The organism is Streptomyces sp. NPDC048353 (genome assembly GCF_055587165.1).
Map to the genome: position 1 here is coordinate 217,762 of NZ_JBVJGU010000009.1, position 55,967 is coordinate 273,728.

The 55,967-nt window shown below is 73.3% G+C and carries 49 protein-coding genes and 2 pseudogenes; 13 read left to right on the top strand and 38 right to left on the bottom strand.

Annotation, left to right across the window (positions count from 1 at the left end):
- Nucleotides 1–128: 128 nt before the first annotated feature.
- The gene (locus ACZ6RC_RS28885; protein ID WP_391136418.1) at nt 129–380 is read left to right on the top strand and encodes a DUF6400 family protein; all 252 of its coding nucleotides are present in this window, start codon (nt 129–131) and stop codon (nt 378–380) included.
- On the top strand, nt 364–603 hold the full coding sequence (locus ACZ6RC_RS28890; protein ID WP_469588627.1) for a hypothetical protein: 240 nt from the start codon (nt 364–366) through the stop codon (nt 601–603). Before ACZ6RC_RS28885 ends, ACZ6RC_RS28890 begins: the two co-directional genes overlap by 17 nt.
- 19 nt (nt 604–622) lie before the next feature.
- Here ACZ6RC_RS28890 and hypE read toward each other — a convergent pair whose 3' ends face one another.
- The 16 genes from hypE to ACZ6RC_RS28970 all read right to left on the bottom strand — a co-directional run bounded on the left by hypE (nt 623) and on the right by ACZ6RC_RS28970 (nt 17,920).
- A complete protein-coding gene (gene hypE / locus ACZ6RC_RS28895) occupies nt 623–1,663 on the bottom strand; it encodes a hydrogenase expression/formation protein HypE (protein ID WP_469588883.1) in 1,041 nt (346 codons plus the stop codon).
- 37 nt (nt 1,664–1,700) lie between these two features.
- Nucleotides 1,701–2,891: a hydrogenase formation protein HypD gene (gene hypD, locus ACZ6RC_RS28900; RefSeq protein WP_469588630.1), complete on the bottom strand. Its 1,191-nt coding sequence runs from the start codon at nt 2,889–2,891 to the stop codon at nt 1,701–1,703.
- Nucleotides 2,888–3,208: a HypC/HybG/HupF family hydrogenase formation chaperone gene (locus ACZ6RC_RS28905; protein ID WP_469588633.1), complete on the bottom strand. Its 321-nt coding sequence runs from the start codon at nt 3,206–3,208 to the stop codon at nt 2,888–2,890. The genes hypD and ACZ6RC_RS28905 overlap by 4 nt, the downstream gene beginning before the upstream one ends.
- Before the next feature lie 10 nt (nt 3,209–3,218).
- Nucleotides 3,219–5,699 carry a carbamoyltransferase HypF gene (hypF, locus tag ACZ6RC_RS28910; protein ID WP_469588636.1) on the bottom strand — a complete coding sequence of 827 codons (2,481 nt, stop codon included), beginning with the start codon at nt 5,697–5,699 and terminating at the stop codon, nt 3,219–3,221.
- On the bottom strand, nt 5,696–6,391 hold the full coding sequence (gene hypB / locus ACZ6RC_RS28915) for a hydrogenase nickel incorporation protein HypB (protein ID WP_469588639.1): 696 nt from the start codon (nt 6,389–6,391) through the stop codon (nt 5,696–5,698). The genes hypF and hypB overlap by 4 nt, the downstream gene beginning before the upstream one ends.
- A gap of 2 nt (nt 6,392–6,393) precedes the next feature.
- The gene (locus tag ACZ6RC_RS28920) at nt 6,394–6,789 is read right to left on the bottom strand and encodes a hydrogenase maturation nickel metallochaperone HypA/HybF (RefSeq protein ID WP_469588641.1); all 396 of its coding nucleotides are present in this window, start codon (nt 6,787–6,789) and stop codon (nt 6,394–6,396) included.
- A gap of 363 nt (nt 6,790–7,152) precedes the next feature.
- On the bottom strand, nt 7,153–9,015 hold the full coding sequence (locus tag ACZ6RC_RS28925) for an NPCBM/NEW2 domain-containing protein (RefSeq protein WP_469588645.1): 1,863 nt from the start codon (nt 9,013–9,015) through the stop codon (nt 7,153–7,155).
- A gap of 142 nt (nt 9,016–9,157) precedes the next feature.
- Nucleotides 9,158–9,301: a DUF6893 family small protein gene (locus tag ACZ6RC_RS28930; protein ID WP_469588649.1), complete on the bottom strand. Its 144-nt coding sequence runs from the start codon at nt 9,299–9,301 to the stop codon at nt 9,158–9,160.
- Nucleotides 9,302–9,319: 18 nt separating this feature from the next.
- Nucleotides 9,320–9,862, bottom strand: a complete 543-nt coding sequence (locus ACZ6RC_RS28935) for a hydrogenase maturation protease (protein ID WP_453619179.1) — start codon at nt 9,860–9,862, stop codon at nt 9,320–9,322.
- A 68-nt stretch (nt 9,863–9,930) separates the two neighbouring features.
- Nucleotides 9,931–11,328: a hypothetical protein gene (locus ACZ6RC_RS28940; protein WP_469588652.1), complete on the bottom strand. Its 1,398-nt coding sequence runs from the start codon at nt 11,326–11,328 to the stop codon at nt 9,931–9,933.
- Nucleotides 11,325–11,963, bottom strand: coding sequence for a DUF6084 family protein (locus ACZ6RC_RS28945; RefSeq protein ID WP_391136451.1), 639 nt, complete (start codon nt 11,961–11,963; stop codon nt 11,325–11,327). Before ACZ6RC_RS28945 ends, ACZ6RC_RS28940 begins: the two co-directional genes overlap by 4 nt.
- Nucleotides 11,960–12,628, bottom strand: coding sequence for a DUF5947 family protein (locus ACZ6RC_RS28950; protein ID WP_469588658.1), 669 nt, complete (start codon nt 12,626–12,628; stop codon nt 11,960–11,962). The genes ACZ6RC_RS28945 and ACZ6RC_RS28950 overlap by 4 nt, the downstream gene beginning before the upstream one ends.
- Nucleotides 12,625–13,188 carry a hypothetical protein gene (locus ACZ6RC_RS28955; protein WP_391136457.1) on the bottom strand — a complete coding sequence of 188 codons (564 nt, stop codon included), beginning with the start codon at nt 13,186–13,188 and terminating at the stop codon, nt 12,625–12,627. Before ACZ6RC_RS28955 ends, ACZ6RC_RS28950 begins: the two co-directional genes overlap by 4 nt.
- Nucleotides 13,185–14,969 carry a nickel-dependent hydrogenase large subunit gene (locus ACZ6RC_RS28960; protein ID WP_391136460.1) on the bottom strand — a complete coding sequence of 595 codons (1,785 nt, stop codon included), beginning with the start codon at nt 14,967–14,969 and terminating at the stop codon, nt 13,185–13,187. The genes ACZ6RC_RS28955 and ACZ6RC_RS28960 overlap by 4 nt, the downstream gene beginning before the upstream one ends.
- Before the next feature lie 98 nt (nt 14,970–15,067).
- On the bottom strand, nt 15,068–16,150 hold the full coding sequence (locus tag ACZ6RC_RS28965) for an NADH-quinone oxidoreductase subunit B family protein (RefSeq protein ID WP_391136463.1): 1,083 nt from the start codon (nt 16,148–16,150) through the stop codon (nt 15,068–15,070).
- Nucleotides 16,151–16,207: 57 nt separating this feature from the next.
- Nucleotides 16,208–17,920 (bottom strand): hydrogenase maturation protein, encoded by a 1,713-nt coding sequence (locus tag ACZ6RC_RS28970; protein ID WP_469588662.1) that lies wholly within the window; start codon nt 17,918–17,920, stop codon nt 16,208–16,210.
- Nucleotides 17,921–18,242: 322 nt separating this feature from the next.
- Between ACZ6RC_RS28970 and ACZ6RC_RS28975 the strand changes: the two genes are divergently transcribed.
- From ACZ6RC_RS28975 to ACZ6RC_RS28990, 4 genes are all read left to right on the top strand, one after another.
- Nucleotides 18,243–18,626 carry a hypothetical protein gene (locus tag ACZ6RC_RS28975; protein WP_391136469.1) on the top strand — a complete coding sequence of 128 codons (384 nt, stop codon included), beginning with the start codon at nt 18,243–18,245 and terminating at the stop codon, nt 18,624–18,626.
- A gap of 200 nt (nt 18,627–18,826) precedes the next feature.
- A complete protein-coding gene (locus ACZ6RC_RS28980; RefSeq protein WP_469588664.1) occupies nt 18,827–19,132 on the top strand; it encodes a polyprenyl synthetase in 306 nt (101 codons plus the stop codon).
- Nucleotides 19,125–20,177, top strand: a complete 1,053-nt coding sequence (locus ACZ6RC_RS28985) for a polyprenyl synthetase family protein (RefSeq protein WP_469588667.1) — start codon at nt 19,125–19,127, stop codon at nt 20,175–20,177. The genes ACZ6RC_RS28980 and ACZ6RC_RS28985 overlap by 8 nt, the downstream gene beginning before the upstream one ends.
- A 68-nt stretch (nt 20,178–20,245) precedes the next feature.
- A complete protein-coding gene (locus tag ACZ6RC_RS28990) occupies nt 20,246–21,409 on the top strand; it encodes an oxygenase MpaB family protein (RefSeq protein ID WP_391136478.1) in 1,164 nt (387 codons plus the stop codon).
- 61 nt (nt 21,410–21,470) lie between these two features.
- Here ACZ6RC_RS28990 and ACZ6RC_RS28995 read toward each other — a convergent pair whose 3' ends face one another.
- The 14 genes and pseudogenes from ACZ6RC_RS28995 to ACZ6RC_RS29060 form a co-directional block, all read right to left on the bottom strand.
- Nucleotides 21,471–22,382 (bottom strand): class I SAM-dependent methyltransferase, encoded by a 912-nt coding sequence (locus ACZ6RC_RS28995; RefSeq protein ID WP_469588670.1) that lies wholly within the window; start codon nt 22,380–22,382, stop codon nt 21,471–21,473.
- Nucleotides 22,383–22,474: 92 nt separating this feature from the next.
- Nucleotides 22,475–23,068, bottom strand: a complete 594-nt coding sequence (locus ACZ6RC_RS29000; RefSeq protein WP_469588673.1) for a helix-turn-helix domain-containing protein — start codon at nt 23,066–23,068, stop codon at nt 22,475–22,477.
- 311 nt (nt 23,069–23,379) lie between these two features.
- Nucleotides 23,380–23,511, bottom strand: a complete 132-nt coding sequence (locus ACZ6RC_RS29005) for a hypothetical protein (protein WP_469588677.1) — start codon at nt 23,509–23,511, stop codon at nt 23,380–23,382.
- Between the two features lie 23 nt (nt 23,512–23,534).
- On the bottom strand, nt 23,535–25,370 hold the full coding sequence (locus ACZ6RC_RS29010) for a hypothetical protein (protein ID WP_469588680.1): 1,836 nt from the start codon (nt 25,368–25,370) through the stop codon (nt 23,535–23,537).
- Between the two features lie 139 nt (nt 25,371–25,509).
- Entirely contained in the window at nt 25,510–26,529 is a 1,020-nt protein-coding gene (locus ACZ6RC_RS29015; RefSeq protein ID WP_469588683.1) for a hypothetical protein, read from the bottom strand.
- Between the two features lie 152 nt (nt 26,530–26,681).
- Complete coding sequence (locus ACZ6RC_RS29020; protein ID WP_469588687.1) at nt 26,682–28,082, bottom strand: S1 family peptidase; 1,401 nt, start codon at nt 28,080–28,082, stop codon at nt 26,682–26,684.
- A 162-nt stretch (nt 28,083–28,244) separates the two neighbouring features.
- A complete protein-coding gene (locus ACZ6RC_RS29025) occupies nt 28,245–29,225 on the bottom strand; it encodes a glutathione S-transferase C-terminal domain-containing protein (protein ID WP_469588690.1) in 981 nt (326 codons plus the stop codon).
- A gap of 437 nt (nt 29,226–29,662) precedes the next feature.
- Nucleotides 29,663–30,823 carry an LLM class flavin-dependent oxidoreductase gene (locus ACZ6RC_RS29030; RefSeq protein WP_469588693.1) on the bottom strand — a complete coding sequence of 387 codons (1,161 nt, stop codon included), beginning with the start codon at nt 30,821–30,823 and terminating at the stop codon, nt 29,663–29,665.
- Nucleotides 30,824–31,111: 288 nt separating this feature from the next.
- Complete coding sequence (ssuE, locus tag ACZ6RC_RS29035; protein WP_469588696.1) at nt 31,112–31,675, bottom strand: NADPH-dependent FMN reductase; 564 nt, start codon at nt 31,673–31,675, stop codon at nt 31,112–31,114.
- 144 nt (nt 31,676–31,819) lie between these two features.
- Nucleotides 31,820–32,821 carry an ABC transporter substrate-binding protein gene (locus ACZ6RC_RS29040; RefSeq protein ID WP_469588701.1) on the bottom strand — a complete coding sequence of 334 codons (1,002 nt, stop codon included), beginning with the start codon at nt 32,819–32,821 and terminating at the stop codon, nt 31,820–31,822.
- Nucleotides 32,822–32,923: 102 nt separating this feature from the next.
- A complete protein-coding gene (locus ACZ6RC_RS29045) occupies nt 32,924–33,688 on the bottom strand; it encodes an amino acid ABC transporter ATP-binding protein (protein WP_469588704.1) in 765 nt (254 codons plus the stop codon).
- Nucleotides 33,685–34,725 carry an amino acid ABC transporter permease gene (locus ACZ6RC_RS29050; RefSeq protein WP_469588885.1) on the bottom strand — a complete coding sequence of 347 codons (1,041 nt, stop codon included), beginning with the start codon at nt 34,723–34,725 and terminating at the stop codon, nt 33,685–33,687. The genes ACZ6RC_RS29045 and ACZ6RC_RS29050 overlap by 4 nt, the downstream gene beginning before the upstream one ends.
- 51 nt (nt 34,726–34,776) lie before the next feature.
- Nucleotides 34,777–35,190 (bottom strand): annotated as a pseudogene (locus ACZ6RC_RS29055) (GNAT family N-acetyltransferase); the annotation flags it as partial.
- Nucleotides 35,187–36,416 carry an LLM class flavin-dependent oxidoreductase gene (locus tag ACZ6RC_RS29060; protein ID WP_469588707.1) on the bottom strand — a complete coding sequence of 410 codons (1,230 nt, stop codon included), beginning with the start codon at nt 36,414–36,416 and terminating at the stop codon, nt 35,187–35,189. The gene ACZ6RC_RS29060 and the pseudogene ACZ6RC_RS29055, both read right to left, overlap by 4 nt.
- Nucleotides 36,417–37,470: 1,054 nt before the next feature.
- On the opposite strand from ACZ6RC_RS29060, the gene ACZ6RC_RS29065 reads away from it, so the two are divergent.
- The 3 genes from ACZ6RC_RS29065 (at nt 37,471) to ACZ6RC_RS29075 (ending at nt 41,704) form a co-directional block, all read left to right on the top strand.
- Nucleotides 37,471–38,577, top strand: a complete 1,107-nt coding sequence (locus tag ACZ6RC_RS29065) for an aliphatic sulfonate ABC transporter substrate-binding protein (protein ID WP_469588710.1) — start codon at nt 37,471–37,473, stop codon at nt 38,575–38,577.
- A 188-nt stretch (nt 38,578–38,765) separates the two neighbouring features.
- Nucleotides 38,766–39,359 (top strand): NAD(P)H-dependent oxidoreductase, encoded by a 594-nt coding sequence (locus ACZ6RC_RS29070; RefSeq protein WP_469588713.1) that lies wholly within the window; start codon nt 38,766–38,768, stop codon nt 39,357–39,359.
- A gap of 329 nt (nt 39,360–39,688) precedes the next feature.
- Complete coding sequence (locus ACZ6RC_RS29075) at nt 39,689–41,704, top strand: ATP-binding cassette domain-containing protein (protein ID WP_469588716.1); 2,016 nt, start codon at nt 39,689–39,691, stop codon at nt 41,702–41,704.
- A gap of 126 nt (nt 41,705–41,830) precedes the next feature.
- Here ACZ6RC_RS29075 and ACZ6RC_RS29080 read toward each other — a convergent pair whose 3' ends face one another.
- The 3 genes from ACZ6RC_RS29080 to ACZ6RC_RS29090 form a co-directional block, all read right to left on the bottom strand.
- Entirely contained in the window at nt 41,831–44,881 is a 3,051-nt protein-coding gene (locus ACZ6RC_RS29080; RefSeq protein ID WP_469588719.1) for a hypothetical protein, read from the bottom strand.
- Nucleotides 44,882–46,744 (bottom strand): HSP90 family protein, encoded by a 1,863-nt coding sequence (locus ACZ6RC_RS29085; protein ID WP_469588722.1) that lies wholly within the window; start codon nt 46,742–46,744, stop codon nt 44,882–44,884.
- A gap of 327 nt (nt 46,745–47,071) precedes the next feature.
- Nucleotides 47,072–47,959, bottom strand: a complete 888-nt coding sequence (locus ACZ6RC_RS29090; protein ID WP_469588725.1) for a hypothetical protein — start codon at nt 47,957–47,959, stop codon at nt 47,072–47,074.
- Between the two features lie 272 nt (nt 47,960–48,231).
- On the opposite strand from ACZ6RC_RS29090, the gene ACZ6RC_RS29095 reads away from it, so the two are divergent.
- Nucleotides 48,232–48,438, top strand: a complete 207-nt coding sequence (locus ACZ6RC_RS29095) for a hypothetical protein (protein WP_469588728.1) — start codon at nt 48,232–48,234, stop codon at nt 48,436–48,438.
- 53 nt (nt 48,439–48,491) lie between these two features.
- On the opposite strand, the gene ACZ6RC_RS29100 is transcribed toward ACZ6RC_RS29095, so the two are convergent.
- From ACZ6RC_RS29100 to ACZ6RC_RS29115, 4 genes are all read right to left on the bottom strand, one after another.
- Nucleotides 48,492–49,769 (bottom strand): cation:proton antiporter domain-containing protein, encoded by a 1,278-nt coding sequence (locus tag ACZ6RC_RS29100; RefSeq protein WP_469588887.1) that lies wholly within the window; start codon nt 49,767–49,769, stop codon nt 48,492–48,494.
- A 124-nt stretch (nt 49,770–49,893) separates the two neighbouring features.
- Nucleotides 49,894–50,235 (bottom strand): DUF3140 domain-containing protein, encoded by a 342-nt coding sequence (locus tag ACZ6RC_RS29105; RefSeq protein WP_469588735.1) that lies wholly within the window; start codon nt 50,233–50,235, stop codon nt 49,894–49,896.
- Nucleotides 50,235–50,462 carry a hypervirulence associated TUDOR domain-containing protein gene (locus ACZ6RC_RS29110; RefSeq protein WP_469588742.1) on the bottom strand — a complete coding sequence of 76 codons (228 nt, stop codon included), beginning with the start codon at nt 50,460–50,462 and terminating at the stop codon, nt 50,235–50,237. Before ACZ6RC_RS29110 ends, ACZ6RC_RS29105 begins: the two co-directional genes overlap by 1 nt.
- A gap of 259 nt (nt 50,463–50,721) precedes the next feature.
- On the bottom strand, nt 50,722–51,705 hold the full coding sequence (locus ACZ6RC_RS29115; protein ID WP_469588745.1) for an aldo/keto reductase: 984 nt from the start codon (nt 51,703–51,705) through the stop codon (nt 50,722–50,724).
- Nucleotides 51,706–51,807: 102 nt separating this feature from the next.
- On the opposite strand from ACZ6RC_RS29115, the gene ACZ6RC_RS29120 reads away from it, so the two are divergent.
- Nucleotides 51,808–52,398: a TetR/AcrR family transcriptional regulator gene (locus ACZ6RC_RS29120; protein ID WP_453619220.1), complete on the top strand. Its 591-nt coding sequence runs from the start codon at nt 51,808–51,810 to the stop codon at nt 52,396–52,398.
- 106 nt (nt 52,399–52,504) lie between these two features.
- On the opposite strand, the gene ACZ6RC_RS29125 is transcribed toward ACZ6RC_RS29120, so the two are convergent.
- Nucleotides 52,505–53,674 (bottom strand): alanine--tRNA ligase-related protein, encoded by a 1,170-nt coding sequence (locus tag ACZ6RC_RS29125; RefSeq protein ID WP_469588748.1) that lies wholly within the window; start codon nt 53,672–53,674, stop codon nt 52,505–52,507.
- A 461-nt stretch (nt 53,675–54,135) separates the two neighbouring features.
- On the opposite strand from ACZ6RC_RS29125, the gene ACZ6RC_RS29130 reads away from it, so the two are divergent.
- Nucleotides 54,136–54,729, top strand: coding sequence for a hypothetical protein (locus ACZ6RC_RS29130; protein WP_453619224.1), 594 nt, complete (start codon nt 54,136–54,138; stop codon nt 54,727–54,729).
- Nucleotides 54,730–54,795: 66 nt separating this feature from the next.
- Nucleotides 54,796–55,940 (top strand): annotated as a pseudogene (locus ACZ6RC_RS29135) (IS630 family transposase).
- The last annotated feature ends 27 nt before the right edge of the window (nt 55,941–55,967 follow it).

Here is a 55,967-nt window from a genome sequence, read left to right on the forward strand (position 1 = left end):
TCCGCGCGCCGGCCGCCCCTCCGGGCGGGCGCATGATCACGTTTCGTCCGCTCACGCCCCTCTTCCGCGCCCCCGGCCCCCTCTGGTAGACGTGGCGAAACCTGTTCGATTACGCCGAAAGCACCGCCATGAACCAGGGCTCCGATCCCGACCACGTCACCTTCACCATCGACCTCACCGCCGAGGAGGCGCGCCGGCGGGCCGAAGTCGTCGCGGCTCTGGGACCCGACTGGGACCCGGTGGCGGTGCTTCGGGGAGAAGAGGCGGCGCACGCCCTGCTCTACTCGGGTCTGGACGCCGAGCAGCGGCGGATCCACGCCATGCTGGTGGCGGCGGGCGTGCTGCCGGGAGAGGAGCCCGGCCGTGCGGCTGCCCATTGACCCCCACGCCGACCGGGCCCGCCGCGCCTGGGTCGCCTGTCCGGGGTGCGACGACGCCCGTGACTGCGCGACCTGCGCGGACCGCCGCAACTGTGCGGACCACTGGCGCTATCTGATCGCCAACAAGGGGCCGAGGGTCCATCTGCAGTGCCCGAACTGCACCCACACATGGACCCTCGACACCGCTCGCGAGCGCCGCCGCGACCGGGGCCCCCACGGCTGACGCTCCCGGGGGCCGATGCTCAGCAGATCCGCGGCAGCTGCTCGCCGAGCGGCATGTCGACCACCCGCGTACCACCGAGGCCCGTACGCGCCACCACCATGCCCGGGTGCGCCTCGACGGCCTCCCCGATCACGGCCGCCCCGGCTCCCAGCGGATGGGCCCGCATCGCGGCGAGGACGGCGTCGGCGTGCTCACGCGGGACGAAGGCCACGAGCTTTCCCTCGTTCGCGACGTACATCGGGTCGAGGCCGAGCATCGCGCAGGCGCCGGCCACCGGGGTGGGGACGGGGACGGCCCGCTCCTGGACGACGACGCCGGCTCCCGATGCGGCCGCGATCTCGTTGAGCGAGGCGGCGAGCCCCCCGCGCGTGGGGTCGCGGAGCACGTGCAGGTCCGAGGTGACGGCGAGCATCGCCTCCACCAGGCCGCCGAGCGGAGCGCAGTCGCTCTCGATCTCGACGCCGAACTCCAGGCCCTCGCGCACGCTCATGATCGCCACGCCGTGGACGCCGATGGGCCCGCTCACGATGACCACGTCGCCGGGGACGACGCGCTGCGGCCGGAGGTCGACACCGGGCGGGACGAGACCGATGCCGGAGGTGTTGATGTACACGCCGTCGCCGTGGCCGGCCTCCACCACCTTCGTGTCGCCCGTCGCCACCTGCACGCCCGCCGCGCGGGCCGCCGCGCCGAGCGCGTTCGCCACCCGGGTCACGACCTCGGTCTCCACCCCTTCCTCCAGGATGAACCCGCAGGACAGGTAGGCCGCGCGGGCGCCGCTCATGGCGAGGTCGTTGACGGTGCCGTTCACGGCCAGGTCGCCGATGCTGCCCCCGGGGAAGAAGAGGGGGCGGACCACGTAGGAGTCGGTGGAGAAGGCCAGCCGGGCGCCCCCGAGTTCGACGGTCGCCGCGTCGGTGGTGACCGAGAGCGCGGGTCCGCCGAAGGCGGGCGCGAAGATCTGCTCGACGAGTTCGGCGGACAGGGCGCCGCCTCCGCCGTGGCCCATCACCACGCGCGGCTGGTCCCGCAGGGGTGCCGGACAGGTCCAGGCGAGCATGTCGGGTGCCTGCTCCGCAGGCGTGACGCGGGTGAGCTCAGACAACGGAACTCCCCTCCAGGGCGGCGGACGTGGCCGGGGCCTGATCCGCGGACGGGGCCGGGGCCTGCCGCGCGGGGGATTTCTGCGCCGGGGCGCCGAGGTCGAGCCGCCGGTACAGGTAGTACGCGGCGCACGCCCCCTCGCTGGAGACCATGGTGGCGCCCAGCGGGGAGCGGGGCGTGCAGGTCGTGCCGAACGCCTCGCACTCGTGGGGCTTCAGCAGCCCCTGCAGGACCTCGCCGCTGCGGCACTCGGCCGGCTCGCGGGTGTCGATCCCCTCGACGGAGAACCGGTGCTCGGCGTCGTACGCCCGGTACCGCTCCGACAGCCGCCAGCCGCTGTCCGGGATGACGCCGATCCCGCGCCACGCGCGGTCGGTGACCTCGAAGACGTCGTCCAGCATCGCCTGCGCGGCCGGGTTCCCCTCGGGCGGCACCGCGCGCGGATAGGCGTTCTCGACGGTGTGCTCCCCCCGCTCCAGTTGGAGCACGGTCCGTCGCACGCCTTCGAGGATGTCCAGCGGCTCGAAACCGGTGACGACGATGGGCACCCGGTGCCGTGCGGCGAGGTCGGGGTACTCCGCCGTCCCCATCACACTGCACACGTGCCCGGCGGCGAGGAACCCCTGGACGCGGCAGTCCGGGGACCTCATGATCGCCTCGATCGCCGGGGGTACGCGTACGTGGGAGACGAGCAGGCTGAAGTTGCGGATGCCGAGCTTGCGCGCCTGGTGGACCGTCATGGCGTTGGGCGGCGCCGTCGTCTCGAAGCCGATGCCGAAGAAGACCACTTCGCGGTCGGGGTTCTGCTCGGCGATCCGCAGCGCGTCGAGCGGGGAGTAGACGACGCGTACGTCGCCGCCCTGTCCGCGGACCTGGAACAGGTCACGGCCGGTGCCGGGGACCCGCAGCATGTCCCCGAAGGAGCAGAAGATCACCCCGGGCCGGGAGGCGATCTCCAGCGCCTTGTCGATCACTTCCAGCGGCGTCACGCACACCGGGCAGCCCGGCCCGTGGATCAACTCCACCTCTGGCGGCAGCAGTTGGTCGATCCCGTGCCGGATGATGGTGTGGGTCTGACCGCCGCAGACCTCCATCAGCGCCCAGGGCCGGGTCACCGTCGCCCGGATCTCGTCGAGCAGCCGCCGGGCCAGCTCGGGGTCCTGGAACTCGTCGATGTACTTCACCGCCGCACCTCTCCGGCCACGCCCTCGGTCGGCGGCCGCTCGTCTCGCGTCACTTCGGCGGCCGACTCCCACGGGTCGCCGAACTCCTCCTGGAGCATGCCGAGGGTCTCGAACAGCTCCAGCGTCCTTCTGGCCGACTCCTCGTCGAGCCGCTGCAGGGCGAACCCGACGTGGACGATGGCGTACTCGCCGGGCTTCAGGTCCGGCAGGTACTCCAGGCACACCTCCTTGACCACGCCTCCGAAGTCGACCGTGGCCATCCGGGTGCCGTCCCGGTCCTCGACGTCCAGCACTCTTCCGGGTACCGCCAGGCACATGGGTGTCTCCTCACTGTCGCTCTCGTCGTGGCGTGCCGGGGACGGCCGCCCGGTCCGTGACACGGGCGGCCACGACGAGCTGGCCGAGCGCCAGACCGCCGTCGTTCGGCGGGATCCGGTGATGGCGCAGCACGGTGAAGCCGTCCTCGCGCAGACCGTGGGCGCAGGCGGAGGAGAGCACCGCGTTGGCGAAGACTCCCCCGCTCAGCGCGACCGTCTCCACACCGGTCCCGCTCCGGGCGGCGGCGCAGACCGTACGGACCAGTCGGGCCACCGCCCGGTGGAAGCGGGCCGCGACGACGGGTGCGGGGGCGCCGTCGAGCACGTCGTCGACCACCGCCGCCAGCAGGGGCGCGGGGTCGGCCGTGAGCGGATCGCCGGCCCGCCCCGGCTCCAGCCGGAAGGCGTAGCGTTCGTCCTCCGCCACCGCCGGCGCCCGCAGCGCCGCCGCCTCCAGCTCGATCGCGGCCTGAGCCTCGTATCCGGCGTGGTGGCGGATGCCGGCGAGGGAGGAGACGGCGTCGAAGAGCCGGCCCATGCTGGACGTGGGCACGCAGTTCAGTCCGCGCTCCAACTGCTGCTGCAGCAAGGGAAGTTCATCGGGCGGGCAGGCGCGGGTGCACGGCAGTCCGGGGTCGGGGGCGATCCCCGCGGCCCGCAGATGGGAGAGCGCCATGCGGTAGGGGCGTCGTACGGCCGCGTCGCCGCCGGGCAGGGGGACGTAGGCGAGGTGCGCGAACCGCGCGAACCCGGCGTAGTCGGCGATGAGGAACTCCCCGCCCCACACGGCGCCGTCGAGACCGTGGCCGGTGCCGTCGAAGGCGACACCGATCACCGGCCGGGCGCCGTCGAGACCGTGCTCGGCCATGGCGGAGGCGATGTGCGCGTGGTGGTGCTGCACCGGGACGACGGGCCGCCCGGCCGCCTGCCGCCGGGCCCAGCCGGTGGAGCGGTAGCCGGGGTGACGGTCCGCGGCCAGCAGCCCGGGGCGTACGCCCGTGACGGACTCCAGCTGCCGCTCGGCGGTGACGAGGGCGAGCTGGGTGGAGAGGTCGTCCATGTCGCCGATGTGGGCGGAGAGCCATGCCCGGCGTCCCTCACCGAGGCAGAAGGTGTTCTTCAGATCGCCCCCGACGGCGAGGGCGGGGGCGACCTCGACGGGCAGGGTGACGGGCAGCGGGGCGTAGCCGCGCGAGCGGCGCAGGGTCAGCTCCTCGCCGTCGCAGACGCGGACGACGGAGTCGTCGCAGGGGACGTGGATGGGGCGGTCGTGCAGCAGCCAGGCGTCCGCCAGACCGGTGAGCCTGGTCAGCGCCTCCGCGTCGTCCGTGACGATCGGTTCGCCCGAGAGGTTGCCGCTGGTCATGACCAGCAGCCGTGGCCCCTCACGGTCCGGTGCGCCCAGACCGAGGAGCAGATGGTGCACGGGGGTGTACGGGAGCATGAAGCCGAGGTCCGGGCTGCCCGGCGCCACCGCCGGGGCCGGGGCGGCCCCGGGGCGCGGTGCGGCATCGTCACGGCGCCGCAGCAGGACGACGGGGCGGGCGCCGCCGGAGAGGAGTTCGCGTTCGAGCGGGCCGAGGTGGACGAGGGGCTCGATGTCGGCGAGGTCGGCCGCCATCATCGCGAACGGCTTGTCGCCGCGCGCCTTGCGGCGGCGCAGTTCGGCCACCGCGTCGGCGTTCGTCGCGTCACAGGCCAGGTGGTAGCCCCCCAGGCCCTTGACGGCGAGGATCGCCCCGGCGGCGAGCATCCGGCGCGCGCCGGCGACGGGGTCCGGGTCGGGGTCGCGGTCGTCCGTGTCGGCCCCGGAAGCCCGGCCCGAGTCCGCGTCGGGAGCGCTCTCCTGGTCGGCGTCCCGGCTGTCCGGGTTCCCCGGGCCCGGGAGCAGGCGGAGGCGGGGGCCGCAGTGGGGGCAGGCGACCGGCTGGGCGTGGAAGCGGCGGTCCGTCGGGTCGGCGTACTCCCGGGCGCAGTCCTCGCACATCGGGAAGCCGGCCATCGTGGTGTGGGCCCGGTCGTAGGGCAGGCCGGTGACGATGGTGAACCGTGGCCCGCAGTGGGTGCACGTGATGAACGGGTGCAGGTACCGCCGGTCGGCCGGGTCCGCGAGTTCCGCGAGGCAGTCGGCGCAGGTGGCCGTGTCCGGGGGGACGAGGGTGCGGACGGCGCCGCCCTGGAGGGAGGGCACGATGGTGAAGCCGCGGCCGCCGCTCGCGGCCACGTCGGCCGCCTCGACGGATTCCACCCGGGCCAGGGGCGGCGCGTCGGGCGCGAGGCGGGCGCAGAAGGCCGCCACGTCCGCCGGGGCGCCCTCCACTTCGGCGACGACGCCCTCCGCCGTGTTGGTGACGTGGCCCGACAGGCGCAGCCCGGTGGCGAGGGCGTGGACGTAGGGCCGGAAGCCCACGCCCTGGACGACACCGCGGACGACCACGCGGCTGCGCCGCGGGGCCGTCTCGGTGGTGCCGGCGGGCCGCGCGGTGGTCACGCGCCGACCTGGGCCATCACCGGGCTGTGGACGGTGTTCCCCTCGGCGGCGGCCAGGGCCCGGTCGAGCAGGACGCCGGCGCCGCGGCCGTCGCGCACCGAGGTGAGGACGACCTCCACCCCGGGGTTGACCTGCTGGACGTGGGCGCGGAAGGCCGACTCGTCGAACGCGGCGGCCTCGGCCATGTCGGTCTTCGTGACGATCACCAGCTGCGCGAGGCCGAAGGCCGTGGGGTACTTGAGGGGCTTGTCCTCCCCCTCGGTGACGGAGGCGAGCACGACCCGGAGGGACTCGCCGAGGTCGTAGCCGGCGGGGCAGACGAGGTTGCCGACGTTCTCGACGAAGAGCAGCCGGGTGTGTTCGGGCAGCCAGTCGTGCAGGTGCCGGGCGACCATGTCGGCCTCCAGGTGGCACAGGCCGTCGGTGAGGACCTGCTTGACCGGGACGCCCGCGCGGGCGAGCCGGAGGGCGTCGTTCTCCGTGGCCAGGTCGGCGGTGAGCGCGGCGACGCTGACGTCCCGCTCGCGGGCGAGGCGCAGTTCGCTCTCCAGCAGGGCGGTCTTGCCGCTTCCGGGGCTGGAGAGCAGGTTGACGACGGTGGTGCCGCGAGCGGTGAGTTCGGTACGGAGGATCTGCGCCGCGGCCTCGTTCTTGGCGAGGACGGCACGCTGGAGGTCGACGGCTCGGCACATGCTCAGCTCTCCTCGGGGATGGGGCGGCGATCGTGTGCGCGCGCCGTCGCGGGGTCGGCCCAGCGGACCTCGCGGATGCGGAGTTCGCGGCCGGAGACGAGCTCGTCGGCCGCGGCGCCGCAGCCGGGGCAGAGCAGCGTCGGCGGCATGCCGACCGCCCAGTCCTCGGCACACGGGGCACAGCGCGCGGTGCCCGGGACGGTACGGGTGATCAGCTCGGCGCCCTCGACGACGGTTCCGACGCAGGCGAGTTCGAAGCAGAAGGCGAGCGCGTCGGAGACGACGCCGGCCAGCTCGCCCACGTCCAGCCGGATGCTGGTGACACCGGAGGCTCCCCGGGACCGCGCCGCCGTCTCGACCTGGTCGACGACGGCCACCGCGACGGACATCTCGTGCATCGGTCTCCGTCCTGGGCGCGCGGGGTGGCTCTCGGGCGCCATTAGAGGACGGGCGGGCGGGCACGGGCGGCCCGGCACGCCGGGCCGGGCGCTGGTGTCGTCCGTTCGGTGGAGCACTCAGGGCGGCCGCGGCCCGGGCGCCCGGCCCGCGAAGCCGCGTGCGGGCCGGGGTGTCATGGCGGGGCGGGAGGTCCTGCGCGGGCCGGCGGGTTCTCGTGCGTCCCTCGGGCCGCGCGGGACCCCGTTCCGTGTGGCACCCGCCCCGTCGACGTCACGCTCACCGTGACGCCGGCCGGTGTCGGCGGCGACGCTCCGTTCGGCTCTTCCGGCCGGACGGCGGGGCGGCGGCCCCGGGTGGTGGGGTCAGCGGGCCGCGAGCAGGACCGCGTCGCCCCAGGCACCGTACGGAGTCCCCGACGCCCCGCACGTGCCCTCGACCTTCTCGGCGGTCAGCCGCAGGGTCTCCACTCCGGTCAGGTCGATCTCGATGCTCGCCGTGCCGGCCTTGGTGACCCGGACCGTGGTCCGGGTCTTCCCGTCGGCCACGACCACCATCTCGGCCGTGATGTCGTCCGGCGTGTGCGGCTGGAGCCCGGCCTTCGCGATGAGCGCCGAGAACCGGCCGTTCAACGCGTAGGTCACCCCCGCCGGTTCGCCCTCGCAGCCGACCCAGGCCCCGGTGGACCGGGGAAAGGCGTCGCCCGCCAGGACGGCGTCGATGTGCTGCCCGGAGGAGCCGCCGTCGCGGTCGGTCGGCGTGAGATCGAACAGCGGCATGCTGTTCAGCACGGCATCGTGGCGCCACCGCACGGAGAGGTCCACGAGTCCGGCCTCGGGGGTGGCGTCATTCACGAGGAGGTCACCGGCCTGCAGGGACCATTCGGCCACGCCGAGGAAGTACAGGTAGCGGAGCGCCTTCACGGCCCCCAGCTGGTCCTGTGGCAGCCGCAGGCTGTCGGCGGACTGGTGGATGGCCCGTGCCGGGTCCACGCCCCAGGCCTTGACGCCGGTCTCCAGCGACTGGGCCAGGCACTCGCGCAGACCGGAGAGTTCGGCCACGGTGCCGCTCGCGTCGGCGTTCGCCGTGCGGTCGGCGGCCGCCCACACCGACGAGGACGTCTTGCCGAGGCAGTCCACGTGGGCGAGGCCCAGGCTCTTGCCGCCGCCCAGCGGAATGTCACCGCCCGCGGCGAGGAACACCTCCGTCGTCATCCACGCGGCGAGGGCCGCGGTGTCGCGCCGGGCCCACCCCTGGATGACACCGGCCTGCCGCGCGGGCCGGTCGAAGACGACGGTCGCCGAGCCGCCGCTGATCAGCGGGACACGGTTGCCGGCGCGGACCGCCCCGAACCGCTGGAAGACGCCGGAGACCCCGTCCGTCCACATCGAGGACCGCATGTCGGCGTACGGGCGGTCGAAGACGACCGACACCGGATAGCCGCGGTTATTGGCGATCTCCAGCACCAGCTGGTCGTCCCGGCCGTAGCCGCAGGCGAAGATCTGCGAGTTGTCGTCGGGCACGGTCGTCACGTCCTTGACCCACCCGGGGACCTTCGGCCGACCCGAGCAGTCCGGCTTGGCTGCGCGGGTCCCGAACAGCCGTCCCGCCTGGTACTCGGCCCAGGAGGCCGCGCCGGCCACGTCGTCGGCGCGGTCGACGATCCAGGTCTTCCAGGAGAAGCCCTCCAGGGTCGCCGTCAGGACCCGCGCCTGTGCGTCGGCCTCGGTCTCGACCGGGTACCACCGCTTCGTCTCCGGGTCGTACGTGACGACCCGCGCCGTGGCCCCCTCGGGCACCGCCGACGGGTCGTACGGCATCGTCAGCGTCACGTCCCCGGACGGCGGCGCGTCCGCGTGCACGTCCCACACCGGTGCGGAGCGGGCGAGCGCGCCCAACTGCTCCACGGGCGCGCCCGACGCCTCGGCGACGGCCACGCGCATGCCGACGGGCAGCGCTCCGCCGGCCACCCGGACACCGAGCCCGCGCGGGCCCTTCAGCGTCAACCCGTCCGCCGCGACGGTCCCGGACACGGCGGACGCCGACGCCGAGGCCGTGGCGGACGCGGGCTTGTCGCCCGATGTCCCGTCGCCGTCGGCTCCGTTGCCCGGCGAGCAGGCCGCGAGGGCCATGAGCAGACCGAGGACGAGCAGCCTCCGGGTCGTCGTCGACCCACCCCGTCCGCCCCGTGTCGCGGCGGACCTCTTTTCGTACGAGATTCCCGGCAAAGCCCCTCCTTCTGTCCCGAAGGCACGCACCTTGGCACAGAGCGCCGGAGTGGCGGGCGGTCTTGGCGGAATCGCAACACGGCCGGTTCCGGACGGCGCTCCCCTGTCGCCGCATCGGGTCCGGGCGAGCGGCCTCGGGGTGTCACATCCTGCTGATGCGCAGGTAGCGCCGGACGTCGGGCAGGACTCCCCTGACGACGGCGACGACCGCCAGTGCGGCCGTGCCCACGGCGGCGGCGGTGCCGACGACGCTCTTGTTCGTGTGCTTGTGCCTGTGCTTGGTCACGGTCTCTCCCTGGGGGCTTCAGAGGCTTCGGACAGCGGCTTCCTGGCGGACCAGTTCGGTCACCATGCGGACCGCCTCGGGTACCGCGGCGGCGACGCTCGGGCTGAGCCCGATGCCTTCGTCGAGGCAGGCCGGTTCGCAGCCGACGACGAGGATCCGCCGCGGCGGCGCCGCCCCGGTCCCCGCGCACAGCGTGTCGAGCAGGGCCAGGACGGCGTCGGGTGTCATCCGGTGGCCGTCGAGCGGTGCGGGGTGCGGGTCGGCGCCGCGGTCCTCGGGCGCCGAGGCGTCGATCAGGTACAGCGTTCCCGGTTCGCCGCCGCGGGCGGTGACGTCGATGAGGACGAGGGTGTCCCAGCCGTCGAGGAGCTGGTAGGCGAGGTGGACGCCGCGGATGCCGACGTCGGCCACGTCGACGAGAGGGGGGAGTTCCTCGCGACCGAGGCGCCGTACGGTCTCGACGCCGAATCCGTCGTCGCCGAGGAAGATGTTGCCGACCCCGGCCACGAGCGTGCGGGCCGGGCCGGGCGCGGCGGCGGCCTCCGGGGCGACTCCGGTCACGGGCGCCGCGGCCCCGGGCGCGGAAGCACCGGCCGCGCGCCCGCCGCCCGCACCCGCCTCGGGGCCGGTCACCGGTCCTCCGGGGTGGCGACCTCGTCGGGCTGGAAGTAGAGGAAGCGGCCCTGTTCGCGGCGGATGTCGGCGCCGGGGTCGTCCTCCACGGTCACGGCGATGTGGACCCCGCCGTCGACATCGTGCAGGACGGCCTCGACGAGGGCGGCGCGGCCGTCGAGGAACAGGTCCTGGGCGTCGCTGCGGTGCAGCCGGGGGCGCAGCAGGACCCGGCTGCCGGCGCGGACGGGGCGGCCGTCGACGAGGACGTGGTCGCGGCCCGGATCGACGCCGGTGTCGCCGCCCGGGTCCCACCAGGGCGTGTCCGGCCGGAGGAGGTCCGGGGCCGGCTCCCGCGCGCCGGTGACCTCGCGCAGGCTCCGTACCGCTCCGTGCAGGCGCTCCAGGACCTCGGGCGGCATGGTGTCCGCGAGGTCGATGACGGCGGCGGCGCGGGCGTCGGTGCCCCGGGCCTCGCGCTTCTCCTCGTCCGTGAGGGCCGCGGTGCGCAGGGCGAGGATCTCGTCGATCTCGGTGGCGTCGTAGAGGGCGCCAGGGCTCTCCGGGGCGATGGCCGGGTGGTCGTCGAGGATGATCGGGGAGGAGAGCATCAGGTCGCCGCGGCCCGGCTCGCCGGCCAGGACGGGCCAGGTGTGGAGGTTGCGGCAGGCGGCGACGGCGCCCTTGGCCCACTCCGGCGGATCGGTCATGGACAGGAACGATCCTCCGTCGAGGCGGAGCAGCGTGTGCGTGGCAACCAGGGAGTACGGCAGCGCCGCGTGCCGGTCGGCGCCCGGCTCGGCGGTCCAGGTGCTGGTGTTCTCCACCGTGACCGTCAGGCGCTGGACGCGGTACGGGCCGTCGAGGTCGGCTGCCGAGATCCGCAGGGTGCCGCTGATCTCCTCGCGGCGGCGCAGCATCCGGCCGATGACGCGTCCGTCGGTGTCGGTGACCTCTTCCACCTCTTCGGCGGCCGGGCGGGTGAAGGGCAGGGAGGTGCCGTCGCCCGCGAGTTCGCCGACGGGGACGACGAGGGCGACCCGTTCCTCGACGCCTTCGTCCCAGGCGACCAGGACCCGGTCGGGGAGCCGGAGTTCGCCGGTGGGGGCGAAGGTGCCGTCCGGGCGGAGCTCCTCGACGGTGCGTCGTTGCGCGCGCAGGAAGCGGACCTCCACGGCGAGTTCGGCGCCGGTCCTGGGCTCCATCAGGCACTCGGTGTGCTGGAAGTCGTGCTCCTCGGCGGCGGCGCTCCACGTCGGCGGCACCAGGACGCCGAACTGCCAGCGGAGCCGGTTCTTCGCGGCCGACGCGCGGTACGGGTAGAGCACGTACCCCTCGAAGAGGACGGCGTCGGCGACGTGCCGGGCGACGGCGAACCGTGCCTCGGTGCCGGGGTTGAAGGCGACGGTCGTCATGGTGTCCTCTCCCCCGCCTCTTCGAGCAGGGTCTCGACGGTCGCCTGCCAGGACGGCAGGGCCCGCCGTGACCGGTAGGCGAGCAGGGCGTCCATGGTGTCGGCCGGGAGCCGGAGCCAGCCGCAGCCGGGGAAGTGCTGGTCGATCATCTCCCGCCAGGTCTTCACCGGCATCCGGTGGGAGACCTCCTTGTCCCAGGGCACGGGCTCGACCTGGAAGCCGCCTGCGCCGGTGAAGGCGGTGCCGGAGAAGAGCAGGAGGAGGGGGACGTCGCCGTCGGAGAGCGACCGGAGGTAGCGGGACGCGGCGATGTCTGTGTCGTAGGTGCACGGCACGACGAGGTCGGTCTCGATCTCCCCGGTGAAGCCGGGGACCATCACGGAGACCTGGGCGAACTGAACCGGGTTGAGGCTGCTGCCCCAGCGGGAGCGTTCGCCGAAGAGGTCGCCGAGGGCGGCGGCCTCGGTGTCGTCGTAGCCCCGCCGGGCGGGTTCGATGCGGATCTGGCAGCGCAGGGCGAGGGCGTGGACGCGGGCCCCGCCGGAGGCGGTGATCCGGAGTCGGAAGACGAGCGTGGGGCCGGCCGCGTACGGGTCGGCGCGGACGTCGGTGCAGCCGAAGGAGAACTCGGTCACGGCCGGCCTTCCCGCGGTGCGCGTGCCAGGCCGCGTACGTGGGTGAAGAGGGCGTCGAGGTCGGCCCGCGCCTCCGCCCCGCCGTCGAAGCCCTGCCAGAGCAGTCGCATGCGGCCCACCAGTTCGTAGCAGAGGTCGATGGGCACGAGGAAGCATTCGGTGCGGCCGTCGTGGCGGCGCAGCAGCAGGGCCTCCACGTCGGGTTCGAGCAGCGCGGCGAGCCGGGTGGCGTCGAGGACGCGCCGCCAGGACTCTTCCTCCAGTTCGCTCTCGGTGGCTCCGGCGGGGCTCGGGTAGAGCGCCACGGGCCGGTCGAGGGCGGAGTTGCGGAAGAAGAACGCGACCGAGACGGGGATGCGCAGGGACTCCCACGCCCGGTCGTCGATCCGGTGTTCCGGGTCGCTCAGGTGACGGTCGGGGACCGCCCGGAAGCGTCCCCGGTCGGTGCCGGATCGGTCCATGAGCTGCGAGCACGGGCCGCACGCGCAGACCATGGCCCGCCGGTCGATGTCGACGAGGTGGCGGTGCCGTTCGCCGGCGAGCGGCACCCCGCACAGTTCGCAGCGTTCCTCAACGGGCGGGCGCGGGGTGGTGAACCGGCGCAGGCCCGTGGGCCGGGGCTCGCTGATCCGGCCGGTCAAGGCGCCGGTCGCGGAGCCGGTCACGAGGCCGTGGCCGGGGAGCGGCCGTCCGCGCCGGTGAGCGGCGGGCGGGTGCCGATCTGGAGCAGCGCCGGTTCGCGCGGGGCGGCGGGCTCCAGCTCGACGCCGGTCACCTCGGGGGCGAAGCAGGCGAGGGCGTCCACGGCCGCCTGGCGGACGGACTCCTGGGTGCCGGAGCACCCGCAGCCGCCGGACGAGGCGGCCGGGCGCAGCCGCAGCACTCCGGTCGCCGCGTCGAAGCCGGTGTTCTCCACGGGCTGCGGCAGTCCGGAGAGGGCCCGGTCGATGCGGTCCTGCACGGACTCGGGGTTCAGGCCGTGCAGGTTGAGGAGGCTCGCGACGAGTTCGTCGGCGACCAGCGTGCGGAGCGGGTCGGCGGGCGGACGGGCGGCGGGACGGCCCAGGAGGTCGACGACGCGGGCGAGCCCGCTGCCGTAGAACTCCATGAGGACGCGCACGACGTCCTCGGCCGCCGCGCAGGCGTCGGCGTCGCCGGTCCGCGCGAGGCGGTCCAGGACCTCCTCGACCCGTCGGCCCGCCTCTTCGGCGGTGGTCGCGCTCATCCGGCCAGCCCGCTCAGGCCGGTGGGGACGTGCATCTGCTTCACGGTCCTGCCGTTGCCGGTGTACATGTGGACGCCGCACGGCAGGCAGGGGTCGAAGCTGCGCACGGCGCGCATGATGTCGATGCCCTTGAAGTTCTCGGGGGTGTTCTCCTCGAAGATCGGGGTGTTCTGCACGGCGTCCTCGTACGGGCCGGGGGTGCCGAAGGTGTCCCGGGTGGAGGCGTTCCACGGCGTGGGCGGGTACGGGTGGTAGTTGGCGATCTTGCCGTCCCGGATGACCATGTGGTGGGAGAGGACGCCCCGGACGGCCTCGGTGAAGCCGACGCCGATGGACTCGTCGGGGACCTCGAACTTCTCCCAGGTCTGGGTGCGTCCGGCGCGGACCTCCTCCAGCCCCTTCTCGGCGCAGTGCAGGGCGACGGCCGCCGCGTACGCCTGGAAGTAGGTCCGGGCGCGGTTGCGCTCCAGGGCGTTGCTCCACTGCGGGATCTTCCACTCGAAGGTGGTCTCCGGCTTGGTCATCGTGCGGGGGAGGTTGATGACGACGCTGTGTCCGGTGGCCTTGACGTAGCCGATGTCGACGAGGCCGGAGAGGGCGGTGGACCAGAGGCGGGCGATGGGGCCGCCGCCGGTGTCCAGGGCCAGGTGGTCCTTGCCGTCGAACCAGCGCGGGGACATCACCCAGCTGTACTTGTCGTCGAAGTTCCGCTTCTGCGGGGCCGGGATGGTGTGCTGGTTCCACGGGTGGCGCGGGTCGACGGGGTTGCCGAGCGGGTCGTGGGTGACGAACTGCTCCTGGCCCTGCCAGTCCTCGTAGTACGAGCTGCCGAGCAGGATGCGGATGCCGAGGTTGATCTCGGTGAGGTCGTTGGTCACGAGCTTGCCGTCGACGACGACGCCGGGGGTGACGAACATCCGCCGGCCCCAGTCGGTCATATTGGCGTAGGTGAAGTCGCAGTGCTCGGGGTCGTTGAGCGCGCCCCAGCAGCCGAGCAGCACCCGGCGGCGGCCGACCTCCTCGTAGCCGGGCAGCGCTTCGTAGAAGAAGTCGAAGAGGTCGTCGTGGAGGGGGACGACCCGCTTCATGAACTCCACGTAGCGCATGAGACGGCTCATGTAGTCGGTGAAGAGCTGCACCGACGCGATGGTGCCGACACCGCCCGGGTAGAGCGTGGAGGGGTGGACGTGCCGTCCCTCCATCAGGCAGAACATCTCGCGGGTGTAGCGGCTGACCTGGAGCGCCTCGCGGTAGAACTCGCCCTCGAGGGGGTTGAGGGAGCGCATGATGTCGGCGATGGTGCGGTAGCCGTGGTCGGCGGCGTGCGGGGCCTCGGTGCGCTCGGCGAGCTCCAGGACCCCGGGGTTGGTCTCGCGGACCATCTTCTCGCAGTAGTCGACCCCTACCAGGTTCTCCTGGAAGATGTTGTGGTCGAACATGTACTCCGCCGACTCGCCGAGGTTGATGATCCACTCGGCGAGGTGCGGGGGCTTCACGCCGTACGCCATGTTCTGCGCGTACACGGAGCAGGTGGCGTGGTTGTCGCCGCAGATGCCGCAGATGCGGCTGGTGATGAAGTGCGCGTCGCGGGGGTCCTTGCCCCGCATGAAAACGCTGTAGCCGCGGAAGACGGAGGACGTGCTGTAGCACTCCGCGACGCGCTTCTGCTTGAAATCGATCTTGGTGTGGATGCCGAGACTGCCCACGATCCGGGTGATGGGGTCCCACGCCATCTCCACAAGGCCGGAGCCGTCACCCGTCGTCTTCGCCGGAGATGCCATGGTCGTCGTGATGCCCTTCGTGAGCTCTTCGATCGCGCGAACAGCGGTGTGGATGGGGGGTGTGCGGGGTGGTGCGTTGGTGGGCGGGGCCGTGACGGCTACCAGGGCGGCCGGTAGCCGGTGGTGATGCGCTCGCCGGTGTGCCGCCACTTCGGCTCCTTGTCCACGGTCCTGGCCGTGATGGTCCGCAGGCGGCGGATGACGGAGCCGTACACTCCGCTGGCGGTGCTGGAGACCTTGCCGCCGGGAGGCTCGTCCATGAACGGCATGAACTTGTCCGGGAAGCCGGGCATGGTGCAGGCGATGCAGATGCCGCCGACATTGGGGCAGCCGCCGATGCCGTTCATCCAGCCGCGCTTGGGGACGTTGCACTTGACGACCGGCCCCCAGCAGCCCAGCTTGACCAGGCACTTGGGCGAGTCGTACGTCGTGGCGAACTGGCCCTGCTCGTAGTAGCCGGCCCGGTCGCAGCCCTCGTGGACGGTCGCCCCGAACAGCCAGGTGGGGCGGAGCTTGTCGTCCAGCGGGATCATCGGCGCGGAGCCGACGGCCTGGTAGAGCAGGTAGGTCAGGGTCTCCGCGAAGTTGTCCGGCTGGATGGGACAGCCGGGGACGCACACGATCGGGATGCCGGCGTGCGACTTCCAGTCCCAGCCGAGGTAGTCCGGTACGCCCATGGCGCCGGTCGGGTTGCCGGCCATCGCGTGGATGCCGCCGTAGGTGGCGCAGGTGCCGATGGCGACCACCGCGAGCGCCTTGGGCGCCAGTCGGTCGATCCACTCGCTGGTGGTGATGGGCTGACCGGTCTCCGGGTTGTCGCCGAAGCCGCACCAGTACCCCTCCTGCTTGATGGCCTCGTTCGGGATCGACCCCTCGACGACGAGCACGAACGGGTCGATCTCGCCCCGTTCGCCCTTGAAGAACCACTCGATGAAGGTGTCCGCGCCGCCGACCGGGCCGCACTCGAAGTCGATCAGCGGCCAGTGGACCGCGATCCTGGGGAGTCCCGGCAGCCCGGCCAGGGCGATCTCCTCGATGCTGGGCTGCATGGCGGCCGTCAGGGCCACCGAGTCGCCGTCGCAGCTCAGACCCGCGTTGATCCAGAGGATGTGGATCGGTTTCTCTTCGCTGCCCGGAGCGGCGCCCTGTTCCTCGACCGGGGCCGGCGTTGCTGCACTCATGAGTCGCCTCCTGAGGAGGGATGGGGCGGGGCCGCCTGTCGCGGGCCCACGTCTTGCTTAACAGTCGGCCGGGAGGCCCGCGCCCGCACCTGGGCCGTCCGGGGACGGCGTGCGCGGAGCCTCCTTCCGGGCGAAGGCCCGGCGCAGTGCGTGGTAGGGCGCGGCGGGATCGTCGAAGATCGCCCGCATGCGGGAGAGTTCCCGCTCGCGGTAGGACGCAAGGGGGGTGTGGGCTTCCCGGCGCTCGTGTTCGGCCTTCTTCGCCGCGACGCGGGCCGGGAGACCGGGACGGGATGCCAGGTGGGCGGCCAACCGGGTGACCTCGGCGGTGAACTCCCCGGGCGGGCACGCGACGCCCCGGTCCACGAGGCCCATGTCGAGCGAGGCCCGCGCGGAGACGGGCCGGGCCTCGTCGGTGAGCCGTGCGGCCAGGGCCGGGCCCACTCTGCGGGGCAGCGTGTACGTCCAGTACTCCGACCCGTACAGGCCCATGCGGCGGTAGTGCGGGTTGAGCACCGTGCCCGAGCGGCACCAGACCTCGTCGGCGGCGAGGGCGAGCATCACCCCGCCGGCGGCTGCGTTGCCGCCGATCGCGCTGACGACCAGCCGGTCGGTGGTGGTGAGGACCGCCTCGACCAGGTCGTTCATGGCGTTGATGTTGGCCCAGGACTCGGCGGCCGGGTCGGCGGCGGCCTCGATGACGTGGAGGTGGATGCCGTTGGAGAAGAAGTCGCGCTGCCCGCCGAGGACGAGGACGGAGGTGGGGCGGGTGCGGGCCGTCCGGTAGGCGTCGAGGAGCCGGCGGCACTGGTCGGTGCTCATCGCCCCGCCGGGGAACGCGAAGGACAGGACGCCGACGGGGCCCTCCTCCCGGTACCGGATGTCGGACCAGCTCCGCTCGGCCGGACGGCCGGGCTCCGGGAGCGTCGCGGGCTCCGTGAGGTCGGGGAGCTCCGGCAGCCGGTCCCCGAGGGCCAGGGTGGCGGGGAGCTTGCAGGCGCGCGGCCGGCCGGCGCCGGTGCGGGCCCGGAGCTCGGGGATCCACACCGCGCCGTCGGCCGTGGCCCGGCAGACCGCGCCCGCCCGGATGGCGAGCAGTTCGCCGGGCCGGCCGCGCAGACGGTCCTCGGCGTGGCCGCCGTGCAGGAACCACTCGGCGCCGAGCAGCACGTCACGGACGCCGGGCTGGGAGTCGGCGGCCCGCAGGATCCGCAGCACGGTCGCGGTGGTGTCCTCCTCCCACACGATCCGGCGCTGTTCCTGGCGGAGCACGGGACGCGCCCGGACCGCGCCGCTCTGCGGACGCGGTACGGCCCCGGCCGCGACCCGGTCGACGGCGAGGAGCACGGCGGAGACGGCGGCGTCGGACAGTTCGTTGCGGTACAGATCGCTCTTGCCCACCTCGGGGACGCGGAAGGCGGCGGATGCCCAGACGTCGCCGGCGTCCATCTCCTCGTCGGCCTGGAGGACGGTGACGCCCCACTCGGCCGCGCCGTCCTGGACCGCCCGGTCCAGGGAGGACGGGCCGCGGTCCCCCACCGGGCCCGGGTGCACGATCAGGCAGCGGTGCGCCGTCCACACGTCCCGGGGCACGACGGCCTTCAGCATCGGGGCGACGACCAGGTCGGGGGCGTGGCGGGCGACGGCGTCGCGCACGGCGGGGCCGTCCGGCGTGACCTCCACGGGGACGGTGTGCCCGCGGTCGCGCAGCTCGACCAGGACACGCTGGGTGAGGCTGTTGAAGCTGCTGGCGACGAGCAGAACGCGCATGGCGGCCCTTCCGGGTGGCGGCGGCCGTGACGGCCCCGAGGGACGGTGGGGCACCCGACCGCCAGCGATCCTCGGGCACCGGGAGCCTCGGACGAGGGCGACGCAGCCGGGCCTCACCCGTTCGAGGCATCCGTCCGACCGATTGGCGGGGGCGCCCCGCCGGACGGGGAGGCCGCCCGCCGCCGGTGTGGGCGGGACGGTACGGGCGGTGCCGGCGAGGGACGGGGGGCCGTCGACGTGCCGTGGGGTACGGCCCGTGGAAAAATCGGATACCTACGGGTATGCGCAGGCGTACCTCCCGCATGGACAGGCAGGTCGGTCGATGGCCGAGAAACCGAAGTCATCCGGGCCCTCGCGCGGCGGGTCGAAGCGCGACGGCATGGCCGGGCAGCACGGCTGGTCCCCCGACGTCGACGAGACCCGGCAGCAGGACAACCCGAGCGCCGCGCGTTCCTTCCACCCCGAGAAGCACGCGCCCTCGCGCGGCAAGGGCCGGAAGGCCTCCGAGGAGGAGACCCAGGACGTTCCCGGCGACACCGTCCACAGCGACACCGCGCGCGGCGAGAAGCGGGGCGGCTCGGAGAAGGGCATGCACGACACGGGCCGCAAGGGCCGGTCGCAGCGCCCCTCCGGTACGAAGAAGGACTCCGCGTTCACCGGTGTGGACGCCGACGACGACGACGCCTCCGGCCCCCGCCCCGGCTGAGGCCGGCACCCCCTCCGATGGTCCGTACGGGCGGTCCGCGGCGGCCGCTCGTACGGGTGGTGCCACCGGCGGGCCGTACGCGCGAGCGACATGATCACCCGTACGTGAATTCCTCCTCTCCGCCTCCCCGCTGACGCCGATCCTGGGGGCACGGCGGCCGACCGGCGCCGCCTTGACGCATGCGGTGCTGGGGGAACGGGATGACACAGGGAACGGGCCGACGCGCGGGTTTGGACGAGCAGGCGGTGTTGCTGGCGGCCGGACTGGCCGATCTGGCGGTGAGCACGCTCGGCACGGCCCTCGGCACGGTCCGGGGGCTGCTGCGCCGCTCGGACGCCGCGGAGCTTGCCGCGGAGGCCGAACACGATCTCGTCGCACGGGGCCGCCTGGTCCTCGACCGGTTCGCGTCCGCGCCCCCGGCCCATCTGGAGGTCCTCGCCCGGCACGCCCTGGCCCGCCGGGCCGCCGCCGCGGCCCCGGCGTGGCAGGCCGCCGACGATGTCTGAGCGGTGGGAGGCGGCCGCCTTCAAGAACCGCGTCGACGACGTGCTGCACGACTTCGTCGCCCGTGAAGCGGAGCAACTGGCCGCCGTCGACGGGGCTTTGAACCCGGTGGCCGAGCAGCTGGAGGCCGCGGTCACGGAGGGCAAACGACTGCGGGCCGCCTTCTGTTACTGGGGATGGCGTGCGGCGGGACAGCCGGACAGCGACGCGCTGCTGCGGGCGGCCGCCTCGATCGAGCTGGTGCACGCCGCGGCAGTGGTCCACGACGACCTGATCGACGACAGTCCGCTGCGGCACGGCCGGCCCACGGCGCACATCGCCCTGCGCGACGCCGTCCCCCGCAACCCGCGCGCCGGCGCCGCCGCCCGCTCGCTGGCGATGCTGGTCGGGAACCTGCTGATGTCGCTGGCAGGCCAGCTGTTCGCCACCAGCGGTCTGCCCGCCGCGTATCTGGCCCGGGCCCGCCCGCTGTGGTCGGTCCTGGCCCGGGAGCTGATCGCCGGCGAGTGCCTGGAGATCCTGCGGACGGGCGCCGACCCGGACACCACGGCATCGCTGAAGGTGATCCGGTACAAGACCGCGAAGTACACCGTCGAGCAGCCCCTGTTGATCGGTGGCGCCCTGGCCGGCGCCGGTGAGCGGCTGCGCGCGGGATACTCCGCGTTCGGGCTGCCCCTCGGCGAGGCGTTCCAGCTGCGGGACGACCTGCTCGGCCTGTTCGGGGATCCCGAACGCACCGGCAAGGACAACGCCGACGACCTGCGCGGTCACCGGCCCACGGCGCTGCTGGCGGAGACCTGGCGCACCGCCGACGGCGAGGAGCGGGAGCGGTTGCGCGCCCTCCTCGGCCGTCGGGAGCTGGACGCGGACGGTCTGGAGGCGGTCCGCGCGCTGATGCGCCGGCTGAAGGCCCCGGGCCGTATCGAAGTCATGATCGCCGTTCGGGTCGAGGAGGCCCTGAGCGCGTTGCACGCCATGAACGCGCCCGCGCACGCCACGGCCGCCCTCTCCGCGCTGGCGCAGGCGGCGGCGGTCCGGCTGTCCTGAACGGCCCGGCCACCGGCCCGCCTACATGCCTGCTTTGACTGTCTGTCACATCAGAAGGAGCCCCTGCCATGACCCGTACCGAGGCCTCGATGGACGCCCTGCGGCAGGACGGTGACGAACTCGCCGACGCGACCGTCGCCGCCCTCTTCGAGCGCGGGGAGGTCGGCGCGTTCAACACCCTGATGCGCTTCGTCTCCACCGCCGGCGCTCCCCTGCCGGACGGACTGCCCGAGGTCGCCCGGGAGTACCTCCACGCCACCAGCCTCCCGCCGGCCTGGGTCGACTGGGGGGAGATGGAGAGGGCACGGCTGTTCTTCATCGACAACAACGTGCACATCTCCACCGCGTTGTCCTTCGCCTCCATGCCCGCGTGCTACGTCGTCCCGCACGTGGCGAAGCTGCTGTCGACCACGCACGGGCTGCAGTACCCCTCCAAGCGGATGGCGGAGACCGGGCAGTTCACCGTCTATCTGATGCAGCCCGGCGCCTTCGAGGCGGGCAGCCGCTTCATCCCCGCCGCCCAGAAGGTCCGCCTGCTGCACGCGGCCATCCGCCACCACCTCATCCGGGAGAACCGCTGGGACACCGCGCGGCTCGGGACGCCGATCTGTCAGGAGGACATGATCGGCGGGCAGATGTTCTTCTCCCTGCTGGTCCTGGACAGCCTGCACCGCCTGGGCATCCACATGTCGACGGAGGGCGCGGAGGCGTACTACTACGCCTGGCGGGTGGTCGGCGCCATGCTCGGTGTCGACCAGGACGCCGTGCCCACGACCCTGGAGGACGCCCGCTCGTTCCTCGATCGGTACATGGTCCGGCACATGGGGCCGTCCGAGGAGGGGGCGCACCTGACGCGGCAACTCGTCGACCTCTACGAGGAGGTGGTGCCCGGGACCTTCTTCGATCCGATCGTCTCCGCGCTCATCCGCCACCTCGTCGGGGACACGTGTGCCGACTGGCTCGACGTGGCCCGCACACCCTGGGACACCGTCGTCAAGGCCGTGCCCCACCTCCTCGGCGTCCTGGAGACCATCGAGGACCGCTCCCCCCTCGGAGCCTGGGCGCTGGACCGCCTCGGCCATCTCACCACCGTCCTCGAACTGTCGTCCCTCACCCGGGGGCGGGTCATGCACTACGCCATTCCCGAACAGCTCAAGAAGGACTTCGGCGTCTCCGGCGCGGTGCCCCGCACCCACCGGTGGGCTCCGCCCGCCGCCACCGTCCCCCGCTGACGGCGCTCCGGAGCACGGCGGTCCGGAACACGCTCGGGGACGGCGACCCGGGGCGGCGGTCTCAGGGGCGCCGGGCGGCCCACACCGTGCGCTCGGTGCGCACCCGCAGATCGTCGCGGCGCAGGAGGCTGTGCGGTCCTTCGGTGTCGAGCAGCCGGTCGTAGGCGGCCAGGTCCTCGGCCGTCAGGGCGTCGGCGACGCCCCCGCGCATGCGTCGCAGGCCGGCGAGGGCGTAGCGGCCGACCGTGTCCGCGGCGGACGGGCCGAGGTCCACGCGGAGGACACGCTCCTGCTCGACGGTGAAACCGGCCCGGGCCAGCGCGGCTCCCCAGTCGGCGCCCCGGTGGGGAAGGCGTTCGGCGTGGTGGCGGTCGAGGGCGGCGTGGCAACGCTCCTCGAGGCCGGGAGCGTCCTCGGGGGCGTTCTCGGGCAGGAAGCGGGGGAAGCCGGCGAGTTCGACGACGGCGAACAGCCCGCCGGGCGCCAGCAGGCCGTGGACCCGGCGCAGGGTGTCGTCGGGTGCGGCCATGTGGTGCAGGGAGGCCGACGCCCAGACGAGTTCCGGTGTGCCGAGGTCGGGCCACACGGCCGCGTCGAGGTCGGCCCGGACGAGGCGCAGCCGCTCGGCCGCCCCGGCGGCGGCCGCCTTCTCGCGCAGGCGGTCCAGGTGGACGGCCGAGGAGTCGACGGCGGTCAGCTCCGCCCCGGGGAAGTGCGCGAGGAGGGCGAGCGCGCCGGCGCCGGTCCCGCTGCCCAGGTCGACGATGTGGCGGGGGCCGGTGTGTACGGGCAGTTCGGCGATGAGGGACGCGGTGTGCGCGGCGAGCACCTCCGCGTCCAGGTCGAGGATCTCCGTCTGGTCGTGGTCCTGGCCGCGGTCGGTGTCGGTGTCGGGGTGGTGGTGTGCCGGGCCGTGGCCGGAGCCGTGGGCCGAGGGGGCGGGGTGCGCGGCGTGCGACGAGGGAGGGGTCATGCCGTCACGCTAGGCGGCCGCCCGCCGGGGAACCCATGGGGTGGCGGAACGCGCAAGACGATGATCCGATTCCTTGCCGGACGCGCAAGCCGTCAGCTCGTCGGACGGTTCGGCTTCCCGTTGCCGTCGCCGCCCTGGTGGCCACGGCGGGCGTCGCGGTCGAAGATGCCGAGGACGTCGCAGGGTCCGCCTTCGGCGCCGATCGCGTGCGGGAGCATCGTGGGGAACTCCGCCGCCTGGTCGGTCTCCACCCTGATGCGCCGGTTGCCCAGGAGCAGGATCGCGGTGCCGGAGAGGACGACCAGCCATTCGCGGCCGGGGTGGGCGCGCATGCGGGACGGGTTGTCGGGCGGCGGGTCGGTCACGCGCTGCCGTACGACGGTCATACCGGGCTCCGCCTTGATGGGCCAGCGCTTCGACCCGCGGGCGGCGTCGATCATCGGGTGGGAGACGACATCGTCGGTGGCCGTCTCGACGAGCTGGTCCAGTGAGGTGTCCAGGGCACGCGCGAGGGTCACGAGCTGGTCCAGGGCCAGTCGGCGCCGCCCGTTCTCGATCCGGCTGAGCGTGGACTGGCTGAGCCTGGCCCGGGACGCCAGCTCCTCCAGGGACCAGCCCTGCGCCATGCGCAGGGCACGGATGCGGGTGCGTACCAGGCTGTCCAGCTCGCCGTCCTCTTGCGTCATGAGCAGCACCGTATGCCGCGCCGGCAAGGCGCGCATGCGCGGGGCGTGGCCGGGCCGGGCCGCCCGAGCGTCCGGAGGCGGTCCGCCGGGCAGGGGTCCGCTCCGGCGGGCGGTGGGCCGCCGGTGGCCCCGCGTGCGTGCGAAGGAACGCGGGGCCACGCGCGCGACCGCACCCGGTCCGTTCCGACGGAGGTGCCGGCCACCGTACGGGCCGGCCGGGCCGACGGCCCGTCAGCCGACGGCGTACGGGGGCCGGCCGGTGGGGTACGGGGGACGGCCGGCGGGGTACGTCGGCCGCGAGGTCCTCCGGCTCACCGCGGCCGGGGCTCCGGCTCGCCCCAGCCGCGGAGTTCGCCGTCGTCGGCGAGCCGGCCCGTCAGCCGGACCGGGCCGTCCGCGGTGGTGGGCACCACCAGCCACGGCCCCCGTCCGGTGGCGGACACGGCGCCCCGGGCAGTGACCGCGGTCAGGCGGCGGCTGCCGGCCGCGAGGTAGTAGCGGGTTCCCGACGGAGCCGTCCAGTACGTACCGGCGAGCAGGTGCTGGCCGAACCGGCCGCAGGCGGCGGTGTCCGGTGGCGAGGGCGTCGGTCCCGGCACCGGCCGGGTGGTTCCGGTGGGTGCCTCCAGGGCCACCGCCACGCGGGCGCGGCCCGCCCAGTCCTCCGCGCGGGTGCACGTCCACGTGGCCCGGCCGGCGTTCCCCGGGAGGGGCTGACGGCGAACTCCCAGCGGTTCACGGCGCGTACGCCCGCCCCCCTCAGGCCCGGCAGCGCGCAGGCCGAGCGGGCCCAGGCAGCGAGACCGGCGGCGGAAGTGGCCTCGCGCGGCTGGCGGGCGAGCGTCCCGGAGCCGGGCGGCGGGGTCCAGGTCAGATGGGCGGGGACGAGCTCCCCGAGGTCGGCGAGGAGGAAGGAGTGGTCCTCGACGATCCGCCGGGAGGAGCGCAGGTCCAGCACGGGGACACGGGCGCAGTCCCCCGGCACGTGGGCGACGGGGTCGGTGACGCCGTCCCCGTCGACGGCCAGCGGCGCGCCCGGGCCGGTGGGCCCGCGGAGGTCCCGTACGGCGCTGTGGTCGATCCAGGGCGCGAGGAGGTAGCGGGCCTTGCCGGGTGTCCGGCCCACGACGACGGCCGCGCCGGCCGTGACGCCGGTGTCGTCGGCCAGGGCCAGGTCGACAAGGGCGGTGCCGCCTCCGGTGAGCGGCTCGGCGTAGCGGACGAGACGGCGGCCGTCGTGGAGGAGCACGACGGCCGCGTCGTCGACCGTCCCGGCGAAGAGCAACTGGGCGGGGGCCGTGGGCGGGGCGAGGGGGGTTCCGGGCGTGTGGGTGAGTCGCGGGGCGGCCCGGTCGCCGGCGGCGCGCGGGAGCGCCGCCCGGGCCCAGGCGTCGAGGGCGCGGGACAGCAGGGCCGTGTCGCCGGTCCGCGCGCCACGGGCGGGCCAGACGGTGAGGTCGACGCGTGCGGTGTCGGCCCACAGCTGCCCGGGGGCGCGCACGAGGCGGGCGGGGTCGACCGCGAGGGCGAGGGAGGCCGGGGCGGTGCTCTCGCGCGCGGCGTCCTCGGGGCGGGACGTGAGCACGGCGGTCGCGGCGGCGGTGAGCAGCAACGCGGCCACGCAGGCGGCGAGTTGTCGCCGGTGCCGGCGGCGCAACAGGTCGGTGGGGCGGGTCTGGACGGTGCAGGCGTCGAACTCGGCTCCCTGGAGAAGCGACGCGGCGGCGCCCGCCGTATCGGCGAGGCGTTCGGCGGCCCGGAGGGCGGCGGCCGGGTCGCTCGCCCCCGCGGTGGTCAGCAGTCCGGCGGCGGTCCGGGCGGGGAGCCCTTCCAGGACGCGCAGCCCGAAGGCGGCGCGGATCTCCGGGGAGACGGCCGCCAGCTCGCGCTCCAGGGCGAGTTCGCCGTCGTCGCCGGCCGCGGGGAAGAGGCGCAGCCCGAGGACCAGGGGAAGCAGGGGCCGGGAGGGGAGGCGCGAGGGGCGCCCGGCGGCGCGCAACGCGCCGGACACCACCCGCTCGCGCAGCCAGGAGAGCGCCGGATCCTCCTCGTCGCGCTGGGCGGGGAGCGTCGGCCCCTGGCGTGAACGGGCTGCTCCCGAGAGGGACTTCTGCACCAGGGCGTGCGCGGCGCGCACTCGGCGATGCCGGCCGAGTGCGGGCGGGAGGATCAGATGGGCGAGCCGGACGAGCCGCGGATAGTGCTCGACAAGGGCCGCTTCGGCGACGTTCCTCGGGGGGCGGGTGGGCGCGAAGACCGCGGCGGATATGGCGGTGCGGTGGGAGGTGTCGTACGACTGCATGCCCTGCCCAACGAGGGGGCGGTGCCCCGGTCACCTCGGACGGGTGACCGGGGGCGCCGCCCGGCACACGCTCCCGCGCCCCGTGCGCCGGAGTGGGCTGCGGGTGCGCGCCGGGCGGGGCGGTTGCGTCGGTCGCGTCTCAGTAGGTGAAGGCCAGGCCGTGGGTGCGGGCGATGTGCCCGCTGACGTGCCCGGCGTGGATCACGACCGGGTTGCCCCAGGTGTGCCTGACCTTCAGGGACACCCGGAGCTGGGAGCAGCCGCCGAGATCGGCGGTGGTGAGGTAGAGCGTGTGGGGCGCCGACTGGTGGTGCTTGGCGTCGGAGACGCGCCAGGTGGCGGCCGGGCTAGTCCTCGGGGCGCCGCAGCGGGCGCCGTCCGGGTTCTGCGGCTGCGCCTCGATCCACGTCTGCACGTGGGTGCCGTCGAAGGCGGAGGTGCCGCCCGGGCAGATGGGTGAGCCGGCCTTGCAAGTGGTCAGGTTGGCGTCCTGCACGACGGCGATCCGGTCGGCGCCGGTGGGCGTGACCGTGTAGCCGAGGGTGGTCGCGGTGCTGCCGGGTCCGACCACCCGCTCGCTCTCCTGCGGGAGCGTCCAGCGCGCCGCGTACGGGTAGGAGGCGCGGGCGAGTTCCGCTCCGGCGCCGACCCGCATGGTCACCACGCGGCCCTGGTTGACGATGGTGGAATAACTCGTGACCGACAGACGGCAGGTGTACGTGGCCTGCTCGGGCGCGACGAACACCCATCGCACGGTCGGGGACTGCGAGGTCTCGTCCGGCGGCAGGAAGTTCGCCGCCCAGTAGGCGCCCGCCTCCACCCCCGCGGGCAGCGGGTCGGTCTCCGGGGTGCCACCGGCGTACGCGCAGCGGATGGAGAGGGTGGTGCCGAGCCAGTCCCCCTCGCCGAGTGGGGAGACGTTCGCTATGACGACGTTGCGCGACCACAGGTACGAGCGCTCCCCGGCCCCCGCCGTGAACGTCACCTCCGTCCCGGGGATGTCCCGGTACGGGCCCGCCTTCGGGGTCACCTGGTAGTCGAACGGGCCCGTCAGCGCGGCCTGTGCGGGCGCGGCGGTGCCCACGAGTCCGGTGAGAGCGAGAACGGACGCGGCGAACATGCCGCCGAGGCGGGCGGCGAGTCGGCTTCTGAGACGCATACGGGAGGTTCCCCTGTACTGGTCGGATGATCGTTGACGCGGGACCAGGGGACTGTAGCCGCCGTCCGCCTCGGCGTCCGGGTGGGGGCGACCGGCGGCGGCCCCGGACATCCGACGATGTCCGGGGCCGCCTTCCTGCCGGGCCGGCGCGGTCAGCCGACGTTGTTCCCGTCACCTCCTTCCCCGACCTCACCGTGTCCCGCTCCTCCGTCGTCGGCCCCTCCGTCGCCGACGCCTTCGCCCTGACCGGCCCCACCGTCACCGGCGCCGTCGCCCGCACCGTCCTCGGCTCCGCCTTCACCGGCACCGCCGTCGGCACCGTCCTCGGCACCGCCTTCACCGGCCCCACCGTCGGCACCGTCCTCGGCCCCACCGTCGGCGCCCTCCTCGGCACCGCCGTCAGCCCCGTCCCCGGCTCCGCCTTCACCGGCACCGCCGTCGCCCGCGCCGATCTGGGCGCCGACGGCGCTCAGGGCAGTGGTCACCGGCTGGAAGAAAGTCTCGCCGCCCGAGGTGCAGTCGCCGCTGCCACCGGAGGTGAGGCCGATGGCGTCCCCCTCCCTCGTGAACAGGGCTCCTCCGCTGTCCCCGGGCTCGGCGCAGACGTTGGTCTGGATGAGCCCCGACACCGTCCCCTCCGGGTAGTTGACGGTGGCGTCGAGGCCGGTCACCTGGCCGTCCCGTAGACCGGTCGTGCTGCCCATGCGGAAAACCTGCTGGCCGACCGCCGCCTCCGACGCCCGGGCGATCTCCACGATGTTCTCGCCCACGTCCACGGCGCTCGGGGCGTCGGTGTTCGGGTCGTCGTACGTCACCAGGGCGAAGTCGCCCTCGCCGGGGAAGACGGCTTCCTGCACGGTCCCGATCGGGTCGCCGTTCTGCTGTTCCGCCCACTGCTCGACGGCGACGCCGCAGTGACCGGCCGTGAGGAAGCCGGGCCGGCCGTCCTGGGTGGTGACGTTGAAGCCGAGCGAGCAGCGCGAGCCGCCGCCGAAGATGGCGTCGCCGCCCTCGATGAAGGGCTTGAACTCGCCCTTGGACTTCTGGATGCGGGCGACGCCGTCGCCCAGCGCGCGGACCGCGCCCTCGACCTCGTCCCACCGCTCCCCCGTGACCGTACGGTCGGCGGTGACGATCACCTGGTTCGTGCGCGGGTCGACGGCCCAGGCGGTGCCGGGGACGGTCGCCTTGGCGCGCAGGGAGTCCATCGCGGAGGCGAGGGCCGGGAGGCTGTTCTCGACGCGGCGCGCGACGGCGCCGGCCTTCCGGACCTCGGCGTCGACCTTGTCGCCGTCGCCCACGACATTGACGACGAGCTGCTGCCTGCCCGCGTCGTAGTAGGCGCCGCCGTAGGAGTCGCCGAGCTGCTTGCCCAGCCGCTGCAGGAGTTCCGTGGCCGAAGCGGCGCTCATCTTTCTCGGCGAGCCCGCCTGCTCCCCCGCGCCGTCCTGCGAGGCATTGGCCTGCGGCAGCAGGATCGCCGCGGCGACGATGCCCACCGCCCCGGCGCCCGCGAGTATGGCCTTCCGCTTGGGTATTCGCCTGTGACTCAACTCTTCGCCTCCAGCATGGTTCCGGACTGAGGTCGCCGCGAGGGCGACCGGGGGACGCGTCCGGCCTTTCATACGGGCGGCGGAAGAGATCCGTTCATCACCTCCACGAGGAACTGCCGGGAGGGCCTTGACGGCACGGAGCGCCGGGCGGGCTTCCCGGCGTCAGCTGGGGCGGGGGTCCGGGCGCTCCGTCGCACGCGTCCGCGGCGTCGCCGTCCCGTCCGTCCCGCCTGTCGCGGGAGTGGCGGGAGTGGTGTGTGCCGTGGATGTGGCGGGCGTGGCGTGCGTCTGCCAGTCGAGGATCTGGACCGCCGCTCCGGCGCCTTCGAGACCGCGGCAGTGGGCGTGGTGGCGGCGGGCGATGCCGTCGAGGTCGAGGTGGCGGCCGAAGGCCGGGTGGGCGGAGAGGCGGCGGGCGTAGGACCAAAGGTGCGGGTGATCGGCGATGCGGTGGACGGCGGCGGCGTCCAGGTGCCAGCGGTGGACGGTGTCCAGACCGACCAGTGTGACCCACAACTGCACGTCGACGGCCGTGAGTTCCTCGCCGAGCGCGTAGGGCCGGCAGGCGAGCCGGCGCTCCAGCGCGCCCAGCGTGCGCAGCAGACGGGCGACGGCCCTCCCCCGCGCGTCCGGGTCGGTGCCGGGTTCTCCGGCGCGCTGGGCGGCTGCCTTGACGCCCTGTTCGCAGAGTTGGTCCAGGGCCCGTGTCTCGGCCTCCGCGCCCGGGGGGTAGAGGACGGGGCGGTCGGGTCCGAGGTCGCCGAAGCGCCGGGCCAGATCGCGCAGGATGTCGGGGGTGTGGGTGCTGACGATCCGGCCCGTCCAGTCGTCGCCGAGCACCGGGGCCGTGGCCGCGCCGGGGTAGTGGTGGGCGCTCGCCTCGTACAGCGGGCGTAGTGCGGAGTGTTCGCCGTCCGCTCCGTCGGGGACGGCGGGCAGCAGCGTCACGGGCAGTTCGCCGTCGAGCCCCAGCAGGCTGTGGGTGACGGCGATGCGGAGACAGTGGGGGCAGGACAGGGAGAGGTGGAGGCGGTAACGGCGCGGCGCGGCGTAGTGACCGCTGCGGGCGTCGCAGCCGATCCTGCCCCGGAAGGAGGGCGGGGAGGGGAAGGACGGCACGGCTGTCAGGGGCGTGGCGGACATGAGTCTGACTCCCGGGTCCGGTGACTGGTGCTCAGGGATGATCTGGGCGACGGAGGACGGGCGGTGTACGCCCGCGCGGGGAGGACGGGCGGCGTACGCCCGTCCCCGCCGGCTCAGCCCGAAGGGCTCGCCGCGCTGCAGACACGCAGCAGATCGATGTGGCGGCGGGAGGTCAGAAGCGGGGTCGCGGGGGGAGCCGGCGGGAGCGACGGCCGACCCGAGCGGATCGCTCGGTCGGTGGCCGGCTCCGGACGCCCCATCATTTCCTACCTATTCGCCAGGGATACTGCTTCGGAGTGTCGGACGACGGCCCCGGCGCGTCAAGAGGGCCTCCGGACATCCCCTTTGCCGTCTCACATGCTGGAGGGTGCGGCGGACGGACGGCGGGGACGGCAGCGTATGGACGCACAGCCGCCGGCAGGGGCGGCGGCGCGCGTTCACCTGCGCTGCCACTCGTCGGCCAGCAGTGCGTAGGACCGCACGCGGTCGGCGTGGCCGTGGGTGATGGTGGTGATCAGCAACTCGTCGGCTCCGGTGGCCTCCTGGAGCCGTTCCAGCTGGTCGGCGACGTGTGCGGGGCTGCCGACGAACTGTGTGTCGACCCGGTCGGCGACGAGCGCCCGGTCCGCCTCGGTCCAGGGGTGGGCGCGGGCCTCCTCGGGTGTCGGGAAGGGGATGGCGCCCTCGGCCGTACGGATGCTGCGGACCCAGGAGGCGTAGCCGGTGGCGAGTGCGCGTGCGGTCGCGTCGTCCTCGGCGACGACGACGTCGGCGGAGACGCTGACGTAGGGCTTGTCGAGGACGTCGGAGGGCTGGAAGGCGGCGCGGTACCCCTCCGCGGCTTCCAGGACCGAGGCAGGGCTGACGTGGTAGTTCGCGGCGAAGCGCAGGCCGTTGCGGCCCGCGGTCTCGGCACTCTGGCCGCCGCTGCTGCCCAGGATCCACACCTGGAGGTCGGCGCCCTCGCCGGGGACGGCGTGCGCCTCGATGCCGTCCGCCGAACGGTAGGTTCCGGCGAGCAGGGCGAGGATGTCGTCGATCTGCTCGCCGTAGTCCTGCGCTTCGGCGTGGGGCTGCTGGAGCAGTCTCCGCTGGAGTGCGACGCGGGGCGACCCGATGAGGTGCTCGAAGGAGAACGGGGGCGGTATCAGCAGCCCGTTCGGCGTGCGGCCGTCGACGACGGGCGTCACGGTCCGGGTCCGGGCCTGCGACGGGGCGGGGTGCGGCGGTGCGGGGGTGGCGGGTGGCGTGCTCGGCCGGCCGGCCGAGCGGCCGAGCCCCAGGTCGAGGCGGCCGGGGTGCAGCGCGTCGATCAGGCCGAACTCCTCGACGGTGGACAGCGCGGTGCGGTGGCCGAGCTGTACCGCGCCGGAGCCGAGGCGGATCGTCGAGGTCGCGGAGGCCGTCAGGGCGAGGACGACGGCGGGCGAGGCGCCCGCGACGCCGGGGTTGAGGTGGTGCTCGGCGAACCAGTAGCGGGCGTAGCCGTACTGCTCGGTCCGCCGGGCCAGGTCGATGGAGTTGCGCAGCGCCTCGGCGGCGGTGGAGCCGGACGAGACGGGCACGAGGTCGAGGACGCCGAGGGGGATGCCGGACATGGGGTGGGGTGCTCCTCAGTGGTCGGTGCGCGCGGACAGGGCCGGGGCCGGGCCGTCGGGTACGAGGTCGGCTCGGGGGGGGTGACGTACGGCACGAGGGTGTAGCCGCCGGCGGCGTCGGCCCGCACGAGATCGTCGATGGGCCGGGAGACGGCGGCCGGGGAGCCGACGAGGGACCGGCGGGTCCCGGCCTCGCCCGCCGGGTCGCCGGCCCACCCGGCGAGGCGGAGCGCGGCGGAGGGCGAGGAGGTGGAGGACGGCGGTCCCGGCGGGCGGCGGCTCCTGCGCTCAGCCGGTGGCCGCGAGCAGGGGCGTACGAGGAACGCCGCCGAGCGCGGCGGAGAACCGGTCGACGACCTGGGCCAGCGCTTCGGCCGTGCCCGAGGCGACGAGCAGGGTGCCGTCGTCGCCGACCGCGAGGTCCTTGTCGAGCGTGAACCACCCCGGGGTGATGTGGGCGGCCCCCATCGAGGCCAGGACCGGGCGCAGGGCGTAGTCGATCGCGAGGACGTGGGCCGTGGTGCCGCCGGTGGCGAGGGGCAGGACCGTCTTGCCTTCGAGTGCGTACTGCGGGAGGAGGTCGAGCAGGGATTTCAGCAGGCCGGAGTAGGCGGCTTTGTAGACGGGCGTGCCGATCACGACGCCGTCCGCGCGGGCGAAGAGCGCGGCGGCCTCCGCTATCGCCGGATGGGCGAAGTCGGCTCCCAGCAGAGCCTCGGCGGGGAGGGTGCGCACGTCCAGGGGGATGACGTCGTGGCCTTGGTCCGCGAGCCGGGCATCGAGATGACGCAGGAGGCGGGCGGTGCGGGAGGTGGCGGAGGGGCTTCCTGACACGGAGAGAACGGTGGCCATGAGGAGTCCTTGGGTTGCTGGGCTTGCGGAGGCGAAGGGCGTCGTTGCGGGAGGGGCGGGGCCGGGCGGCGGCCGGTGCGCTCCGGCCACTGCCCGGGAGGGGCTGCGCGCCGGGCGATAGGGTCCGGCCGCCGCCCGGGAGGGCTACTTGCCGTTCTTGGGCAGGCCGGGCGGGTTGATCTCCGACTTCTCCACGGCCTCGGCGGAGAGCCCCCAGCGCTGCAGCACCTTCGCGTACGTGCCGTTGCGGATGACCTCGTCGAGCGCGGCGGCGAGCGGCTTCGCCAGCCCGCTGTCCTTCTTGGTGGTGGCCGCGATCAGGCCCTGGAGGGTGGCGCCCGCGCCGGAGTGGGTGCCGACGATCTCGGTCTTCCCGCCGGCGGCGACGTGGTAGGCGGCGGTCGGGTTGGGGCCGAGGTAGAGGTCGATGCGGCCGGACTGGAGCGCGAGGTAGGTGTCGCTGACGTTCTGGTAGTACGTGATGTTCACCGGCTCGCGGCCGGCCTTCTCGTTCTCCTTGCTCCACTCGACCAGCAGCTTCTCCTGGTTGGTGCCGGTGTCCACGGCGACGGTCCTGCCCGCCACGTCCGCGGGCCCGGTGATCTTCAGGCCGCTGCCCTTCTTCGCCTCGAAGGCCAGGTCGTCCTTGTGGTAGGTGGCGAAGTCGTACTTCTCCTTGCGCTCCTCGGTGACGGTGATGTTGCTGAAACCGACGTCGTACTTGGCGCTGTCGAGGCCGACGAAGACGTTCTCCCAGGAGACGGTGTTGAGGTGCGGCTCGAGGCCGAGGACATCGGCGACCAGATGGGCGAGGTCGGGCTCGACGCCGATGACGGTCTTGTTGTCGGTGGCGCGGAAGGTCAGGGGCGCCGTCGAACCGGAGGAGCCGGCGATCTCGAGCGTCCCTCTCTCACGGATCTTCTCCGGGACCTGGGCGGCGATGGACTCGACCTTGCCGGTGGTGATCCGCTTCTGGTCCGGGCTCAGATCGATCTTCGTACGGGCACCCGACGCGGCCGCCACTTCGGTCGTACCGCCGTCCGAGGGGTTGGAGCAGGCGGCGAGGACCAGTCCGGCGGCGAGTCCGAGCGCGGCCGCGGTCGTGCGACGGGTGAGAGTCGTGCGACGGGTGAGAGAGGTGGACACGGTGGGTCTCCTTGCGTGAGCGGATGGCACGGTGCCACGGGCGTACGGGGCGAGACGCCCGTGAGGGGTCGTCCATGAGGTGCGGGGACGCCGAGGGGCGCGTCAGAGGACCTTGGAGAGGAAGGCACGGGTGCGGTCGTGACGCGGGGCGTCCAGGACGGCGGCGGGCGGGCCCTGCTCGACGACGACACCCCCGTCCATGAAGACCACGGTGTCGGCGACCTCGCGGGCGAAACCGATCTCATGGGTCACGACGATCATCGTGGTCCCGGAGCGGGCCAAGTCCTTGATCACGTCGAGGACTTCGCCGACCAGCTCCGGGTCGAGCGCCGAGGTCGGCTCGTCGAAGAGCAGCACCTTCGGTTCCACGGCGAGAGCGCGCGCGATCGCCACGCGCTGCTGCTGCCCGCCCGACAATTGCCGGGGGTAGGCGCCCGCCTTGTCGGCGAGGCCGACCCGCTCCAGCAGACGGCCCGCCGCCTCGACCACCTCCTTGCGCGGGCGGCGCAGGGCGGATACGGGGGCTTCGACGAGGTTCTCCAGCACGGTGAGATGCGGGAAGAGGTTGAAGTTCTGGAAGACGAACCCGATGTGGGTGCGCTGCTTCAGGACCTCCTTCTCCTTCAGTTCGTGCAGCTTGTCGCCGGAGCGGCGGTAGCCGATGAGTTCGCCGTCGACGCTGATCCAGCCGCGGTTCACCTTCTCCAGGTGGTTGATGGTGCGCAGCAGGGTGGACTTCCCCGAGCCGGACGGGCCGAGGACGACGGTGACCTCTCCGGCGCGGACCTGCAGGTCCACCCCGCGCAGCACCTCCAAGGGGCCGAAGCTCTTGTGGACTCCGCGGACGTCCACCATCACGTCGCTCATCGGGCTTCTCCGAGGGTCTTGAGGGGGACGACGGGCCGGTCGTGGCGCGCCGCCGCCGCGCGAACGTTCCGTGCGAAGCGCCGGGCGCGCTGGAGCGGGGTGGGCGGCGGGGTGCGGTCGGCGCCCCGGGCGAAGCGGCGCTCGACGTAGTACTGCGCGATGGAGAGGAGCGAGGTCAGGAGGACGTACCAGGCGGTGGCGACCAGGAGCAGCGGGATCACCCTGCCGTTGCGGCCGTAGATCACCTGGACTTGGTAGAACAGCTCCCCGATCGCCATGACGTAGACCACCGACGTGCCCTTGAGGAGGCCGATGATCTCGTTGCCGGCCGTCGGGAGGATGGCCCGCATGGCCTGCGGGAGCACGATCCGGCGGATCTGCCGCAACCGCGGGATGCCAAGGGAGGCGGCGGCCTCCAGCTGTCCGGGGTCCACCGAGATGACGCCGCCGCGCACGATCTCTGCGGCGTATGCGGCCTGGTGCAGCGAGAGGCCGATGAGGGCGGCGCCGATCGTGCCGATCAGGCTGTTGCTGTCGACGGACCAGAACACCGGCCCGAAGGGGATGCCGACGCCGAGCCGTTCGTACAGGGCGCTCAGATTGAACCAGAACACCAGCTGGACGATCATCGGGATGGACCGGAAGATCCAGATGTACGACCAGGCCACCGTCTGGAGCACCGGGCTGTGGGAGAGCCGCATGAAGGCCAGGACGGTGCCGAGGAGGAAGCCGAGGACGGTGGCGTAGGCGGTGAGCTGGAGGGTCGTTCCGACGGCCTGGACGATGGTCTCGGACAGGAAGTACGCGCCGAAGACGGACCACTCCCAGACGGGGTTGGTGGCCAGTCCGTGCGCGAACTGCGCGACGAGCACGGTGACGACGACGGCGACGGCCCAGCGGCCGTAGTGGCGGGCCGGGACGACCCCGAGCCCGTCCGGCAGACCGCGCTCCGCGGGGGCCTTGCGGCGCGGGGCGGCGGGCGCCCCTGCCTCGCGTACGGGTGCGGCCGGGGGGCCGAGGTCCTTCTCGAAGGGCAGGGGGCCGATGGTCTCGGGGTCGGCGTCCGTGTCGAACAGCGGGGTGTAACCGGTGGCCAGGTAGAGGCCGCGCGCCTCGGGCTGGCGGGGGCCGGTGGTGAGATAGATCCGCCGGTAGCCCCGGTCGGCCGCCTCCCGCTCCAGTTCGGCCACGACCCGGCGGGCCAGGCCGCGTCTGCGGTGGGCGGAGTGCGTCCAGATCCGCTTCAGCTCCGCGGTGGTGTCGTCGAATCGGCGGAAGGCGCCGCCCGCGACCGGGGCACCGCCCTCCAGCAGCAGGAGCAGGACGCCGCCATGGGACGGGGCGAACTCCTCGTCGGGGTAGCGGGCGAGTTCGGTGTGGGCGTCCTGACCGTAACGGGCCGCGTACTCCTCCCCCAGCTCACGCAGCAGCGGCTGGACGCGCGGGTCGGCGACCGGCACCTGGACGACGGTCAGACCGGGGGCGTCGGGCACCGAGGTCATCGTCGGACCGCCACGCGCCGCTCGGACCCGGACTCCGGCACGCCGGCCGCGTCCCGCCCGGCGCCGGGGGCCGTGGCGGGGCCTGCGCCGACGAGTCCGCGGCCGGCCTCCCCGCCGGCCTCTGCCTCCGCCTTCGCCGCGCGCTCGGCGTCGCGCTTGGCGACCTCGTCGCGGACGATCGGGATGACGTACCGCCCGAAGTCGATGGCGTCGTCAAGCAGGTCGTAACCGCGGGCGGAGAGAATGTCGACGCCCAGGTCGTAGTAGTCGAGCAGGGCCTGGGCGACCGTTTCCGGGGTTCCCACCAGGGCATTGGAGTTGCCCGCGCCGCCGGTGGCGGCGGCGGTCGGCGTCCACAGGGCCCGGTCGTAGCGCTCACCCGCCTCCGCGATGGCGACCAGCCGCTGCGAACCGGTGTTCTCCGGCGCCCCGGTGCGGTGGTGGCGTACGAGTCCCTGCTCGCGGCGGGCCCGGATGGCGCCGACCGTGCGATGGGCCTTCTCCCAGGCCAGCTCCTCGGTCGGGGCGATGATCGGGCGGAACGCCACCTGGATGCGGGGCGCTTCGGGGCGGCCCGCGGCCTTCGCCGCGGCCTTCACGGTCTCGATCTGCTCGGCGATCCTCGCCAGTGGTTCGCCCCACAGGCAGTAGATGTCGGCCTCGGCTCCGCCGGCCGCGTACGCCGCCGGAGACGAGCCGCCGAAGGAGACCCGCGGCCGGGGCTGCTGGACGGGGAAGACATCGCTGACGAAGTCGTGGAAGCGGTAGTGCTCGCCCTCGTGGTCGAAGGGCTCGTGGGTGGTCCAGATCCTCTTGACGATCCCGATGTACTCGCGGGTGCGGGTGTAGCGCTCGTCCTTGGTGAGCGTGTCGCCCTCGCGGCCCTGCTCGTGGTCGTTGCCGCCGGTGATGAAGTGGACCGTCAGTCTGCCGTCGCTGATCCGGTCGAGGGTGGCGAACGTCTTGGCGGCGAAGGTCGGGTACGAGACGTTGGGCCGGTGGGCGAGCAGGATCTGCAGGGTGTCGAGCCTGCTCGCGAGGAAGGCGGCGGCCGGCGCCGGGTCGGGCGAGCCGGAGCCGTACGCGAACAGCACCCGGTCCCAACCGTGTTCCTCGTGGGCCCGGGCGAGCCGGAGGGTGTACTGCTTGTCGAACGCGTCACCGGAGCGAGCGGTCGTTTCCGACCCGTCATGGGTGGCGGCGATGCCGAGGAACTCCACAGGCATGGGAGGTGACCTTTCCTCAAGTCTTCGGGTGCTGAGGGGCGATGGGCCCGGCGGAGCTCGGGTGGGGGCGGGACAGGCGGACGCCGGGGGCCGGCCGAGCGCGGCGGGGCCGGGCACGGCGGCGGTCCGCGGCGCGGCGGGCCGGAGCCTGAACGCGACACGGGAGGGTGCGGGGACGCCGGGCGGCAGCGGCCCGGGCGGAACGAGGGGTACGGCTGCGTGTCCACGCTCGCGGAACCGTTCCGTGCCCGGGTTCAGGGCGTACGGGAGTGGTGCTACGAGGGGAGGGCTCGGCCCATCACGCGGGCGCCGAGGGAGAGGAGCGGCCGGTCAGACGGCCCGCTGCCGAGTCAGGCGCAACACGCCGCGGACCACACCCGACCGAAGTCGATGTGGCCACGGGTGACCAAGCGCTGCTCAGCAATCATGCGAACACTTGAGCATTACTCGCGCTTCTCGTCAACCGTTGCCCGGATGCCGGACCGACGTCGACCCGGCCCTTCCCGTGCCTGATCGCCGACGCGTGGGCAGTGCTGCGCGTGCCACCGGGAAAGGGGTCAACCCCTTTACACAAAGGGCTTGTTGACCTTCCCAACCGACGCCTCCGACCTCCCTTGTCTCACTGTTCGAGAAGTAATTGTCCATCATACGAACACCCTCTTGGGGTGAAGGCTTCCTTCTGCCACGATCCCTAGCAACCCGGTAGGAGAACTAGGGATTAGGGGAGGTGGCCATGGCACCGCTCGACCGCGCACATCCGGCGCCGCCTCTTCTGGCCTCGCGTCGTCACATCGACCTCGGCCGCGCGTCCAGCGCCCTCTGTCCGCCTCACTGACGTTCCGGTCCCGCCCCGCCCTTCGGCCGAGCCGACGCGAGGCTCCGCCGGCGCTGCACGTACCGCTTCGGCCGCGCACCTTCCGGTTCCGCGCCGCCTGCTCCTCCCGCGCGTTCCTCCGACGATCCGCGTGCCCGCACCGGTGCCGTCGTCCGTCCGCCCCTTCACCGCTCACCCCCGATCGCCCGCCGATCGCCCATCCGTTGAGAGGACACCTCCGTGTCTGCCGCAAGACCGCTCGCCACCGTGCGTACCCTCACCGCCCTCGCCGCGCTCCCCCTTCTGCTGACCGCGTGCGGCTACGGCTCCGAGGGCGCCGACGACACCACGCAGCCCAAAATCGCGGCGGACGCCAAGAAGCTGTCCGTCGAAGAGGTGCGGATCGGCTACTTCCCCAACCTCACGCACGCCACGGCCCTGGTGGGCATCCAGGAGGGCATTCTCCAGAAGGAGCTGGGCGGCACCGCCATCAAGGCGTCGACGTTCAACGCCGGCCCCTCCGAGATCGAGGCGCTCAACGCCGACTCGATCGACATCGGCTTCATCGGCCCCTCCCCCGCGATCAACGGCTACACCAAGTCCCACGGCAAGAACCTGCGGATCGTCGGCGGCTCGGCCTCCGGCGGCGTGAAGCTCGTCGTCAACCCCCAGAAGATCAAAACCCTGGACGACCTCAAGGGCAAGAGGATCGCCACCCCGCAGCTCGGCAACACACAGGACGTGGCCTTCCTCAACTGGATCTCCGAGAAGGGCTGGAAGGTCGACGCCCAGAGCGGCAAGGGCGACGTCTCCGTGGTCCGCACGGACAACAAGGTCACCCCCAACGCCTACACCTCCGGCTCCATCGACGGCGCCTGGGTGCCCGAGCCGACGGCCTCCAAGCTCGTCACCGAAGGCGCGAAGGTGCTGCTCGACGAGTCGACGCTGTGGCCCGACAAGAAGTTCGTGATCACGAACATCATCGTGTCCCAGAAGTTCCTCACCGAGCACCCGGACGTCGTCGAGGCGGTCCTGCGCGGCTCGGTGAAGACCAACGCATGGATCAACGCCAACCCGGACAAGGCCAAGGCATCGGCGAACGCCAAGCTCAAGGACCTCACCGGCAAGCCCCTCGGCGCCGAGGTCATCGACGCCGCCTGGCCCTCGATCCAGTTCATCAACGACCCGCTCGCCGCGACGCTCCAGGCCCAGGCCGACCACGCGGTGAAGGCCGGACTCCTCAAGAAGCCCGACCTGAACGGCATCTACGACCTGAAGCCGCTCAACAAGATCCTGAAGGCCGAGGGCCGGCCCGAGGTCGCCGACGCCGGCCTCGGCGTCAAGTAACCGGACAGGCACAGCGGTTCGAACCGGCGCGCGCCGCCCGGGCTCCTTCCGAGGGCCCCCGGGCGGCGCGCCCGGCCGCGCTCCGGAACGGTCGGTTGCCGGATAATGACGATCAGCCGCCGCCCGTGCGGCTACGGTCTGCCCGCACCTGGCGGAGCCGAGGCCGTCGGTGTCCACCGGGGGAACACATGCGCATAGGGATCTATCTCGCCCACCCGGGCCCGGGCAGCTTCAACCACGCCCTGTTCGACGCCGTCGTGGAGGAGCTGCGCGGAAGGGGCGCCGAGGTGACGGCGCACGACCTCTACGCCGAAGGGTTCGCACCGCTGGTCTCCGCCGACGAGACGGAGACCGTCGAGTCGGCGGAGGGCTCCCATGACACCCAGGTGGCGCGGCACCAGGCGGAGCTGGCCGCGCTGGACGGCCTGGTGTTCGTGCACCCGAACTGGTGGGGAATGCCGCCCGCCGTTCTCACCGGCTGGATCCAGCGCGTCCTCGCGCCGGGGGTCGCGTACAAACTGCAGACGGCGGAAGGCGAACCGGCCGGGCTGCTGAAGGCCGGGCGCGCCTTGGTGCTGAACACCTCCGACACTCCCGCCGAGCGGGAGGAGCGCGAGTTCGGCGACCCGCTGCAGAGCATCTGGGCGGCGTGCGTCCTGCCGTACGTGGGCGTCACGGACGTCCGCCGGACCGTCTTCCGGACCGTCACGGGCTCGGCCCCGGAGGAACGCGCGGCCTGGCTGGCCGAAGCCCGCGAACAGGCGGCGGCGCTGCTCGGGTAACCCGCGGGGCGGCCCTCGGCGTTTCGGCCAACTCCCCACCGAGGCACGGTCCCTGTCCGGCAAGGGTCCGTGTATCGCGCACCCTCGCCGACTCGCTTCCCCCGGCGGATCACACCCCGACCGAAACACGTGTGTTCGAACATCGGGGAGCTGTCGTTGACCTCCACACCAGCCTGACGGCTCGCTTCCGGAGGTCCCATGCGCCCCTTGCCCACCCGACCCGTGCCCGCATCCTCTCCCCCTCCCGCCCTGCCCGGGGCCGTCCCGCCCGCCGCCCCTTCCGTGGCTCCCGTGCGGGGCTCGGCTCGTCGGGACGCGCGGGGGACGGCATGAGCGACCCCACTCCGGCGAACGCCCCCGACGACACCGTCCCCGCGCCGCGCACCGCGCCGCTCCCGCTGCCTCCCCCTCCCCGGACCCTGCCGACCGGCTCCGGGCAAGGGGACATCGCCGAGGAGATGGAGGAGGCGTACTGGTCCGTCCACGACGGCGCGGCCGCCGGCGCGACGGTCCGCCAGGTCCTCGCCCGACTGCCACGGATCACCGCGCAGATCGGCCGGCTCGCCTGGTGGGCCGACCGGCGCGCGACGGCGGGGGTCGTCGTGTGCCAGCTGGGGTCGGCGGCGATGAGCGCCTTCGGGCTGATCGCCGGGGTCGCGGTGCTGCGGGAGCTGTTCGCGCAGGGACCGACTCCCGACCGGGTGCGGGCCGCCGTCCCGCAGATCCTCCTCGTCGTCGGGTTCCTCGCCGCGCGGGCGCTGCTGGAGGCGGCGGTCGCGGTGGCGCAGGCGCGGATCACCCCGAAGATCCGGACCGCGCTGGAGAGCGAGTTCTTCCGGCTGACCGCACACGTACGCCTGGAGGTGGTGGAGGACGCCGACTGGCACGACGAGGTCTACCGCGCCAACGACCGCGGCCTGTTCTACGCCCGGCAGATCGTCGGCCAGGTCGTCTCCCTCGCCTCCGCGGTCCTCAGCCTGGCCGGCACCGCCGGCGTCCTCGGCATCCTGCACCCCGCTCTGCTGCCCCTCCTCCTGCTCTCCGTCCTGCCCGTGGGCCTGGCGGCCGTGCGCAGCGCGCGGTCCCGGTTCCACTCCTTCAAACGGTGGAACGCCCTGCAGCGCCGGGTCCGCGTCTTCTCCTGGCTCCTCCTCGACCAGGACGCGGCCGCCGAACTCCGCTCCGACACGGCGCAGGGCGCGCTCCTCGACGAGCACCGGCGCCTCATCACCCGTATCGCCGAGGAGGACACGCGGCTGGGCGTGCGGGCGGCCCTGCTCAACCTGGGCGGGCGCGGCGTCGGGGGTCTGGGCACCGGGGTCACCTACGCCGCGCTCGCCGCCATGCTGGTCTCGGACTGGCTGCCCCTGGCGGCCGGCGCAGGGGCGGTGCTCGCCATCCAGGCCGGGCAGACCTCGCTGACCCGGCTCGTCGAGTACGCGCACCTCGTGTACGAGCACGCCCTGTGGGTCGACGACCTGCTGGCCGTCCAGGAACGCTGCCGCGGCCTCCAGCTCCGTACCGCCGAAGCCCAGGCGCCGGACCGGGTGCGGACCATCACCCTGGAGGACGTCTCCTTCACCTACGCCGGGAAGGACACCCCCGCGCTGAGCGGGGTGTCCCTCACGCTCCACGCCGGCGAGACCGTCGCCTTCGTCGGCCTCAACGGCTCGGGCAAGAGCACCTGCGCGAAGGTCCTCGCCGGTCTGCACGACGTCCAGCAGGGACGGATGTGCTGGGACGGCGTGGACGTACGCGACCTGGACGCGCAGTCCCTGCAACGGCGGGTCGCCTGTGTCCTCCAGGACCCCGTCCACTTCCCGTTCAGCGCGCTGGCCAACGTGACCGTGTCGACCGGCAGCCTGACGGAGGCGGACCCGGGGCCCGTCCTGGCGGCGGTACGGGCGGCGGGCGCCGATCAGGTGATCGAGGCGCTTCCCGGGCAGTGGGAGGCGCTGCTGTCCAAGCGCTTCCGTGGCGGGCAGGAGCTCTCCGGCGGCCAGTGGGCCAAGATCGCCGTCGCCCGCGGACTCTACAAGCGCGCGGCCCTGCTCCTGCTCGACGAGCCGACCGCGAGCATGGACCCGCCCTCCGAGCACGCCGTCTACGAGGCGGTGCTGCGCGGTCGGCTGCGCGAGGACCAGATCACCGTCCTCATCTCGCACCGGCTGGCCAGCGTCGTCGACTGCGACCGCATCCACGTCTTCGACTCCGGCCGGATCGTCGAGTCGGGCACCCACGCCGAACTGATGGCGCTGGGCGGCGACTACGCCGACATGTTCACCCTCCAGGCCGCCGCCTACCAGCCCCGGAACGCGGCGCATGCCGAAGGGGCGGCGCCCTGACGGCCGGAGCGCACGCGCAGCCGGCCCTCGGTCCCGCGGGACGACCGCGGGATCAAGGGCCGGGTGCGGGACCCAGGGCCGGGCGCCCTCGACGGCCGACCGGAGCGGTCGGCCGCCGGGCGTCCCTCATCGGTTCAGGTAGTCCTGGCGCAGGGCGTTCAGGATGTCGGCGGCCTCGGGCAGCTCCGCCTTGCGGCAGCGCGCCGCCGCGGTCGTGAGACGGGCGATGGCCTCCTTCACGCGGCCGAGGCCGTTGCCCTCGATCAGCGCGGCGATCCGGACCGCTTCCGCGCGCGGCACCTCGCCCTGCTCCCCGCCCTGCTCGTGGGCGGCGATGGCGGCCTCCGCCTCGGCGAGGGCCTCGGGGAACCGCTCGGCCTCGGCCAGGACACGGGCGCGGCGGTAGTGCACGCTGCCGCTCTCGTACCAGGGGACGAAGCCCTCGGTGTCCTCCGGGACCGCGACCCGGACGGCGTCGGCCTGCTTCAGGTGGTCCAGGGCCGCGTCGAGGCCGTCCGCTCCCCGGGACAGCATGGTGAGACGTGCGAACTCGCACATCATCTGTGTGATCAGGGGGGCATTCGGTGCCTCGGCGTGGGACGCGACGGCGCGGTCGTACGCCGCGACGGCCGCGTCCCAGCGGTCCGCCATGGCCAGTGCGGTGGCCGCCTCGGCCGCGACCAGGGTGTGGATCACCCCGTCGTCCTGCCACCCGGCGACGGTGTCCGCGAGGCGCAGGAACTCCTCAGCCGCCGGAAGGTACTCCTCCAGTTCCCGCAGGCCCCGCGCCAGCGTCAGCCGCGTCTGGGCCAGGAGCCGCTCGTCGAGGCCGGCCGAGGCCTCGTCGGCGAGGACGGACTCCAGTACGGCGACGGCGTCGGCCTGCTGCCCGGTGCGCGCCAGGACGTCGGCGAGCTGGAGCCGCATGTCGGTGGCCTCCTCGTGCGCCCCGGCCTGGTCGAAGCGCGCGGCGGCCTCCGAGAGATGGCGTACGGCGCCGCCCGCGTCCCCGAGGTGCGAGGCGGCGTGGCCGAGCAGGCCGTAGGTCGGAGCCAGCGGGAACTCCGTGTCGTCGTAGCGGACGGCGTCGGCGAGGGACCGGTGCAGCAGCTCCGCCGCCTCCGCCGGCTCGTTCCTGGACATCAGGATCTGGGCGAGCAGGGCGCGCGGGCGCGATCCGCGCCAGGGGCGGTCCGAGGCCTCGATGTCCTCGAGCGCCGCCCGCAGCTCGGTCTCGGCGGTCTGGACGTCACCGCGCCGGCCCGCCAGGTCGGCCAGGAACTGCCGGGCGTTGGCGATCTGGTGCGGTACGGACAGGCGCTCCGCCTCGCGGTGGAGCATACGGGCCTGCTCCTCGAGCCGTTCGACGGCGGCGTCGGCCGGCTCGGGAAGCTGCCGTACGGCTTCCTGGTAGGCGGCGAAGGTGCAGGAGTACAGCACGGCGAGGTACTCCCGTACCCGCTCCGCCGCCCTCTCGGTCGTGGACTCGGCCTCCGACTTCCCCGGGTTCTCGCCGGTGAGCGGTGCCTCGGCCGCAAGGCGTTCCGCCGCGCGCAGCGCCTCGTCGATACCGGCCCGGATCGCGTCCGACGCGCCGCCCTCGGTGGGCCCGTCCGCCTCCGGGGTTCCGTCGGCGTCCCGCGCGCTCTCGTCGGGAGCCGCTTCCCAGGCGAAGGCGCGGGTGCGGGCGGAGAGGGCGTGCCAGGGAAGGCCGGCCTGTTCGAACAGGTCGGCGGCCCGCTTCAGTTCGGCGATGCTCTCCGCGTCGACGTCCTCCAGGGAGAGGAGGTAGGCGCGGTGCTCCGCCAGCTCCGCGTGGAGGACGTCCTCCGCGCCGAGCCGGTCGTCGTGCGGCGTGTTGTCGTCGGCGAGCCGGTCGGCGACACGGCTCCAGAGCCGGCTGCTGCCGGGGTGGCCCTGCGCCGACAGGCGGCGTGCCTCCCGCACCAGAGAGACGAAGTCCTCCGGTACGTCGGGCCCGGCGGTCGCGGCCGCGGGGCCGGGCCGCTCCCCCGCCCCGGCACCGTTCGTGGCGGTGGCGGCGGGAAGTCGGGTGACGGAGGTCCGCAGGCCGAGCGGCAGCGGCTCGTCGAGCAGCGGGGTCCGGTCCAGGCGAGTCCGTCGGTGGTCCCCGACGGCCGTCGTGCCGTTGCGGGCGTCGAACGCGGCGGCGAGCCGGTCCGCTTCGGTCCGCACGTGGGCGAGGAGCGCGCCGGCGGTCCAATTCCGTCCTGGCGGCCCGGCGACCGCGGTGTCGGTGTGCCCGTCCGCGAGGAGCCGGGCGAGCAACACCTCGACGCCGGTGAGGAAGCCCAGCCGGGCCAGCGGGGCGCCGGTGGCCTCGAAGAGCGGACGGTTCTCCGCCAGGATCTCCAGTCCGCGGCCCTCGTTGCGGGACAGGGCGCAGAACTCCAGGTGCAGACCTACCTCTTCCTGCATGCCCGTGTTGCCGCGGACCCGGCGGTAACCGGTGAGGTGGTGGGAGCGTGCCTCGTCCCACCGGGCCCGGTCCTCGCGGCCGAGGCGCAGCAGCGGCAGCAGGGCGCGTGCCTGGGTCATCTGCGGTTCCTCGGTGCAGCCCATCGCCCCGTCGAGGACCGGACGCCAGCTGTCGAGCGCGGCGGCGTCGTCGCCCGACACCACCTGGTGCCAGGCGAGGTGCCGGGTCTCGCAGGCCTCGCAGTCGCTCAGTTCGGTGCGGGGCCGGGTGGCCCACAGGTCGTAGGCGTCGGCGGTGCCGACGCCGGTGTGCGCGGCCACGTGGTAGCGCATCGCCGCGACGGGCTGCATGCCGTGCCCGGCCTTCTCGTAGCGGGTGCGCATCTGGTCGATCCAGCCGTGGAGGGTCGCCAGGGGGACCTCGGGCACCTGCAGCAGGGACGTCGTCACCCACTTGAACCGCCAGAAGACCTGGTGGGCCTCCCACTGGCTGAAGGCCTCGGGGGCGGTGTCCCACAGTTTGAGCAGGCGGGCGAAGGTGACGGGCGACTTGCGGTGCTCGCCGGTGAACTCGTACGCCGACATCAGCTCCAGCAGGGCGGTGACGAGGACGTCGTTCTGGTCGAAGGGCTCGGCGGCCTCGACGAGTTCCTCGGCGGTGATGGTGCGCTGCAGGCCGTGCGGGCGTTCGTTGTTCTCGCGCAGCGCCTCGACGACGGCCTCGGGAGTGTCCAGCATCTACAGTTCCTTCCGGGGTCCGGAGCCGTCGGCGGCCGTGCCGGTGTGGTGCATGGCGTGGGTGAGTAGGCCGATGAAGGCCCGGTTGAGCAGGGCGCTCTCGCCGGCCCGGAGCGGGCGGCGGCTGAGCAGCAGGGCCTGGCCGTAGAGGGCCTCGGCGGTGGTGACGGCGAGGCCGCGTTCGGAGATCGTGATCGCCTGGCGGACCAGCGGGTTGAGATGGTTGAGGACGAGCTGGGCGCGCGGGGTCTCGTGGCGCAGGGAGCCGAGGATGTCGGCCCAGAGGCCGTCGCTGTCGGCGGCCATGCTCGACCTCGTCCGCTCGTGGCGGGCCTCCCGGTTGTCGAGGAGGAGCGCGGGCGCGGTGACGGGCTGGAAGTCGCGCAGGACGACGTCGCAGTCGTGGACACCGATCGTCTCGCGGGCGACGGCGAGGAAGGCGGCCGCGCGGAGTTCGGCGGTCGGGTCGACGGCGTCGAGGTGGGCGGTGACGGTGGCGGGGTCGAGGTCGGTGACGGTCGTGCCGGGGCGGATCTCGGGGAGCCGCAGGACGAGGTCGCGGTCGTAGGTGTAGCCGCCGTTGACGACGCCCAGTCCGGCGGCCGCGGCGATGGGGGCGACCTGGCGGAACTCCTCGACGCTGCGCGTGACCAGCAGGGTCGGGTGCGTCCGCGCGAACTCCTCCAGGGTGACGTTGCCGTCGGTGGTCTCGAACGGCAGCCACGGCAGGACGATGCGCAGCAGTTCGTCGTCGTAGCGGGCGAGCGCCTTGACGGCGAGGTGGTGCGTGTCGATGAAGCGGTGCAGCAGGGACGGGTCGCTGGCGGCGAGTCCGGTGAGCCAGTCCCGGATCCGCTCGCCGAGGGCGTCCCGTACGGCGGACAGGGTGCCGTCCTCGTACAGCGACTCCCGGGACGCGGTCGGCCGCAGACTGGTGGTGTCGACGACGCAGCGGACGAAGAACGCCCAGTCGGGCAGGAGTTCGGGCGCCTGGTCGGTGAGCAGCATGCCCTTGAGGTGCACCCGGTGCCCGGCGCGCTGGGCGGGGCTCACGGCGGTGGGGAGGACGTAGGCGACGCCGCGCAGGCCGGCCGCCGGGAGGTCCAGCTCGATGGTGTCGAGCGGGGTGAAGTCGAAGAGGCCGCGGCAGTACGCGGTCATCGCCTCGCGGCGGGCCAGCGGGGAGCGGTGGTTCTGCTCCCACGGGGGCGTCTCGTTCACCCGGTGGGTCTCGCCGCGGGGGCCGACGACGGTGACCTCGTGGCGGAGCAGGCCGCCGTAGTGCCGGGCGAGGGAGACGACCCGCTCCGGGCTCGTCCACTCGGCGTTGTCGGCGCGCGGGACGAGGCGGACGGTGGTGCCCGGCTCGGGCATGGCCGAGGCGGGCAGGGTGCGGATCGTGTACCGGCCGTCGGAGTGGCCGCGCCATTCGACGGTGGGCGCCGCCGGGTCGGCGGCGGAGCGGCTGAGGACGGTGATCTCGTCGGCCACGACGAAGCAGGCGAGCAGGCCGATGCCGAACTGGCCGATGAACTCGCCGCGGGCGGACTCGAGTCCGGCGCCGTCCAGGGCGCCTTCGGCGGTCCGCTTGGAGCTGCGGCCGATGGTGGCGAGGAACCGGTGGACGTCGGCCTCGGTCAGCCCGATGCCGGTGTCCGTGACGGTGAGGGTGTCGCCGGTGCGGACGGTGATGGTGGCGGGCGCGCCGGGGGTGGCCGCCTGCCGTGCGGTGATGGCGTCGACGGCGTTCTGCAGCAGCTCGCGGAGGTAGACGCGGGGGCTGGAGTAGAGGTGGTGGGAGAGCAGGTCGACCAGGCCGCGCAAGTCGACCTGGAAGGAGTGCGTGGTCTCGGAGTGAGGCACCTGACGGAGTCTTTCGGTGGGCGCGCGAGCGGTGTGAGGGGCGCGGGCGCGGGGACGGACGGAAGCGGTACGCGGGCGTACGCGGGCGGTCGGGGATCCGGACGTACGGGGCCGGACCGACGGGCGGCGGGCTACGGGGCCGGAGGGGGCGAAGGAGCGGGCCGTGACGACGAGGGCGCCGTGGTCACCTCCACGGCCGGCGGCATCGGCCGGTCGGCCGTGCCGGGCCGCGGGCGCACCTGACCGTGGCGGGCCTGGCGCGGCGGTGCGCCGCCCTGGCCGGGAGGCGCCGGAGCGCGAGCGCCCCGGTGGTCGTCGGGGCCGGGCTCAGCGTCCGACCGTCGAACGCTGCCTCCGGTAGGCCGCGGCGGGATCGGCCCCGTTGATGTAGTACCAGGGGAACTCGGAGACGCGGCCCTCGGTCACCTCGAAGCACTCCCGGGCGGCTTCGCGGTCCCCGGCGAGGGAGAAGGCCATGGCGAAGGTGTTGAAGACCTGGTTCCACAGTCCTCGGCGGACGAAGTCCGGATGCCGGATGGAGTGGTCGGCGGCTTCCTGCAGCGACCGTCGCACCTCGGCCCGGCGCATGTAGGCGGCGTCCGGCCCGTCGTCGAGGGAGAGCCACTGTTCGAGGTGAGCGATGGCGACGAGCTGGCCGAGGAGCGTGCCGCCCGGAGCGCCGAAGGCGGACTCCCGTGCGAAGGCGTGCATCTCCTCGTGCGATCCGCCCCACTTGTCGCACACCTGCTGGAGCTGCTGCTGGTGGGCTCCCAGGTGGTGCGGGTCGCGCCGCACCGTCGCCTCGAACCGGCGGCGGGCGACGACGGGACCGACTTCCAGTCCGCGGCCGGCGGTCTGCAGGGAGTACCAGGGCGAGGTCCACCGCGGCTCGCGCTCGGCCGCTTCGTACAGCCACTGCTCGGCGAGGCGCAACCGGGTGTGGAACAGGTCGAACTGTGCGCGTGAGACGTCCTTCGCGCGGGCCCCCGTGCGGGCCTCCCACCCCCAGCTGACGTGGCGTACACCCGCCACGAGCCGGGGCAGCGCCGCATCGGGTTCCGCTTCGAGGACCTTCACGATCCAGCGTTCCACCCCGGCGGTGTCGCCGACCGCCCACAGCAACTCGGTCCGGTCCTCGCTCTCGGGGCGCGCTTCGAGCACATCCCGGACCGCCGGCCAGTCCCCCGCCTCGGCGGCGGCGCGTACGCGTCGCACGTCGGGATCGCCGGAGTCCCGCTGCACCTGTGCGACGGGCCGTCCCGTCCATCTCCCCAGCGTGAGCCCCCAATCACGGAGCAACGCCATGTCCCCACCCCTTGTCATGTTCGAACGGGGAGGTCGAAGATCACCCCACCCCGTGGGTGTAGTGACTATCATGCGCGACCGACAATCGCACACCCGTATTACTCCGGTGACCGGGGCGTTCGTCGCGTTATGGGGACCTGAGAGGATCGGCGGACCGTGTGACCGACCCAGGGGTGGAAACCATGACCGTTCTCGTGCTGCTCGGCGTCCTGGTGCTCGTCGTGGGCGGATGCGTCTGCGTGGTGTGGGCGGAACGCGGTGGGCCCCGGTGGGTCCGTGCCGTGGCCGCCCTCACGCTCGGCGCGGGGCGACTGCTGCGCCACGCCGACAAGAACCGGCGCCGCGGACTCGGCGGCGGAAACGGCACCGGCGGTTCGAGCGGCGACTGACGAACCGCCGCACCTCGGGGCGGGTCCGGTCCCGCCCCGGGCCGGGCCGGGCGTCACGGGGGCGCGGGCGAGGAGCGGCGCAGGTGGTCCAGGCGGCGGATGACGGGGGTGGCGGCGGCGCCGTGGAGGACCACGGAGAGCAGGACGGCGAAGGCGACCACCGACCAGAGCTGCCGTGCCTCGTCGGTCACGAGGGCCGTGCCGTGGCCGAGCGCGTACGCGAGGTAGAACAGCGAGCCGATGCCGCGGATGCCGAAGAAGGCGGTGACCACCTTCTCCTTGGGTCCCGCGGCGGCCCCGATCAGGCCGAGCAGGCCCGCGGCCGGCCGGACGACGAGGACGAGGAGGACGGCGACGAGGGCCCCCTGCCAGGTGAGGGCCGGCAGGCCTTCGGTGACGAGGAAGCCGCCCAGGAGGAAGAGCAGGCAGACGGTCAGCAGGCGTTCGATCTGTTCCGTGAACTCGTGGAGCACCTGGTGGTAGCCGTGGCTGCGCTCGGCCGCGCGGAGGGTGCAGGCGGTCACGAAGACGGCGAGGAAGCCGTAGCCGTGGAGCAGTTCGGCCGCTCCGTACGCCAGGAACGTGGCGCCCAGGGCGACGAACCCCTCCATGTGCTCCGACAGCCGCAACGCGTTCGTCCGCGCGCGGAAGAACATCCGGCCGAGCAGCCGGCCGGCGACGAGGCCCACCGCCACTCCGACCGCGATCTTGAGGAGGACGTCGACGAGCAGCCATCGCCCGATCCACTCCGCCGACCAGTCGCCGCCGGCCGCCGCGGCGAGGGCGAGCGCGGCCAGGACGAAGGGGAAGGCCAGCCCATCGTTCAGCCCGGCCTCGGCGGTGAGGGAGAACCGGACCTCGTCCTCGTCGTTCTCCGCGTCCGTGGGCTCGCCGACCCTCACCTCCGCCGCCAGGACGGGATCGGTCGGTGCGAGGACCGCGGCGATGAGCAGGGCGAGCGCGGGGGGCCAGTCGAGCAGGAGCGCGGCGAGCAGCGCCGTCCCGGCGATCGTCAGGGGCAGGCTGAGGCCGAGCAGGCGCCATGGACCGGCCCACGCGCGGCGGCCGAAGGGCCGGTTGAGTGCGAGGCCGGCTCCCATCAGCGACACGATCACGCACAGTTCGGTGGCGTGCTCGACCCAGAGCCGGTCCCGTACCGGATCGACCGTCGGCACGGGCAGCGGCAGCGCCGCCACCAACGCGCCGGCGGCGAGGAAGACGATCGGCATGGACAGGGGCCGTTTGAAGACGAGCCTCGGGACCACGGCGGCACCGAGCGCTCCCAAGCCCATCGCGAGGTAGACGGCGTCGGAGAGGATCACCCCGCCCATCCTGTCCGAAAGGTTCCCGTTCATGCGTGCGACCGGAGCCGAGCCCCGCGAGGTGGGCCGGGGACGGGGCCGCGGTTCCACCGTCCGGCGGTCCGGCGGTCCGGCCGTCCGGCGGTCCGGCGGGTCACTTCTTCGGGTCGTGGCCCCAGTTCATGAGGGAGTACCGCCACCGGGTGTCGGTGACATCGCCGCTCGGGCGCTGCTTGAGGTGGCGGTGGACGTATCCGGTGACCTTGCGCATGTGCGCCAGGTCGTCGTCGCTGAGGTCCGCCTTCCTGGTGTGGAGGAGTTCGACGATGCGGCGGCCGGAGGCGTGGCCCACGCTCTCGCCGCCGTCGCTCTGCCCGACGCTCTGGGACTCGTCGGTCGCCAGCCACTTCTCCAGACTGCCGGCGGTCATGTTGACCGCCTCCCCGAAGGCGGAGACGATCTCGTCCCGGTCGTCGTCCCGCTGCTCCGGGGCCATCAGGAGCTCTTGCCCTTCTTGCGCAGGGCGCCGGGCTTGTGCACGGCGGAGCGTCCGGACTTGTCGCTCTCCACCTCGTACTGCGGGTCCTCCTTCGAGGCGTCGACGGTCCGGCCCGCCGCCTCGGTGCGGCCGGTGATCTTCTTCTTGACCTTGCCCGGCACGGTCTGGCCATGGCTCTTCCACGACACCTTGTCCCCCTTGCCCAGGTCGTCCTTCTTCGTCATCGCGCTCTCCTTCCGGGGCCGCCGACTACCGGCGGCGATCGGCCGTTCCAAGAGGCCAGGGTGCTCCCGTACGGCTCCGTCCGCATGCGAGACGTACGGGAGCGGGGCCCGGCCGAGCGGTCCCTCGCCCGCCGGGGAGCGCGTACCGGCCCTCCGGGGATACGGACCGGTGCGTACCGGCCGGCTGCGCCGCTCGGGCGACCCGCCCCCCTGTCGGCCGCACGGACGCGCCCGGGCCGGCCGTGGCGGCGCGCGGGTGTCAGCCGTTCAGGGAGTTCATCAGCTCGGGCGCGTAGCGGTCGCCGGAGGCGATGCCGCGCGGGGCGACCGCCTCGATGGCCGCGATGTCCCCGGCGGTGATCGTCACCTCGGTGGCGGCGGCGTTCTCCTCCAGGAGACGGCGGCGCTTGGTCCCGGGGATCGGGACCGCTCCCTGGTGCAGCACCCAGGCGAGCGCGAGCTGGGAGGGGGTGACCCCCTTCTCGTCGGCGATGCGGCGCACCTGGTCGACCACGGCGAGGTTGCGGGCGAAGTTCTCGCCCTGGAAGCGCGGGTCGGTGAGGCGGAAGTCGTCGGCGGCGAAGTCGTCGGGCGTGGTGATCGCGCCCGAGAGGAAGCCGCGGCCCAGCGGGGAGTACGCCACGAGGCCGATGCCCAGCTCTTCCAGCGCGGCCCGGACGCCGTCGCCCTCGACGCCCCGCTCGAAGAGGGAGTACTCGCTCTGCACGGCAGTGAGGGGGTGCACGGCGTGGGCCCGCCGGATGGTGGCCGCCGCGGCCTCGCTCAGGCCGAGGTAGCGGACCTTGCCCGCGGTGACGAGCTCCGCCATGGCGCCCACGGTCTCCTCGATGGGGACGTCCGGGTCGACGCGGTGCAGGTAGTACAGGTCGATGTGGTCGGTGCCAAGGTGCCGCAGCGAGCGGTCGGCGGAGCGGTGGACGTACTCCGGCGTGCCGTTCCGGCCGATCATCTCGCCGGCGTCCGTGAACTCGATGCCCGTCTTGGTCGCGACGACCGCCTTCTCCCGGCGGCCGGCCAGCGCCTTGCCGAGAAGTCGCTCGTTGAGGAACGGGCCGTAGCTCTCGGCGGTGTCCAGCAGGGTGATCCCGAGCTCCAGGGCCCGGTCGATCGTGGCGAGGGCCTCGGTCTCGTCGGTGGCTCCGTAGAAGGCGCTCATGCCCATGCAGCCGAGCCCTTCCGCGCCGACCGTCAGACCCTGGGTGCCCAGTGCGCGCTCTTGCATGTCGTCCACTCCGCTCCGTATGTAACTAACTGGATAGTTTGAGCATGCCCGGCCCTCGCCGACTTGTCAATAACTAGATAGTTACTTGGTAGGGTGATCGGCATGGCACGGGATTCCCACGCGACCAAGGCCCGGCTCCTCGACGCGGCTCTGACCGAGTTCGCCACCCACGGCATCGCCGGGGCGCGCGTCGACCGCATCGCCGAGGCCGCCGACGCGAACAAACGGCTCATCTACGTGTACTTCGGCAACAAGGAACAGCTCTTCGACCATGTCATGGAGCGGGCTCTGGCGGCGGGGGCCGAGTCGGTGCCCTTCGACGTCGAGGACCTGCCCGGGTACGCCGGCGCGATCTTCGACCTCCTCAGCGGCCGGCCGGAGCTGATGCGGCTGGTCCTCTGGAAGCAGCTGGAGCGTCCGGCGGCCACGCCGGCGCAGCAAGAGGCGTACGCCGCCAAGGCGCGCGCGCTGGCCGCCGCCCAGCAGGCCGGCCGGGTCGACCCGGCCTTCGAGCCCACCGACATCCTGACCCTGGTCCTGGCCCTGTCGCAGGCCTGGTTCGCGGCCGCGGGCGGCCCCGCGACCGAGCCCGACGGCTCCGCCTGGGACGCGCGGCGCAGGTCGGCGCACCGCGCGGCGGTCGTGGAAGCGGTCGGCCGCCTCACCGCTCCCCCGGCGCCGCCCGGCAGCTGACCGGGACCGCCCGGCCCGCCCGTACCGCGCCGCCCCGTACGGGTCGAGCCGCGGTGACGGCCCGCGGTCGACGGCCGACCGCATGGTCGCGCCCGGCCGTCGGCCGTCACCGCCGGAGGCTGAGCACGAGGTCCCGGGGCAGGCCGTGGGTGTCGTGGAGGTAGTGGAAGTCCTCCTCGTCCAGCGGGCCGCGGAACCGCGGCCGGCCGAGGACCTGCCGTCCCCGTTCCAGGAGCCGGGTGAACCGGCGCTCCTCTTCCAGGAGCATCCGACGCACGTGCGTCGGATCCCCCTCCTGGCGGAAGCGGTCCAGGGTGTGCCGGATCGGTTCGAGCGGCAGGTCTCCGAGACTCCGCGTCGGGTCGTCCCGCCACAGCACGGTGAGCACCCGTCGCACGAGACGGCGCAGCACGTACCCCCTGCCGGTGGGGGCCGGGCGCACCCCGTCGCCGATCACCAAGACGGCCGAGCGGAGATGGTCGCAGACCACCCGGTGCGAGGGTTCGTCCAGCGGCCACAGGGACGTGAGGGCGGTGCGCCACGGGGCGAAGACGTCGCTCTCGTACACCGACGACGTGCCCTGCAGGAGCGAGGCCAGCCGTTCGAGGCCGAGTCCGGTGTCGACGTTGCGCTGGGGCAGCGGTACGAGGGAACCGTCGGCGAGTCGGCGGTGGCGCATCATCACGTGGTTCCACACCTCCACCCAGCGGTCGTCCCCGGTGGGCGTCGAGTGGGGCGGGGGCGGCGTGTCGCCGCTCCACAGGAAGATCTCCGAGTCGGGTCCGCAGGGGCCGGTCGGCCCGTTGGACCACCAGTTGTCCTCCACGGTGAGCTCGACGGGGATTCCGCGGTCCTGCCACAGTTCGAGGGAGGCGGTGTCCGGTCCCGTCCGCTCGTCCCCGCCGAAGACCGTGGCGTGCAGCAGCCCGGGATCGATGCCCAGCCCTTCCGTGAGCAGGCCGTGGGCCCAGTCGAGACTTCGCGGCCCTTCGTAGTCGCCGAGCGACCAGGTGCCGAGCATCTCGAAGACCGTGAGGTGGGTGGGGTCGCCCACCTCCTCCAGGTCCGTCGTCCGCAGACAGCGCTGTACGTTGACCAGCCGCCTGCCCAAGGGGTGGGGCCGGCCTTCGAAGTGGGGCGTCAGCGGATGCATGCCGGAGGTGGTGAACAGCACGGGATCGCCGGGCGGGGGCAGCAGCGTCGAGCCGGTGATCTGGTGGTGGCCGCGCTCCTCGAAGTACTCGACGAACGTGCGGACGATCTGGTCCGTGTGCATGAAGTGGCTCCTTCGCTTCGGGGCGGGAAGGCGCCGGGAAACGGTACGGAGCGGAAGTCGTCGGAGCGGAGCGGAATCGCCACGCGACCACCGGCGGACCGTTTTCCGGTCGCCGGTGGAGAGGGAACGTCAGGCGGCGGCCGGCGAGCTGGTCGCTCGCGCGGTCGCGGTGGTGGTTCGGCCGATGACGTTCATACGAACGAGGCTAGCGGGTCCGGCCCCCGCGGGCACCCGAATTCCGGCGCGGCCCGCGCGACGGCCACGCGGGGGGGGCGGTCGGCCCGGGCGTCGCATCTCCATCGGGGGGAGGGGCGGGGAGTCGGGCAGCGAAGCGCCTGCACGCGGGGCGAGGCGAGCCAGGCTCGGTCGTCGAAGCCCCCTCACGCGTCGCGCGGCGGGTTGGGCCTCGGGCGTCGAATCCCCTTCGCGCGCGGCGGGCCGGGGCTGGCAGGGTGTCCGTCATGAGTCCCGCGCGCCCCGAACCGACTCGTCACCACGACCACGGCACGTGGCTCGTCCAGTTCACCGACCGCGTGCTCGTGGTCTGCCCGCGGTGCGGCGGACGCGCGCTCGTCGCGCCCCTGCCCCACCTCGCGCCGCCGAAGTACTTCAGCGCCCTGCTGTTCCGGCCCCGCCGCCTCACCTGCACCGGCTGCGGCGCGGTCGCCGAGTGGACGGCCGGACAGCGGGGCCGCGGCCTGGTGGGGGCGGTGCCGGGCGGCACCGAAGACCCCTTCTTCCGACGCCCGTTGTGGCTGCAGACCCGCTGCGCGGGGCGGATCCTGTGGGCCTACGACGCACGGCACGTCGACGCCCTCACCGACTATGTGGGCGCCCGGCTGCGCGAGCGGCACGCCTCCCCGACGATGGCGATGTTCGCCCGGCTGCCCGGCTGGATGAAGTCGGCGGCCCGCCGTGACGAGGTCCTGGCCGGCCTGGCCTCCCTCCGCGCCCTCGCCGACCGCTCCTCCCCCGCCGACCGCCCGGCGATCGCCCACGAACGCGGCGACCGCCCCCGCCACCACGGCAGCCTGTTCTTCGGCGACCCTACCTAGTGCCGTATCAAGCAACGTTCGCCCAGTTGTGACGCGCCGTCCGGATGGAGCTCCGGGCGGCGCGTTGTGCGTCATGCTTTTCAGGGGGCTGAGCGTGTGCGGGTCCGCGGGATCGATGACGGCGAGGGTCAGCGGCTGCTGCGGATCGTCCGCCGAGGCACCGAATCCGTGGTGACCTGGCGCCGAGCCCAGATGGTGCTCTTATCGGCCCAGGGCATGGACGTGACCAAGGTTGCCAAGGTGACGTTCACCAGCCCGGACCGGGTCCGGGACGTGATCCACAACTTCAACGCCGACGGCTTCACCTCGCCCTACCCGAAGTACAAGGACAGCCGGCCGAAGACGTTCACCTTGCCCGAGCGGCGTGAGATCAAGAAGGTCGCCAAGTTCAGGCCGGTCGAGCACGCCTGCCGTTCTCGACCTGGAGCCTGGTCAAACTGGCCGACTTCCTGATCGCCGAGGGGGTGGTCGACCACATCAGCCACGAGGGCCTGCGCATCCTGCTCCACGAGGAAGGCGTCACTTTTCAACGCCTGAAGACCTGGAAGACCTCCCGCGACCCCGACTACGCGGTCAAGAAGGCGCGCGTCGAGCACCTTTACGCCCTCGCCGACGGCGAGGTCATACCCGAGGAGAGCGAGCCAGAGGTCGTCTTCTGCATGGACGAGTTCGTCCCCCTCAATCTCCAACCCCACCCCGGCCGCCAGCGGACCGGACGCGGCGGCAAGCACAAGGACACCGACCGCGAACCGCGCCGCCGGGCGACCTACACCCGCCCGCACGGCGTCCGCCACCTGTTCGCTGCCTACGACCTGTGCAAAGACCAGCTCTATGGCCACATCAAGAAGACCAAGAACCGCTCCAAGTTCCTGGAGTTCTGCCGCTACCTGCGCTCCCTCCACCCCGTTGGCAAGCGCATCGCGATCATCTGCGACAACTTTTCCCCGCACCTGACCACCAAACGCTCCCGCCGCGTCGCCGACTGGGCCGAGGCCAACAACGTCGAGATCGCCTACACCCCGACCAACAGTTCCTGGCTCAACCGCATCGAGGCTCAGTTCATCGCCCTGCGTTACTTCGCCCTCGATGGCACCGACCACCCCACCCACAAGGCCCAGGGCAGCATGATCCGCCGCTACATCATCTGGCAGAACAAGAACGCCGCCGACAAGCGTCTCAAAGCCCTCGTGAGTAGGGCTAACGCAGCATGACCTGCAGCGGCAACGGCAGCGGCCGCG

What these genes read in the sequence shown, in the direction of transcription:
- ACZ6RC_RS28885 (WP_391136418.1), top strand. Translation starts at nt 129, where the DNA reads ATGAACCAGGGCTCCGATCCCGACCACGTCACCTTCACCATCGACCTC.
- hypE (WP_469588883.1), bottom strand. Translation starts at nt 1,663, where the DNA reads ATGCTCGCCTGGACCTGTCCGGCACCCCTGCGGGACCAGCCGCGCGTG.
- ACZ6RC_RS28905 (WP_469588633.1), bottom strand. Translation starts at nt 3,208, where the DNA reads ATGTGCCTGGCGGTACCCGGAAGAGTGCTGGACGTCGAGGACCGGGAC.
- hypB (WP_469588639.1), bottom strand. Translation starts at nt 6,391, where the DNA reads ATGTGCCGAGCCGTCGACCTCCAGCGTGCCGTCCTCGCCAAGAACGAG.
- ACZ6RC_RS28920 (WP_469588641.1), bottom strand. Translation starts at nt 6,789, where the DNA reads ATGCACGAGATGTCCGTCGCGGTGGCCGTCGTCGACCAGGTCGAGACG.
- ACZ6RC_RS28940 (WP_469588652.1), bottom strand. Translation starts at nt 11,328, where the DNA reads ATGACGACCGTCGCCTTCAACCCCGGCACCGAGGCACGGTTCGCCGTC.
- ACZ6RC_RS28955 (WP_391136457.1), bottom strand. Translation starts at nt 13,188, where the DNA reads ATGAGCGCGACCACCGCCGAAGAGGCGGGCCGACGGGTCGAGGAGGTC.
- ACZ6RC_RS28960 (WP_391136460.1), bottom strand. Translation starts at nt 14,969, where the DNA reads ATGGCATCTCCGGCGAAGACGACGGGTGACGGCTCCGGCCTTGTGGAG.
- ACZ6RC_RS28965 (WP_391136463.1), bottom strand. Translation starts at nt 16,150, where the DNA reads ATGAGTGCAGCAACGCCGGCCCCGGTCGAGGAACAGGGCGCCGCTCCG.
- ACZ6RC_RS28970 (WP_469588662.1), bottom strand. Translation starts at nt 17,920, where the DNA reads ATGCGCGTTCTGCTCGTCGCCAGCAGCTTCAACAGCCTCACCCAGCGT.
- ACZ6RC_RS28975 (WP_391136469.1), top strand. Translation starts at nt 18,243, where the DNA reads ATGGCCGAGAAACCGAAGTCATCCGGGCCCTCGCGCGGCGGGTCGAAG.
- ACZ6RC_RS28980 (WP_469588664.1), top strand. Translation starts at nt 18,827, where the DNA reads ATGACACAGGGAACGGGCCGACGCGCGGGTTTGGACGAGCAGGCGGTG.
- ACZ6RC_RS28985 (WP_469588667.1), top strand. Translation starts at nt 19,125, where the DNA reads ATGTCTGAGCGGTGGGAGGCGGCCGCCTTCAAGAACCGCGTCGACGAC.
- ACZ6RC_RS28990 (WP_391136478.1), top strand. Translation starts at nt 20,246, where the DNA reads ATGACCCGTACCGAGGCCTCGATGGACGCCCTGCGGCAGGACGGTGAC.
- ACZ6RC_RS28995 (WP_469588670.1), bottom strand. Translation starts at nt 22,382, where the DNA reads ATGACCCCTCCCTCGTCGCACGCCGCGCACCCCGCCCCCTCGGCCCAC.
- ACZ6RC_RS29000 (WP_469588673.1), bottom strand. Translation starts at nt 23,068, where the DNA reads ATGACGCAAGAGGACGGCGAGCTGGACAGCCTGGTACGCACCCGCATC.
- ACZ6RC_RS29010 (WP_469588680.1), bottom strand. Translation starts at nt 25,370, where the DNA reads ATGCAGTCGTACGACACCTCCCACCGCACCGCCATATCCGCCGCGGTC.
- ACZ6RC_RS29015 (WP_469588683.1), bottom strand. Translation starts at nt 26,529, where the DNA reads ATGCGTCTCAGAAGCCGACTCGCCGCCCGCCTCGGCGGCATGTTCGCC.
- ACZ6RC_RS29025 (WP_469588690.1), bottom strand. Translation starts at nt 29,225, where the DNA reads ATGTCCGCCACGCCCCTGACAGCCGTGCCGTCCTTCCCCTCCCCGCCC.
- ACZ6RC_RS29030 (WP_469588693.1), bottom strand. Translation starts at nt 30,823, where the DNA reads ATGTCCGGCATCCCCCTCGGCGTCCTCGACCTCGTGCCCGTCTCGTCC.
- ssuE (WP_469588696.1), bottom strand. Translation starts at nt 31,675, where the DNA reads ATGGCCACCGTTCTCTCCGTGTCAGGAAGCCCCTCCGCCACCTCCCGC.
- ACZ6RC_RS29045 (WP_469588704.1), bottom strand. Translation starts at nt 33,688, where the DNA reads ATGAGCGACGTGATGGTGGACGTCCGCGGAGTCCACAAGAGCTTCGGC.
- ACZ6RC_RS29060 (WP_469588707.1), bottom strand. Translation starts at nt 36,416, where the DNA reads ATGCCTGTGGAGTTCCTCGGCATCGCCGCCACCCATGACGGGTCGGAA.
- ACZ6RC_RS29070 (WP_469588713.1), top strand. Translation starts at nt 38,766, where the DNA reads ATGCGCATAGGGATCTATCTCGCCCACCCGGGCCCGGGCAGCTTCAAC.
- ACZ6RC_RS29075 (WP_469588716.1), top strand. Translation starts at nt 39,689, where the DNA reads ATGAGCGACCCCACTCCGGCGAACGCCCCCGACGACACCGTCCCCGCG.
- ACZ6RC_RS29080 (WP_469588719.1), bottom strand. Translation starts at nt 44,881, where the DNA reads ATGCTGGACACTCCCGAGGCCGTCGTCGAGGCGCTGCGCGAGAACAAC.
- ACZ6RC_RS29095 (WP_469588728.1), top strand. Translation starts at nt 48,232, where the DNA reads ATGACCGTTCTCGTGCTGCTCGGCGTCCTGGTGCTCGTCGTGGGCGGA.
- ACZ6RC_RS29100 (WP_469588887.1), bottom strand. Translation starts at nt 49,769, where the DNA reads ATGGGCGGGGTGATCCTCTCCGACGCCGTCTACCTCGCGATGGGCTTG.
- ACZ6RC_RS29105 (WP_469588735.1), bottom strand. Translation starts at nt 50,235, where the DNA reads ATGGCCCCGGAGCAGCGGGACGACGACCGGGACGAGATCGTCTCCGCC.
- ACZ6RC_RS29110 (WP_469588742.1), bottom strand. Translation starts at nt 50,462, where the DNA reads ATGACGAAGAAGGACGACCTGGGCAAGGGGGACAAGGTGTCGTGGAAG.
- ACZ6RC_RS29115 (WP_469588745.1), bottom strand. Translation starts at nt 51,705, where the DNA reads ATGCAAGAGCGCGCACTGGGCACCCAGGGTCTGACGGTCGGCGCGGAA.
- ACZ6RC_RS29120 (WP_453619220.1), top strand. Translation starts at nt 51,808, where the DNA reads ATGGCACGGGATTCCCACGCGACCAAGGCCCGGCTCCTCGACGCGGCT.
- ACZ6RC_RS29125 (WP_469588748.1), bottom strand. Translation starts at nt 53,674, where the DNA reads ATGCACACGGACCAGATCGTCCGCACGTTCGTCGAGTACTTCGAGGAG.
- ACZ6RC_RS29130 (WP_453619224.1), top strand. Translation starts at nt 54,136, where the DNA reads ATGAGTCCCGCGCGCCCCGAACCGACTCGTCACCACGACCACGGCACG.